General features: G+C 41.5%; 56 protein-coding genes and 1 riboswitch (2 of these 57 cut by a window edge). Of the genes, 26 read left to right on the top strand and 30 right to left on the bottom strand.

Features of this window, described 5'->3' with window-relative positions; genetic code table 11:
* The 3 genes in view from J4E76_RS13135 to J4E76_RS13125 are tightly spaced (at most 2 nt apart) and all read right to left on the bottom strand, a layout consistent with a single transcriptional unit that may run on beyond the window.
* A protein-coding gene (locus tag J4E76_RS13135; protein WP_208504865.1) for a DUF885 family protein crosses the window boundary here: on the bottom strand, positions 1-565 show its beginning. 1,148 nt of this gene lie to the left of the window's left edge; the window shows 565 of its 1,713 coding nt (coding positions 1-565); the start codon lies at positions 563-565; the stop codon falls past the left edge of the window.
* Positions 562-2,142 carry an aldehyde dehydrogenase (NADP(+)) gene (locus J4E76_RS13130; RefSeq protein ID WP_208504864.1) on the bottom strand — a complete coding sequence of 527 codons (1,581 nt, stop codon included), beginning with the start codon at positions 2,140-2,142 and terminating at the stop codon, positions 562-564. The genes J4E76_RS13135 and J4E76_RS13130 overlap by 4 nt, the downstream gene beginning before the upstream one ends.
* A gap of 2 nt (positions 2,143-2,144) precedes the next feature.
* On the bottom strand, positions 2,145-3,059 hold the full coding sequence (locus tag J4E76_RS13125; RefSeq protein WP_208504862.1) for a dihydrodipicolinate synthase family protein: 915 nt from the start codon (positions 3,057-3,059) through the stop codon (positions 2,145-2,147).
* 131 nt (positions 3,060-3,190) lie between these two features.
* Here J4E76_RS13125 and J4E76_RS13120 point away from each other — a divergent pair, with 131 nt between their 5' ends.
* The gene (locus tag J4E76_RS13120; protein WP_208504859.1) at positions 3,191-4,054 is read left to right on the top strand and encodes an AraC family transcriptional regulator; all 864 of its coding nucleotides are present in this window, start codon (positions 3,191-3,193) and stop codon (positions 4,052-4,054) included.
* On the opposite strand, the gene J4E76_RS13115 is transcribed toward J4E76_RS13120, so the two are convergent.
* The 7 genes from J4E76_RS13115 to J4E76_RS13085 are packed head-to-tail and all read right to left on the bottom strand — an operon-like array spanning position 4,051 to position 10,717.
* Positions 4,051-5,595, bottom strand: coding sequence for a DUF4365 domain-containing protein (locus J4E76_RS13115; RefSeq protein WP_208504857.1), 1,545 nt, complete (start codon positions 5,593-5,595; stop codon positions 4,051-4,053). The genes J4E76_RS13120 and J4E76_RS13115 overlap by 4 nt on opposite strands.
* A gap of 56 nt (positions 5,596-5,651) precedes the next feature.
* Positions 5,652-6,980 carry an NAD(P)/FAD-dependent oxidoreductase gene (locus J4E76_RS13110; RefSeq protein WP_208504855.1) on the bottom strand — a complete coding sequence of 443 codons (1,329 nt, stop codon included), beginning with the start codon at positions 6,978-6,980 and terminating at the stop codon, positions 5,652-5,654.
* A 2-nt stretch (positions 6,981-6,982) separates the two neighbouring features.
* Positions 6,983-8,317 (bottom strand): kynureninase, encoded by a 1,335-nt coding sequence (gene kynU, locus J4E76_RS13105; RefSeq protein WP_236017455.1) that lies wholly within the window; start codon positions 8,315-8,317, stop codon positions 6,983-6,985.
* Positions 8,260-8,754 carry a methylated-DNA--[protein]-cysteine S-methyltransferase gene (locus J4E76_RS13100; protein WP_208504853.1) on the bottom strand — a complete coding sequence of 165 codons (495 nt, stop codon included), beginning with the start codon at positions 8,752-8,754 and terminating at the stop codon, positions 8,260-8,262. The genes kynU and J4E76_RS13100 overlap by 58 nt, the downstream gene beginning before the upstream one ends.
* The gene (locus J4E76_RS13095) at positions 8,754-9,764 is read right to left on the bottom strand and encodes an amidohydrolase family protein (protein ID WP_236017454.1); all 1,011 of its coding nucleotides are present in this window, start codon (positions 9,762-9,764) and stop codon (positions 8,754-8,756) included. The genes J4E76_RS13100 and J4E76_RS13095 overlap by 1 nt, the downstream gene beginning before the upstream one ends.
* Positions 9,765-9,801: 37 nt before the next feature.
* A complete protein-coding gene (locus J4E76_RS13090) occupies positions 9,802-10,161 on the bottom strand; it encodes a four helix bundle protein (RefSeq protein ID WP_208504852.1) in 360 nt (119 codons plus the stop codon).
* A 25-nt stretch (positions 10,162-10,186) separates the two neighbouring features.
* Positions 10,187-10,717: a 3-hydroxyanthranilate 3,4-dioxygenase gene (locus J4E76_RS13085; protein ID WP_208504850.1), complete on the bottom strand. Its 531-nt coding sequence runs from the start codon at positions 10,715-10,717 to the stop codon at positions 10,187-10,189.
* A 90-nt stretch (positions 10,718-10,807) separates the two neighbouring features.
* On the opposite strand from J4E76_RS13085, the gene J4E76_RS13080 reads away from it, so the two are divergent.
* The 5 genes from J4E76_RS13080 to J4E76_RS13060 all read left to right on the top strand — a co-directional run bounded on the left by J4E76_RS13080 (position 10,808) and on the right by J4E76_RS13060 (position 17,377).
* Positions 10,808-11,596: an SDR family oxidoreductase gene (locus tag J4E76_RS13080; RefSeq protein ID WP_208504848.1), complete on the top strand. Its 789-nt coding sequence runs from the start codon at positions 10,808-10,810 to the stop codon at positions 11,594-11,596.
* A 1-nt stretch (position 11,597) separates the two neighbouring features.
* Positions 11,598-12,578, top strand: coding sequence for a dipeptidase (locus tag J4E76_RS13075; protein WP_208504846.1), 981 nt, complete (start codon positions 11,598-11,600; stop codon positions 12,576-12,578).
* A gap of 2 nt (positions 12,579-12,580) precedes the next feature.
* Positions 12,581-14,023, top strand: a complete 1,443-nt coding sequence (locus tag J4E76_RS13070; protein WP_208504844.1) for an aldehyde dehydrogenase — start codon at positions 12,581-12,583, stop codon at positions 14,021-14,023.
* Between the two features lie 354 nt (positions 14,024-14,377).
* Positions 14,378-14,788 (top strand): hypothetical protein, encoded by a 411-nt coding sequence (locus tag J4E76_RS13065; RefSeq protein WP_208504842.1) that lies wholly within the window; start codon positions 14,378-14,380, stop codon positions 14,786-14,788.
* Between the two features lie 180 nt (positions 14,789-14,968).
* Positions 14,969-17,377, top strand: a complete 2,409-nt coding sequence (locus J4E76_RS13060) for an ABC transporter permease (RefSeq protein ID WP_208504840.1) — start codon at positions 14,969-14,971, stop codon at positions 17,375-17,377.
* Positions 17,378-17,433: 56 nt separating this feature from the next.
* Here the strand turns inward: J4E76_RS13060 and J4E76_RS13055 are convergent, their stop codons facing one another.
* The gene (locus J4E76_RS13055) at positions 17,434-17,973 is read right to left on the bottom strand and encodes a hypothetical protein (protein ID WP_208504838.1); all 540 of its coding nucleotides are present in this window, start codon (positions 17,971-17,973) and stop codon (positions 17,434-17,436) included.
* Positions 17,974-18,094: 121 nt separating this feature from the next.
* Positions 18,095-18,880 (bottom strand): sterol desaturase family protein, encoded by a 786-nt coding sequence (locus J4E76_RS13050; protein WP_208504836.1) that lies wholly within the window; start codon positions 18,878-18,880, stop codon positions 18,095-18,097.
* 89 nt (positions 18,881-18,969) lie between these two features.
* Here J4E76_RS13050 and trxA point away from each other — a divergent pair, with 89 nt between their 5' ends.
* Complete coding sequence (gene trxA, locus J4E76_RS13045; protein WP_236017453.1) at positions 18,970-19,269, top strand: thioredoxin; 300 nt, start codon at positions 18,970-18,972, stop codon at positions 19,267-19,269.
* A 260-nt stretch (positions 19,270-19,529) separates the two neighbouring features.
* Here the strand turns inward: trxA and dxs are convergent, their stop codons facing one another.
* Positions 19,530-21,464: a 1-deoxy-D-xylulose-5-phosphate synthase gene (gene dxs / locus J4E76_RS13040; RefSeq protein ID WP_208504832.1), complete on the bottom strand. Its 1,935-nt coding sequence runs from the start codon at positions 21,462-21,464 to the stop codon at positions 19,530-19,532.
* Positions 21,465-21,615: 151 nt separating this feature from the next.
* Here dxs and J4E76_RS13035 point away from each other — a divergent pair, with 151 nt between their 5' ends.
* Positions 21,616-22,368: a ScpA family protein gene (locus tag J4E76_RS13035; protein ID WP_208504831.1), complete on the top strand. Its 753-nt coding sequence runs from the start codon at positions 21,616-21,618 to the stop codon at positions 22,366-22,368.
* A 100-nt stretch (positions 22,369-22,468) separates the two neighbouring features.
* Here the strand turns inward: J4E76_RS13035 and J4E76_RS13030 are convergent, their stop codons facing one another.
* Entirely contained in the window at positions 22,469-22,888 is a 420-nt protein-coding gene (locus tag J4E76_RS13030) for a nucleoside-diphosphate kinase (protein WP_208504829.1), read from the bottom strand.
* Positions 22,889-23,077: 189 nt separating this feature from the next.
* Here J4E76_RS13030 and J4E76_RS13025 point away from each other — a divergent pair, with 189 nt between their 5' ends.
* From J4E76_RS13025 to secDF, 7 genes are all read left to right on the top strand, one after another.
* Positions 23,078-24,103, top strand: a complete 1,026-nt coding sequence (locus tag J4E76_RS13025) for a bifunctional oligoribonuclease/PAP phosphatase NrnA (protein WP_208504827.1) — start codon at positions 23,078-23,080, stop codon at positions 24,101-24,103.
* Positions 24,100-24,972 carry an FKBP-type peptidyl-prolyl cis-trans isomerase gene (locus tag J4E76_RS13020; protein ID WP_208504825.1) on the top strand — a complete coding sequence of 291 codons (873 nt, stop codon included), beginning with the start codon at positions 24,100-24,102 and terminating at the stop codon, positions 24,970-24,972. Before J4E76_RS13025 ends, J4E76_RS13020 begins: the two co-directional genes overlap by 4 nt.
* Entirely contained in the window at positions 24,972-25,451 is a 480-nt protein-coding gene (locus J4E76_RS13015; protein WP_208504823.1) for an FKBP-type peptidyl-prolyl cis-trans isomerase, read from the top strand. The genes J4E76_RS13020 and J4E76_RS13015 overlap by 1 nt, the downstream gene beginning before the upstream one ends.
* A 31-nt stretch (positions 25,452-25,482) precedes the next feature.
* Positions 25,483-26,061: an RdgB/HAM1 family non-canonical purine NTP pyrophosphatase gene (gene rdgB / locus J4E76_RS13010; RefSeq protein ID WP_208504821.1), complete on the top strand. Its 579-nt coding sequence runs from the start codon at positions 25,483-25,485 to the stop codon at positions 26,059-26,061.
* 24 nt (positions 26,062-26,085) lie between these two features.
* A complete protein-coding gene (udk, locus tag J4E76_RS13005; protein WP_208504819.1) occupies positions 26,086-26,712 on the top strand; it encodes a uridine kinase in 627 nt (208 codons plus the stop codon).
* Between the two features lie 38 nt (positions 26,713-26,750).
* Positions 26,751-27,116 carry a hypothetical protein gene (locus tag J4E76_RS13000; RefSeq protein WP_208504817.1) on the top strand — a complete coding sequence of 122 codons (366 nt, stop codon included), beginning with the start codon at positions 26,751-26,753 and terminating at the stop codon, positions 27,114-27,116.
* A 103-nt stretch (positions 27,117-27,219) separates the two neighbouring features.
* Positions 27,220-30,246: a protein translocase subunit SecDF gene (gene secDF, locus J4E76_RS12995; RefSeq protein ID WP_208504815.1), complete on the top strand. Its 3,027-nt coding sequence runs from the start codon at positions 27,220-27,222 to the stop codon at positions 30,244-30,246.
* Between the two features lie 83 nt (positions 30,247-30,329).
* Here secDF and J4E76_RS12990 read toward each other — a convergent pair whose 3' ends face one another.
* The 6 genes from J4E76_RS12990 to J4E76_RS12965 form a co-directional block, all read right to left on the bottom strand.
* Entirely contained in the window at positions 30,330-31,235 is a 906-nt protein-coding gene (locus J4E76_RS12990; protein ID WP_208504813.1) for a succinylglutamate desuccinylase/aspartoacylase family protein, read from the bottom strand.
* Positions 31,228-33,219 (bottom strand): CBS domain-containing protein, encoded by a 1,992-nt coding sequence (locus J4E76_RS12985; protein ID WP_236017451.1) that lies wholly within the window; start codon positions 33,217-33,219, stop codon positions 31,228-31,230. The genes J4E76_RS12990 and J4E76_RS12985 overlap by 8 nt, the downstream gene beginning before the upstream one ends.
* Positions 33,220-33,282: 63 nt before the next feature.
* Positions 33,283-34,752, bottom strand: a complete 1,470-nt coding sequence (gene guaB / locus J4E76_RS12980; RefSeq protein WP_236017448.1) for an IMP dehydrogenase — start codon at positions 34,750-34,752, stop codon at positions 33,283-33,285.
* Between the two features lie 93 nt (positions 34,753-34,845).
* Positions 34,846-35,259 carry a DoxX family protein gene (locus J4E76_RS12975; RefSeq protein ID WP_208504811.1) on the bottom strand — a complete coding sequence of 138 codons (414 nt, stop codon included), beginning with the start codon at positions 35,257-35,259 and terminating at the stop codon, positions 34,846-34,848.
* Positions 35,252-36,337: an aminotransferase class V-fold PLP-dependent enzyme gene (locus J4E76_RS12970; RefSeq protein ID WP_236017447.1), complete on the bottom strand. Its 1,086-nt coding sequence runs from the start codon at positions 36,335-36,337 to the stop codon at positions 35,252-35,254. Before J4E76_RS12970 ends, J4E76_RS12975 begins: the two co-directional genes overlap by 8 nt.
* A gap of 76 nt (positions 36,338-36,413) precedes the next feature.
* A complete protein-coding gene (locus J4E76_RS12965; protein ID WP_208504807.1) occupies positions 36,414-36,941 on the bottom strand; it encodes a thioredoxin family protein in 528 nt (175 codons plus the stop codon).
* Between the two features lie 52 nt (positions 36,942-36,993).
* On the opposite strand from J4E76_RS12965, the gene pnuC reads away from it, so the two are divergent.
* The 6 genes from pnuC to J4E76_RS12935 all read left to right on the top strand — a co-directional run bounded on the left by pnuC (position 36,994) and on the right by J4E76_RS12935 (position 43,582).
* Positions 36,994-37,632, top strand: coding sequence for a nicotinamide riboside transporter PnuC (gene pnuC, locus J4E76_RS12960; RefSeq protein ID WP_208504805.1), 639 nt, complete (start codon positions 36,994-36,996; stop codon positions 37,630-37,632).
* Entirely contained in the window at positions 37,629-38,138 is a 510-nt protein-coding gene (locus J4E76_RS12955) for an AAA family ATPase (protein WP_236017446.1), read from the top strand. Before pnuC ends, J4E76_RS12955 begins: the two co-directional genes overlap by 4 nt.
* A 33-nt stretch (positions 38,139-38,171) precedes the next feature.
* Positions 38,172-38,287, top strand: a riboswitch (TPP riboswitch).
* Between the two features lie 53 nt (positions 38,288-38,340).
* A complete protein-coding gene (locus J4E76_RS12950; protein WP_208504803.1) occupies positions 38,341-40,797 on the top strand; it encodes a TonB-dependent receptor in 2,457 nt (818 codons plus the stop codon).
* Between the two features lie 82 nt (positions 40,798-40,879).
* Complete coding sequence (locus J4E76_RS12945) at positions 40,880-41,773, top strand: hypothetical protein (protein ID WP_208504800.1); 894 nt, start codon at positions 40,880-40,882, stop codon at positions 41,771-41,773.
* A 159-nt stretch (positions 41,774-41,932) separates the two neighbouring features.
* A complete protein-coding gene (locus J4E76_RS12940) occupies positions 41,933-42,931 on the top strand; it encodes an ROK family protein (protein WP_208504798.1) in 999 nt (332 codons plus the stop codon).
* A gap of 3 nt (positions 42,932-42,934) precedes the next feature.
* On the top strand, positions 42,935-43,582 hold the full coding sequence (locus J4E76_RS12935; protein ID WP_208504795.1) for a hypothetical protein: 648 nt from the start codon (positions 42,935-42,937) through the stop codon (positions 43,580-43,582).
* 50 nt (positions 43,583-43,632) lie between these two features.
* On the opposite strand, the gene J4E76_RS12930 is transcribed toward J4E76_RS12935, so the two are convergent.
* The 4 genes from J4E76_RS12930 to prmC all read right to left on the bottom strand — a co-directional run bounded on the left by J4E76_RS12930 (position 43,633) and on the right by prmC (position 47,337).
* The gene (locus J4E76_RS12930; protein ID WP_208504793.1) at positions 43,633-45,345 is read right to left on the bottom strand and encodes a M56 family metallopeptidase; all 1,713 of its coding nucleotides are present in this window, start codon (positions 45,343-45,345) and stop codon (positions 43,633-43,635) included.
* Positions 45,346-45,711, bottom strand: a complete 366-nt coding sequence (locus tag J4E76_RS12925) for a BlaI/MecI/CopY family transcriptional regulator (RefSeq protein ID WP_208504791.1) — start codon at positions 45,709-45,711, stop codon at positions 45,346-45,348.
* Between the two features lie 97 nt (positions 45,712-45,808).
* Positions 45,809-46,495 (bottom strand): alpha/beta fold hydrolase, encoded by a 687-nt coding sequence (locus tag J4E76_RS12920; RefSeq protein ID WP_208504789.1) that lies wholly within the window; start codon positions 46,493-46,495, stop codon positions 45,809-45,811.
* Complete coding sequence (gene prmC, locus J4E76_RS12915) at positions 46,492-47,337, bottom strand: peptide chain release factor N(5)-glutamine methyltransferase (protein WP_208504787.1); 846 nt, start codon at positions 47,335-47,337, stop codon at positions 46,492-46,494. Before prmC ends, J4E76_RS12920 begins: the two co-directional genes overlap by 4 nt.
* A 50-nt stretch (positions 47,338-47,387) precedes the next feature.
* Between prmC and ribD the strand changes: the two genes are divergently transcribed.
* Positions 47,388-48,431: a bifunctional diaminohydroxyphosphoribosylaminopyrimidine deaminase/5-amino-6-(5-phosphoribosylamino)uracil reductase RibD gene (gene ribD / locus J4E76_RS12910; protein WP_236017445.1), complete on the top strand. Its 1,044-nt coding sequence runs from the start codon at positions 47,388-47,390 to the stop codon at positions 48,429-48,431.
* A 17-nt stretch (positions 48,432-48,448) separates the two neighbouring features.
* Positions 48,449-48,931: a GAF domain-containing protein gene (locus J4E76_RS12905; protein WP_208504785.1), complete on the top strand. Its 483-nt coding sequence runs from the start codon at positions 48,449-48,451 to the stop codon at positions 48,929-48,931.
* Here the strand turns inward: J4E76_RS12905 and J4E76_RS12900 are convergent.
* From J4E76_RS12900 to J4E76_RS12880, 5 genes are all read right to left on the bottom strand, one after another.
* Positions 48,923-49,585 carry a phosphatidylserine decarboxylase family protein gene (locus J4E76_RS12900; RefSeq protein ID WP_208505060.1) on the bottom strand — a complete coding sequence of 221 codons (663 nt, stop codon included), beginning with the start codon at positions 49,583-49,585 and terminating at the stop codon, positions 48,923-48,925. The genes J4E76_RS12905 and J4E76_RS12900 overlap by 9 nt on opposite strands.
* Positions 49,586-49,598: 13 nt before the next feature.
* Positions 49,599-50,876: a Glu/Leu/Phe/Val dehydrogenase gene (locus J4E76_RS12895; protein ID WP_208504783.1), complete on the bottom strand. Its 1,278-nt coding sequence runs from the start codon at positions 50,874-50,876 to the stop codon at positions 49,599-49,601.
* Between the two features lie 86 nt (positions 50,877-50,962).
* Positions 50,963-51,775 (bottom strand): phosphatidate cytidylyltransferase, encoded by an 813-nt coding sequence (locus J4E76_RS12890; protein ID WP_208504781.1) that lies wholly within the window; start codon positions 51,773-51,775, stop codon positions 50,963-50,965.
* Positions 51,768-51,980: a DUF2007 domain-containing protein gene (locus tag J4E76_RS12885; RefSeq protein ID WP_208504779.1), complete on the bottom strand. Its 213-nt coding sequence runs from the start codon at positions 51,978-51,980 to the stop codon at positions 51,768-51,770. Before J4E76_RS12885 ends, J4E76_RS12890 begins: the two co-directional genes overlap by 8 nt.
* On the bottom strand, positions 51,973-52,911 hold the full coding sequence (locus tag J4E76_RS12880; protein WP_208504777.1) for a CPBP family intramembrane glutamic endopeptidase: 939 nt from the start codon (positions 52,909-52,911) through the stop codon (positions 51,973-51,975). The genes J4E76_RS12885 and J4E76_RS12880 overlap by 8 nt, the downstream gene beginning before the upstream one ends.
* Before the next feature lie 35 nt (positions 52,912-52,946).
* Here J4E76_RS12880 and dusB point away from each other — a divergent pair, with 35 nt between their 5' ends.
* Positions 52,947-53,942, top strand: a complete 996-nt coding sequence (gene dusB / locus J4E76_RS12875; RefSeq protein WP_208504776.1) for a tRNA dihydrouridine synthase DusB — start codon at positions 52,947-52,949, stop codon at positions 53,940-53,942.
* A 55-nt stretch (positions 53,943-53,997) separates the two neighbouring features.
* Positions 53,998-54,906: a DMT family transporter gene (locus J4E76_RS12870; RefSeq protein WP_208504774.1), complete on the top strand. Its 909-nt coding sequence runs from the start codon at positions 53,998-54,000 to the stop codon at positions 54,904-54,906.
* Here the strand turns inward: J4E76_RS12870 and J4E76_RS12865 are convergent.
* Complete coding sequence (locus J4E76_RS12865; RefSeq protein WP_370592808.1) at positions 54,887-55,720, bottom strand: endonuclease/exonuclease/phosphatase family protein; 834 nt, start codon at positions 55,718-55,720, stop codon at positions 54,887-54,889. The two genes, J4E76_RS12870 and J4E76_RS12865, sit on opposite strands and share 20 nt — an antisense overlap.
* Before the next feature lie 202 nt (positions 55,721-55,922).
* On the opposite strand from J4E76_RS12865, the gene J4E76_RS12860 reads away from it, so the two are divergent.
* Positions 55,923-57,671, top strand: the 5' portion of a protein-coding gene (locus J4E76_RS12860) for an ABC transporter permease (RefSeq protein ID WP_208504771.1). The gene runs 651 nt beyond the window's last position; the window shows 1,749 of its 2,400 coding nt (coding positions 1-1,749); the start codon lies at positions 55,923-55,925; the stop codon falls past the right edge of the window.

Below are 57,671 nucleotides of genomic sequence, written 5' to 3'. Positions count from 1 at the left end.
CGTAAAAGGCACTCTCGGTATAATCGGCTACTAAATGGGTGTTGTAAGTGACATCATACCCTTCTAATATCGCTTTTGGTTGGGCAATACCTATTGCCAAACCTTTTCTCATGAGTTCTATATGCTGTTCGGCATATTTTGGAAATGCCTTTAAATCACCAATGTATTTTTCATAATCCTCTCTAGTCTGAAAGCGATATCGATTGGGCCGGCTTGCAAAGCCAATGTGAAAACCCGCATCCACTAAAATTGGATTAAGGTAGGCTTGAAAATCATAACGATCAATATCCTCTTGCATGCGATAGATCATCAGTTCTACACTGATTTGATCGGTGAATTCCATTGTGGAAGTGTCCAACTGCCGAAGTTTTTCAATAGTTTGTTCAGCAAACTCAGCGCGACTCTTAAAATCATCTTCAGTATACCTACCCAAAGGATATTGCTCTCTTTCTTCTTCTGTCAAGAATTCATGTGACGATACTTCTTCGAGTATAGCTTCCAAACTCTGCTTCTTTTCACAAGAAAACAGTAACACTAAGCAGCAAAGAGCAATGATTAACCTCATTGGATAGCTGCTTTTGTGAGTTCTCCGTCTACAATCCTCCAAAGACCTAGGGGATTACTATTCTTTAAGGCATCGGGGAGCAGGCTATCTGGCCAGCTTTGATAGGAAATAGGTCTAACGAATCTTGAAATTGCGGCTGTTCCTACAGAGGTTGTTCTTTGGTCTGTTGAAGCTGGGTAAGGACCACCATGCTGCATAGCGTGGCATACTTCAACTCCAGTTGGCACTCCATTGAAAAGCAAGCGACCGACTTTTGTGCTGAGTGCATCAACAATCTCAGGATGAGCTTCCAAATCGGATGTTGCAGCCACCAATGTGCCTGTCAATTGACCACTGAGTGCATAAGCAACTGCCAACATTTCAGTGATATCTTCACAGGCAACCACTAAAGTAAATGGACCAAAAATTTCTTCGTGAAGTTGAGGGTTGGCTAAAAACGTACTGCCGTCAACTTTTGCGGTCAAAGGTTTGCCTTTATTTTCCCCAGGGTCATTGACATCTCCTAAGGCCTCAACTCCTGTTTGTTCAATGGCCAGTCCTCTGTGTGAATAATAGCTCTTAGCAATTTTTGCATTGAGCATGGTTACGGAATCCTTGGCCGCTAAAGCTTGACTTAACGTTTGTATAAACTGATTAAGCGGTGCCGATTTTATCCCTATCAAAAGCCCTGGGCTGGTACAGAATTGACCAACGCCTAAAGCCACTGAATTGGCAAATATATTTGCTAGGCCTTCCGGATCTGAAGCCATTTTATCAGGCATTAGGAAGCTCGGATTTGTGCTGCCCATTTCGGCATATACCGGTATAGGTTCTGGTCTCTGATTCGCTAGGTCGAAGATCGCGCGACCACCTCTAAGAGAACCAGTGAAGCCAACAGCTTTAACCTTTGGGTGTTTTACTAACTGCTGCCCTGTTTCGATTCCACCATTTACCATAGAGAAAGTGCCATCAGGCATATTGCATTTTTCGACAGCGCGAAGTACTGCCTGAGTCACCATGTCGTTTGTGCCCAAGTGTGCTTCATGCCCCTTTACGATAACTGGGTTCCCAGCAGCAAGTGCAGATGCGGTATCGCCACCGGCAGTAGAAAATGCCAAAGGGAAATTGCTTGCTCCAAAAACGGCAACTGGGCCAATTGGAATTTGCATCTTTCTTAAATCTACCTTCGGAATTGGCTGTCTGTCCGGGATTGCCGTGTCAATGTTGACATCTAGCCAAGAACCATCGCGAAGCACAGCTGCAAACATTTTCAACTGATTGCAGGTACGACCTCTTTCTCCTTGAAATCTTCCAACGGGCAGGCCTGACTCCCCACTAGCTCTTTCCAAGAGTGCATCGCCTAAAGCCATAATCTCTTCAGCAATAGTCTCTAGAAATTGGGCTCTCTTCTCGTATGAAATCCCTTTGAATGACTGAAAAGCCGAGTTGGCCTTGTTTACAGCTGCGTCAACTTCTTCAGCCGTGGCAGCAACAAATTCTTCGGGAAAAATAGAGCTGTCAGTTGGGTTGTAGGCTTTTAAAACCTCGTTGCCCATGGCTGAAGCATCTTTTCCTATATAGTTTTTTCCTGTAATCATTTTCAGAGATTTAAGTAATCAGGTAGTTTGGGCCTATTCGCTAAACCTTCTTCAATTATACGCAATACATGGTCTCTTTCAGCACCAACAAGTGGTAATCTTGGCGCACGAACATTCTCTGTTCCAATGCCTGTGGCTACTTCAGCCAGCTTAATATTTTGAACCAACTTGGCATTAATGTCTAGTTCTAGGAGCGGGAGGAACCATCGGTATATCTCTAGAGCTTCTTCGATTCTTCCAGCCTTTTTAAGTCGATAGATAGCAACAGTCTCATGCGGGAAGGCACAAACCAAACCAGCTACCCATCCGCCTGCACCCATGAATAAACTTTCTAGGGCTAAGGTATCGACACCTGAAAGGATTTTAATCCTATCTCCAAAGCGATTGATCATCCGTGTGATGTTAGAGATGTCTCTAGTAGATTCTTTAACGGCCTGGATATTCTCACATTCGATCAGCTCTTCGAACATGTCGAGCGTCACTTCAATTTTATAGTCGACAGGGTTATTGTAAACCATTATAGGTAGGTCTGTCGAGTTGGCTACGGCCTTATAATAGGTTACGGTTTCCCTGTCATCAGCTTTGTATCGCATAGGAGGAAGCATCATCAATCCGCTGGCTCCATTAGTTTGAGCTTTTTCGACTGCCTTGATGGCACCTTTCGTGGTTTGCTCGGCAATGTTCATAATCACAGGTACTTTGCCATTGCAGATGTCGGCTGCGGTCCTGACTAGTACGTCCTTTTCGTCTTCCATTAAGGAGCTAGCTTCCCCGAGCGTTCCACCCAGAATTATACCATCAACACCAGCAGAGAGCTGTGCCTGAATATTGGTTTCGAACATTTGAAGATCCAACTGATCGTCAGAAGTGAATTTTGTGGTGACTGCTGGGTAAACACCTTCCCATGCTACTTTCATAATGCGTTTTTTAAATACGCTTCAAATGTAGGTGGAAAACAGTCTGGTTTACATTCGTATATTTGCAAAAACTGATATGATATTATCATTCTTAATATTTAGAAGTGATAAATAGGGATTAAATCGTATTGATGAAGCCGCTTCCATTCAAAATTCCTAAAACCGAGCAAGTATCCTTTCACACCCAGATAGATGAGGAAAAGTACTTCTATGATACCCTTCATCAGCATCCTGAAATTCAGGTGACTTTAATTGAGGAAAGTCATGGGACGCTGATCTATGGAGATTACTTGGGTAGTTTTGAACCTGGCGATGTGTTTGTAATTGGACCGAATGCTCCGCATGTCTTTAGAAATGATGCTAGCTACTATACCTCCGGTAGTGAAAAAAGGGCCAAAGCCCTCACGTTTTTCTTTGATAGAAACACTTTGGGAGCTTCATTTTTAGATTTGCCAGAAGCGAAGGGACTAGCTGGGTTAATTGAAGAAGCGGGTAGAGGAATGAAGTTCTCAGGTAAGAATATTGAGTTACTGAGGGAGAAGACTCGAAGCTTGTTCAAGCTTAAAGAGCTTGATCGGATCATAGCCTTAATAGAGGTGCTTAAGGATTTGTCAATCAATGATGACTTCGACTATTTATCTGGTCAGTTATTTACAAAAAAGGTTAACGAAATAGAGGGTAAAAGACTTAACGATATTTTCAACTTTACCATGCTGGAATATTCGAGACCAATTCAGTTGGTTGAGGTTGCTGAAGTAGCCAATATGACCAAAACAGCCTTCTGTAGATATTTTAAACAACATACCCGCAAGACTTATCTGGATTTTTTAAATGAATATAGAGTCGGTCAGGCCTGCAAAATGCTAACGGAACGAGATAAGCCGATTGCTCAGATCGCTTTTGAATGTGGGTTTAATAACCTGAGTAATTTTAACAGGAGGTTTAAGGTGGTAAAGGGTGTCCCACCTACAATCTGGTCAAATCTATTTGACTAATCGAGAACTATGGCTCTCTTATCCATAAAAAGGTAGTTCTTATTAGAGGTACTCAGTTCCTTTTCTAGGTTAGTAAGTGATTCGTGGATTTGGATATTAGTTTTATCGGTCCGTTCAAAAAAATCAGCATCATGAATGGTAGAGGTTTCTGGTGTTAACCTATGAACGTTACCTCTAACGGGCTCTACTTTACCATAGACTGACATGAAAATTCCAATGCCTATTTGCCCCAATGGACAAAAAAGTGCAATGGTTGTTGTCATTTTTCGTCCATCACTTATCACAGCATCTGCAGTGAATTCTGTCATCATCATTCTTTTCTCAGATAATAGAGTCTCATAAAGAATCATGATTCTAAGACGGGCTTCGTAAATATCACTCGGTGATACTTTTTGACTTTTTGGTAATTCTAGGTGAGTGCAGAGCTTATCTAAGACCATTGATGCATCAATAAATTGCCTCAGGTCTTCTTTTGCTTCATGATCATTAAAATCAATTCCAAGTCTCAAGTTTGTTGGACCTTGGATTCTAAACTCTCCAGTTTTGGAACGGTAAACATTTTTAAGGACTTGAGCGAAGGAGCTGTGTGTGATTATTTCAACAGCTTCTTTGCTTTGAAGAAGCGGTGTAAAACTGGCTTTATGAGTGTCGAACGAAATAATGAGATCAAAAATTTTTCCATCAATCCTAGTCTTGGTTATATTCTTTCCTTGTTCAAATGGTGATGAGGATATGGTCACCTCGAACCAGAATTTTTTACCCTCGAAAATAAAGCAGGACCGAAGCTTTTTTTCATCAATTTTCGTAAAAAAGAGATTACCGTTTTTGGTGGATAGATCCTTAAGTTCAATAGGGATGCCAAATCTTTCATCGTAAATTTTTAGGGTATCAAATGGCACCTTAGACTCTTTGTAGAGAGTGGAGTCCACAATTTTTTTAAGATCTGATTTTGGAAAGGTAACTTCGAAACGTCTACCATTATTCTCGTAACCTATATTTTCAATTATTCCTTTTTTCCATTCTCTGTAACTGTGAAGACCTTGAGGGAGATGCTTGGTTAAACTAGTATAGAGGCTTTCGGAAGTTGAGCCCTTGACCTTATTGGATTCATTGTATGTTACAAGCAGGCTTTTTTTATTCAGTTGACTTTCTCCTTTCAATGACAACTCACGGAGCTTTTTTAATGTCCGCGAAATTAATGCTTCATCAAAGTGTACTAGGTAAATTCCCTTAGGTTCATTGCTTTTAGAGAATATCATAAAGATGAAAAAGCAAGGTTCATTAGTCCCTAAAAAGCGTTTTAAGTTTGATACTTTTACTTGAGAACCTCTTCTATCTGATTCACTGGATTTAACTTGAACATAAGCCCTTATTGGAATGGGAGCCAAATCTAAAGGACCGTTCGCTTCTGCCTTGTCAGGGAACTCAACTAAAAAGTCCCAACCTGTTTTGTCAATCTGAACTTTATTGGGCGTAATTCCTATTCCATGGCAATAAGCCTCAAACTGTGCCTCACCAAGATTTCCTAGGTCTCTTTCCATTGTGTATGCTTAGCTAAAGCTAAGAAATAACTCAATCGAATGAAATCACTTAAAAGCTAGCCCAATAGTTGATTGACAATTGCTTCGAAATCCAAACTTTCCGAATTATCCTCAATCCCTGGTCTGGAGAGTGCTTCATCCATAATGGCTTGTTGTTTGTCACCTCGGGCAATGGCTTCGGAGTAACGATAATCACTGAAGGTAACCATTGAGTAGAGTGGCACCCATTTGTCTGGGTAGAGTGCATTCAGCTTTTTCTCAATCTTCTTCTGTAGCACGAACTTTTCGTCAGCTACCTTATCTCGCATTTCGATAAAGTTGTAGAGCGCGAGGTCGGCAATGGCATTGCCATCAGGAATTCTAAGGTCTTGATATTCTTTAAGCAGGGCATCATTGATATCACCGTGCTTTTCTAAGAGCTGATCAAAGACATAACAGTCTTCAAAACCTGAGTTCATGCCCTGCCCATAAAATGGAACTATAGCATGAGCGGCATCACCAATCAAGGCTGTGTTTCCTTTGACCCACGGGGAGCACCTGACGGTAATCAAGCTTGAAGTTGGGTTCTCGAAGAACTCCTTTTTCAAGTTCGGTAGAAGAGGAACGGCATCCTTGAATTTGTCATTGAAGAAAGCTTCTACATCGGCTTCTGTTTTGAGTGCATCAAAGCTTATTTCTCCTTCAAATGGAAAGAATAGGGTGCAGGTAAAGCTCTTATCCAGATTAGGCAGCGCAATAAGCATGTACTCACCTCTTGGCCAAATGTGCAAGGCATCAGGGTCAATGGCAAAGTCACCATCTTTTGTTGCTGGCATTGTCAGCTCTTTGTAACCTGCTGAGATGTATTCCTGAGAAAAATTAAAGCGATCTGTCTTTTGCATTGCGCCCCTCAAGGCTGAAAAGGCTCCGTCTCCCCCAAAGAGAAAATCTGAGCTTACCGACTGTCCATTTTCAAAGGTTGCGGTTGCCGAATCAAAGTCCACATCCAGGCATTTATGATCAAAGCGAATTTCTACGCCATGTGCTTCGGCTTCATCCATCAAGAGCCAGTTAAGGCCACCTCTGGAAACCGAATTGATGTATTGACCTTCTTTCCCATAAGGCTGAAAATCTAGATTGCCTTGTAAATCGTGAATCATCCTGCCAGGCATTGGGATGCAGCTCTCTTGAATTTTATCTTTGAGGCCAACTCTATCGAGTGCCTTCAGTCCTCGGTGGCTTAGTGCCAGATTAATGGATCGTCCACCAATTGCCCCAGCCTTCCGCATATCAGGTCTTCTTTCAAAAATCGTTACCTGATAACCTCTTTTGGCGAGCATGATGGAAAGTAAAGAACCCACCAGTCCGGCTCCTAGAATGCTGATTTTCTCCTTTTTGCCTTCCATAGCTACATCTTTTCTAAGTGCTCTCTGAGTAGTCGAGCAAAGTGAAACACATCTTCAAAAGTGTTATATAATGGGACAGGCGCCACCCGTATTACATTTGGTTCTCGCCAGTCAGCAATGACTCCATCCTTGGTCAAAGCATCGAAGAGCTGCTTGCCATTTTTATGACAGAAAATTGAGAGTTGACAGCCTCTTTCTTCTGGATTACTGGGAGTAATGATTTCAAAGATTTGATCCTCACCGCTTAGCTGATTGACTAGGAATTCCATGAATCCGGTCAGTTTTAAACTCTTGCTGCGGAGCGCTTCCATGCCCACTTCGTTAAATATTTCAAGAGAAGCTAAGTGTGCTGCCGTGGACAATACATTGACATTACTCAACTGCCATCCATCGGCACCGGGCATTGGTTTAAAGCCCTTCTTCATTTGAAAGCGCTCCGATTCGTTGTGGCCCCACCAGCCTGCAAAACGATTTAAAGAATCGTCATGAGCGAAGCGTTCGTTCACAAAGATTCCAGATACATTTCCTGGACCTGAATTGAGGTATTTATAAGAACACCAAGTGGCAAAGTCTACACCCCAATCATGTAAGGAGAGTGGCAGGTTTCCGAAAGCATGGGCCAAATCAAAGCCAACCAATGCCCCAACTTCATGACCCACAGTTGTAATGCTTTCAAGATCAAAGAACTGGCCAGTATAGTATTGAACTCCTCCGATCAGAACCAAAGCGAGTTCGTCACCCGTTGATTTGATCTCCGCAAGAATGTCCTCCGTTCTAAGGATGTGCTCACCCCCTCTAGGAGTCAATTCAATTAAAGCTTCATCAGGATTTAATCCATGAAACTTCAATTGGGTTTCAAACATGTATTGATCTGATGGAAAGGCTCCAGCCTCACAAATAATTTTGTATCGAGAAGCTGTTGGCTGATAAAATGAGGCCATCAACAGGTGAAGATTCACCGTTAGGTTGTTCATTGAAACTACTTCCAATGGTTTGGCACCAACTATTTTTGCTAGCGCTTCCTTACTGAACTTGTGGTAATGTGCCCAAGGCTTAGTGTGTCCTTCGAAATGACCTTCAACACCCAGGGTTTCCCAACCTTTTAATTCCTCTTCGATGAATCCACGAACAGATTTCGGTTGCAGTCCCAATGAATTGCCAGTGAAGTAATAGCTGTCTTTTCCATTGACTTGCGGAATATGAAAGCGATCTCTATAAGACCTTAGTGGGTCGGCTGCATCCAGCGCTCTAGCGAATGAAAGACTATTTTCAAAGTTCATTAAAACAAGCTTGTTTGATTCTGGCCAGGCATACTTTCTTCTAACCTTAATAGCCATTCTTTTTTGTCGAGCCCACCGGCATAGCCGGTGAGACTGCCGTCAGTTCCAATTACACGATGGCATGGGATGATGACGGCAATTGGATTTTTACCATTGGCAGTTCCAACAGCTCGAATCTTTTTAATATCTCCAAGGGAAATAGACTGCTTGGCGTAGGTCGAAGTTTTTCCGAAGGGAATATCTAAAAGAGCCTCCCAAACTTGCTTTTGAAAATCTGTGCCATCAGGATCTAGTGGTACATTAAACTCTTTACGCTTTCCAGCAAAGTACTCCTTTAGCTGCTTTTTGCAGTTTCTTACTACTAAAGGAACGGGTCCATCGGTCTCTCTCTCTTCTCCCTCCACAAAGCTGACTCGCTTAATGTGGTCGTTTTCACCAACGATTTTGATTTTGCCCAGAGGGCTATCCATATATGATATGGCAGTATCTTTCATTATTCAAACTGACTTTTTGGAAGGTCTAGCCATTCCAGTGTGGCATTGCAAAAAATATCTTCTACTATCTCATCAGAGAGTCCCATCTCCTCTATATAAGCACCAATTTCAAGGTCTCCTAATGGGAAAGGGTAGTCGGAGCCTAAGGTGATTCTTTTTGACCCCTGTACTTCCAGTACGTACTTCAATAGCAATGGATCATGTGTGATGCTATCGATCCAAAATTTACCCAAGTACTCCCTTGGGTTGACGGGATTGTCGATGGCCACAAGATCTGGTCTACAGTTGAAGCCATGTTCAACTCTTCCTAAGGTGGGGAGAAATGATCCGCCAGCATGGGAGAAGTTTACTCTTAGGTTCGGTAATCTTTCAAGTACTCCCCCAAAAATCATGGAACAAGCCGCCCTTGAAGTTTCCGCAGGCATTCCTACAAGCCATGGTAGCCAGTAGCGCTCCATGCTATGAAAGCCCATCATATTCCAGGGGTGAACCATAATGGCCATATCTAAGCGCTCACAAGCTTCGAAAATAGGGAAGAAGCGAGGGCTGCTCAGGTTCTTATCGTTAATGTTTGAGCCAATCTGAATGCCCGGAAGGTTAAGCTCATTTTTGCAACGCTCTAATTCTTGAATGGCCAATTCCTCATCCTGCATAGGGATAGTAGCCAGGCCGATGTAGTTCTTTGGATACTTTCGGCAAAGATCAGCGATGTCATCATTCAGGAAGCGAGAAACTTCCAATGCATCCTCGGGTTTTGCATCGTAAGAGAACATCACTGGTATGGTACTCACTACCTGCACTTGAGTGCCGTGTGTAGCATACTCTTCAATACGCTCCTCACCATCCCAACAGTTAGACTGAATCTCACGAAAGAACTTTGTGCCTTTCATCATCATCGCGGCCCCTTCCTTATGGTGGTGGAGGTTAATGAAGTCACCATATCCAAACTTCTCTGTCCACTTGGGCAGATGCTTTGGAATGATGTGGGTATGCATATCGATTTTTAGCATTTGCTAGATTTTGGTATTTGGTTACTAGTATTTGGTCTCATTTTAGGTAGCTGATAAATCCGTTAATGAGTTTTTTAACTGAGAGAATTTCAGACTTGATTTTCTTAAAACTCTCATCGTTCAGGTAGTTCAAGTCATAAGCAATATGGGCTTGCGTCTCAAGTTCAAATGCCGACCCTCTTGCAATATAGAGGAAACGCTTCTTGTCAGGGTTGGTATTTCTACCTATTCCTTCGGCAATATTTGATGGGATAGAGACGGCAGCTCTACACATTTGGTCAGTCAATCTATAATTCTCTTTTTGAGGGAATTGCTCTGTGACTTTATAAACCGTATTAGTGAGTTTTTTGGAAGCTATCCATACTTCTAATTCAGTAAAATCTTTGAGTGAACCCATAAACTAAAAACCAAATACTTAATATCTATTCCACAAACCTTGGATCAGCTTCCATAGTGTGACCGCAACTCTTACAGGTTCTTAGGTCTTCTGAACCATAGAATTCTTTGAACCTTGGCAGAAAGTCTTTCTCAATATTGGTTAGTGGGAAATAAGTATCATGCAGCTTGTTGTTGCAGTTGTCACAAAACCACATGAGGCCATCAGTATGCTCAGGTTTTCGGACACGTTCGATCACTAAACCGATAGAGCCTTCTGATCGCATGGGAGAGTGGGGCACCTTTGGTGGGTGCAAATACATATCGCCTGGGCCAAGTGGGATATCGACTGCTTTTCCATCTTCTTGAATTCGGACCGTAATGTTTCCTTCCAGCTGATAGAAAAGTTCTTCCGTCTCATTGTAGTGATAATCTTTTCTGGCGTTCGGTCCAGCAACTATCATGACAATGTAATCGGTCCCTTCAGGATACAGGTTTTTGTTACCTACGGGAGGCTTCAGTAAATCGCGATTATCTTCAATCCATTGATTCAGATTGAAAGGTCTTTTAATGCCCATTTCCTTTCTATTTAGCTTGCCTCTAAAATACAGAAAATCACGGTAGGACTAAACCCGATTTTCATAACTTTGGTTGATAGCCCAAAACTTATGGATCTTAACTTAAATGGAAAAAATGCCTTCGTATGTGGTAGTACGCAAGGAATAGGCAAAGCAATAGCCGAAGAATTGGCCAACCTTGGAGCCAGCGTTACTTTATGCGCTCGTAACGAGGAAGTGCTGAGTCAGGTGAAGTCTGAACTTTTTCACACTTCTGGTCAAAATCATCAAACATTAGTGGCCGACTTTTCGAAACCAGATCAATTAAAATCTGCGATTGACGAGCATCTGGGTCAAGGAAGTGTATATCACATTCTGATTAACAATACAGGAGGTCCTCCTGGTGGTCAGGCAATTGATGCTGGTATAGATGAGTTCAGAATTGCCTTTAATCAGCACTTGATTTGCAATCAAATTCTCGCCCAAGCGATGGTTCCTGGTATGAAAGATTCGGCTTATGGTCGGATTGTCAATATCATCAGTACCTCGGTCAAAGTGCCATTGCAAGGCTTAGGTGTTTCGAATACGATTAGAGGCGCAGTTGCCAACTGGTCTAAGACTTTGGCAAACGAATTGGGCCAGTTTGGAATAACAGTTAACAACGTTCTACCGGGAGCAACTTCTACACAACGCCTAAGCTCGATCATTGAAAACAAGGCTAAGAAAACTGGAAAGAGTATCGAAGAAGTCGATGCTGCAATGAAAGCCAGCGTGCCTGCCAAGCGTTTTGCGGATGCCAAGGAGGTGGCAGCGGCAGCGGTGTTCTTAGCAACTCCATCAGCCGGTTACATCAATGGTGTTAACCTTCCGGTTGACGGAGGAAGGACGGGGAGCCTTTAACATGTCGAATGCGCCCGTCATAGATCTCCATTGCGACCTTTTGGTGTATTTGCTCATGAATAAGAATGCGAGTCCTGAGACCAAAGCATTTGGTGCAGGGTTTCCGTTTCTAAAAGAGGGCAATGTCAAAATGCAGGTGATGGCCATCTACACTGCTGTGGAGGAAGCCAGTTCAAGAAATGGTGTAGCACAATCTGAAATTTATAAGCGATTATTGACCGACTATTCTGCCGATATCTATCAGGCGGATGCCCAATTTGATTCGTCTAACGACCGAATAGGAATAGTTGCTTCTCTAGAAAGTGCGTCTGGTATTTGCAATGAGGAGGAGCCACTAGACAATGCCTTCAAAAACTTGGAGACCATTATATCCAATGTAGAGAGGTTGTTTTATATCAGCTTTACACATCATACTGAAAATCGTTTTGGGGGTGGAAACTACGCGACAGCTGGACTAAAGCCTGACGGTGAAGCCTTGCTAGATTATATGGATGGAAGAGAAATTGCGGTTGATCTTTCGCATACTTCCGATGCCTTGGCCCATGACATTCTCGACTACACCTATAAAAAGGGGCTTAAGGTTCCTGTAATAGCAAGTCATTCTAACTTTCGCGAAGTATGGGATCACCCAAGGAATTTAACCAAGGCGAACGCACAGGAGATTGTCGATAGAGGAGGGCTTATTGGTATCAACTTTCTACGTGCATTTTTGAATAATGATGATGCTAATGCGCTGCTCGATCATGTGAAATATGGTTTTGATTTAAAAGGTGGTGAGCAGGCAATGGCGTTTGGTGCGGACTTCTTTTATACTGGTGACTTTCCCGACCCTGCGAGAGATCCTTATTACTTTCCTGAGCATGAGGATGCCTCAAAGTATCACGGAATTCTGAATCAACTTGAACAAGATTTAACAAGTGATCAGTTATCAAGACTGGCACATAAAAATGTGGAAAGATTTATCGTTTCTAACTGGAATTAACAATGGAGATCATTAAGAATTACATTAATGGAGAGTTGGTAGAGGCTGCAAATGGCCAATCATTTGACAACTACAACCCTGCCAATGGTGAAGTCTACAGTCAAATTCCCGATTCCACATCCAAGGACATTCAGCAAGCTGTTGATGCGGCTTCTGATGCTTTTCCAGCTTGGTCTAAAACCAGCAGAAAGGAGCGCTCTGATTTGATGCTTAAGGTAGCCGACCTGATAGATGCGAACCACGACCGTCTGGCCGCGGCTGAATCAAAAGATAATGGAAAGCCTATCAAGCTAGCGAGTCGGGTAGATATTCCCAGAGCTTCGGCCAACTTTAGGTTCTTCGCAACGGCAATCCTTCATGAGTCGACTGAAGCACATCAAAGTGATCAGGATGCGATTAATATGACATTGAGATCTCCAATAGGTGTGGTGGGCTGTATTTCTCCATGGAATCTTCCCTTGTACTTGTTCACCTGGAAGATAGCACCTGCCATAGCTACTGGTAATACCGTAGTGGCCAAGCCTTCTGAGATTACCCCGATGACTGCTTTTTTATTGTCGGAATTATGTATTGAAGCGGGGCTTCCAGCAGGCGTGTTGAACATAGTCCATGGTACTGGTCCGAATGCAGGTCAAGCCATATCAGAGCATCCAGAAATTAAGGCAATCTCTTTCACAGGGGGAACAGAGACGGGTAAACGAATTGCGGCAACTGCTGCACCAATGTTTAAGAAACTCTCTTTAGAACTGGGAGGAAAAAATCCGAACATCATATTCGCAGACTGCGATTTCGAGGAGGCTTTGAAGACATCAGTTCACTCTAGTTTTGCCAATCAAGGCCAAATTTGCCTCTGTGGGTCAAGGATCTTTGTGGAAAGGTCTATTTATGACAAGTTTAAAGACGCCTTTGTTGCTAGGGTAGATAAGCTGGTTGTAGGCGATCCTGCTAGTGAAGGCTCTAATTTGGGAGCTGTGGTCTCTAAGCCACACATGGAAAAGGTATTGGGCTTTATTGATCTTGCCAAAAAAGAAGGTGGAACGATTCTCACCGGAGGTAACCAGGTTCATCTAGATGGAGATTTGGCCAAGGGTTATTACGTAGCACCGACAGTTATTGAAGGCTTATCGCATGATTGTCAAACAAATCAGCAAGAAATTTTCGGCCCAGTCGTTACCATTACACCATTTGACAGTGAAGAAGATGTCTTGGCTATGGCAAACAGTACGGAATATGGGCTTTCTGCCACCGTTTGGACAAGCAATTTGCATAAAGCCAACCGTGTGAGTTCTGAATTAAAAGCAGGAATCGTTTGGGTCAATTGTTGGCTATTTAGAGACCTGAGAACCCCCTTCGGTGGTGTTAAGAAAAGTGGTGTTGGTAGAGAGGGAGGATGGGATGTTCTTAACTTTTTTACAGAGAAGAAGAATGTGTGTATAAAACTGTAAGGTTGGGACGTACAACAAAAAAGTGTATTTAAATGACCACAACAGCTTCTAGAGCATTTTGTTCGTTTTTTTTGAAATTATTGATTTGTTAAATTTTATTTAATTAAAAATCCTACTAACTTTGATTTTACAGTACGGGGGATAGTAGACCCGAACTGGAATTTGAAATAACATTTACCGCCCGGTAAATTAAAGATAAGTCTGGGTGTAGGAATCGAAAGATTCACTATGAGTAGTTAGTTACCCAGGTGTTTAGGTGAAAGGGAGTCGCTCCAACGGGAGTGACTCTTTTATTTTATACCCACCAAAGTTTTCCCTCCATTTTACTATCTTATTTATCCTAAAATATCGAAGATGAAAAAGCTATTGTTTTTCACCCTTATGCTGGGTTTCCTGGTCATTTCAAATGTGAGTTTTGGCCAGCGTGTTTATGAATCTGAAGTTGCAGATACCACTATAGTGCAAAGAGAGGTATATGCTCAAATAAGAATAAGGCCTCGATTCCTATCTAATAAAGTTTCAATTCGACTCGATTATGGGCAAGAGCGAAACTTCTGGGGTGGCGATACGCGCATCAGAAATGAGAATAGTGGAAAAGTGAAGAAGTTCAATTCGGCTGTGGATGCGCTCAACTACATGAGTGCTCAGGGTTGGGAGTTTGTTTTTGCCTATACTTTGCCTTTAGGAGACGGCAGAGATAACGTTGCAGAACAGACGGCCGTTGGTCAGGAAGTGAATTTTTTAATGAAAAAACGGCTGAGGTAGTCCCGATCCATCGGTCTCATATCCTGTTCGGTCTGAATTCGCTTTGATACCTCTTGGGTCTGAGTGCAACTTTGTACATACCTTGATGTCTTTCAAGAAGTTGTAATAATCTGATATGAAAGTCGTCTTAAAGTGTAACCACTTTAAAAAATCAAGGTCCTACTATAAACTCAAACCACCATGTTCAAAAATTATATCAAGATCGCATTCCGGTCACTTCTAAAGAATCGGATTTTCTCTTTTATCAATATCACCGGACTGGCCCTAGGGATTTCAGCCAGCTTACTCATTATGCAATATGTCAACTATGAGTTGAGCTATGAGAATTTCAATGAGAATGCTTCTAAGATTTACCGTATTAAAACTAACCGCTACAATCAAGGCGAATTAAGCACAGAGTGGGCTTCTGGAGTCGTTTCCATAGGCCATTTACTCAATGAGGCATATCCTGAAGTTGAAAGGTATGCACGTCTAACATCCACTGGAGGTGTTATCTCCAAAGGCGATATAGAGTTTATGGAGAGGGACATCTACTTCGCAAATCAGGATGCCTTTAGGATCTTCGGAACGGAAATAGTAAAGGGTGATACTGAAAACGCTCTGACCGAAATGAATACAATTGCCATTTCTGAGAGCGTTGCAAAAAAGTATTTTGGAGAAACAGATCCTGTAGGAGAGACACTGATGTATAACCGCGACCGCTCTGTTACAGTCACCGCAGTATTTAAGGATATTCCTGATAACTCTCATTTTAAGTTTGATATTCTTGCCTCATGGTCAACCGCGGCACAGGGAGACTTCGCTGCTGATGCCAATCGAGTTTGGTACTGGGATGGTTATTTCAATTATATAGAACTGGCTGAGGGAGTTACTGCTGAAGCTTTTCAAGTAAAGATTGATGAGTTTGTCGAGAGTCAATGGGGCGAGGAAATGCGAAATGTGGATACCTGGATGGACTTTGAACTGCAGCCAATGGCCGATATCCACCTAAATTCAAACTTTATAGGTGAGGCCGAAGTGAACGGTGATGGTGATTCAGTTTATGCCTTGCTGGTTATTTCATTCTTTATCGTGCTGATCGCTTGGGTTAATTACATCAATCTGGCTACCGCCAAGTCAATGGAACGAGCAAGAGAGGTTGGGTTAAGAAAGGTTTTAGGGTCGCAAAAAGGCCAATTGATTAGACAATTTTTAACTGAGTCTTTCTTAGTGAACTTATTCGCGGTGATATTGGCCTTCTTAATTGTGGCTTTGGTACTACCGGCATTTGCTAACCTGACAGATCAACCGATGACAATGGCACTGTTTGCTCAACAGGGCTTCTGGTTAGGCTTAGGTGTGCTCTTTTTTGTGGGTACCTTCCTTTCAGGACTTTATCCAGCATTTGTGCTTTCATCTTTCAAACCTATTGATACCCTTAAAGGCGCAAAACTTACCTCAGGTGGAGGCGGATTGTTAAGAAAGGGATTGGTGATATTCCAGTTTATGGCTTCTGTGGGTCTGATTATAGGGACTTATACCGTTTATGAACAGATCTCATTTATGAGAAATCAAGAGCTGGGTATTGATATTGACAGAACAATGGTAATTAATGGGCCTAGTGTAACGGACTCTACCTATACCGAAAAGCTTACTGCTTTTACTGAGGTAATGAAAACAGATGCAAATGTTGAGAACGTAGTGGTGAGTACTGGCGTGCCCGGTAGAGGAGTTGGTTGGAATGCTGGAGGTATTAGAAAAGAAGGAGCACCTGACAGTGAAGGAAAGCAATATAGAGTTCTTGGGCTAGGCTATGAGTTTGTAGAGTCATATGACATGCAAGTGATTGCAGGTCGAAGTTTCTCAAGAGAATTTGGTGATGAGGAGTCGAAGATTTTGTTCTCAAGAGCAGCTGCAAAGGACTTTGGTTTTGCTGATCCTGAGGAGGCATTGGGTGAACGCATTTACTTTTGGGGTAATGTCTATACTATTATTGGTGTGATGGAAGACTATCATCATACTTCTTTAAAGGAGAATTATGACAAGTTGCTTTTTAGACTTATTCCAAATGCTGACGGCTTCTATTCAGTAAAATACAATGCTGCAAATACACAGCAGGTGGTTCAAATGGCTCAGGAAAAGTGGGCACAATTTTTCCCTGGTAATCCATTCGAGTACTTCTTCCTTGAAGATCGATTTGAAGATCAATATGAAGCTGACAAACAATTCGGCTCTGTATTTACCATCTTCTCTGGCTTGACAATTTTTGTTGCCTGCCTTGGTCTATTCGGTTTAGCAGCGTTTATGACTTCTAAGAGAATCAAGGAAATAGGAGTTAGAAAAGTATTAGGGGCTTCGGTACCAAGTATCCTGAAACTCCTTTCTACAGATTTCTTGAAGTTGATTGTAGTATCCGTGATCTTGGCAATTCCGATCGCCTACTACGGTATGGAGCAATGGTTAAATAGCTTTGCTTTTAGGATTGACCTTTATTGGTATATTTTTGCTTTCCCAGCAATGCTCGTTCTTTTGATCGCGATTGCAACAGTGAGTTTTCAAACTTCAAGAGCAGCCAAAGCAAATCCGGTGGATAGTCTACGGTACGAATAATAATTGACTGAAAAGTGAAAAAGCCACCTTGAAATAAGTCTCAAGGTGGCTTTTATTTACTTGGCTATTTCTTGCTTACCCTTTAGTCGGCCTTTGCTATCAATATTGAAGGCCCATTTGTCCTTATCGCAGTTGGGCGATCCATTTTCATTGAAACACCCTTGTCCAGTGGCCTGAATGGTATAATCACCATTGCTACGCTGCTTTATTGAGTAACCATATTCGTTATAGAAACCTCCATAGGTTTCACTCCATTCCTTTTTACCTTTTTTGTCAACCTTGATCAAGTAGATATCATAATTGCCATTACCATAGGAGCTGGTAGAACCTAATATAGCATAACCTCCATCATCGGTTGCGATCAAATCGCTTGCCTTATCGTAGCTGCTACCACCATAAATTTTAAACCATTCTTCATTACCCTCGGCATTGGTTTTAGTGAGTAAAATATCTGTGGCACGCTTTTGATAGTACTTTGTGGTATTGAGACTTATTGCTCCACCATCAGCTGTACGAATGATTACTTCATGGTTTGGCTTGTTCATTAGCAGCCCAAATCCGAGGACCGCCAGAGAAAATAATTTGATAATTTTCATTTCTGTTTCTTTTGAGTTTTATGACCTGTTTAATCCAAATACGACTAGATCGTATGTGTTGGATTTCAACAAATTAAATATATTCTCTTTTTAGAAACAAATATTATTTTAGCAAAAGAGCCTATTTGGTTGGACTAGTGTGTTTCTCAAAATCCTCAGAGTACTTCTCACTTTCAGTATTCATCCATTTGTCCCAAAAGGTAAAATACAGTCCAAAGTTGAAGCGGTATTGGGTATGATGAAGGCTGTGGTGTGTGGCACCAATCATCCATTTTCCCAGCCAGTGCTTATGAAATCCCTTTGGGTAGATTTCTACATTCGAATGATTGATCGCACTTGTCAAGGTCATAAAGGTCAATAGCGTAACAATCGTCCAGTAGTGCATAGGCAAGAAGAGAATTACGAGGGGTATAATCACTGACTGTAAGATTCCCTCACCCGGATGAAATGAAAATGAGGTCCATGGAGAAGTGATATGACTGTCATGATGGACTTTGTGTATCAAGCGATAGACTTTGGGTTTATGCATCCAGCGATGAAGCCAGTAATAATAGGTCTCGTGAATCAATGCTGCAATAAGAAAGCTTACAGGCATCCACCACCAACCATATTGGTCTATATCTTCATAAATAGCAGTATAGCCCTTCTGCCATAGCACCACCATGCCAGCCCCTGCTAGGGCGAAGAATAGAGAAGTAAGTGTAGACCACATCACCTCACGTCTGTATTGCTTTTTGTCTTTGGTAGGAGGAAGAACCTTTCTACCTCGGAAGTCCTTCGGATCTATGATATAGAAGACAATATAGAAGATACCAGCTACTAAGGTATACCTGAATACAACCATCAAAAACATGAGGGCAGTAAGGGTGAGAAATGTCAATGGATCTGTAAAGTCGTATTGATGCATTGAATCAGTTGATGCAATAATTAGCTTTTGTGAAATTAGGGAACAAATGAATCAATTCTTAGGTTTTAGAATTGCTTAATTAGATAGTGATGAAAGGAAAGTTTGAGACATTGATTGATCAGGATACTCCCGTTTTAGTGGATTTCTATGCGGACTGGTGTGGTCCCTGCCAAATGATGGCGCCTGTCCTGAAGGAGGTAGCTCAAGAAATGGGAGACAAGGTGAAGGTGATCAAAATAGATGTAGATAAGAACCAGCCCATTGCTCAACGCTTTGGGGTAAGGAGCATTCCTACATTGATTCTATTTAAAAATGGAAAGGTTGTAGAGAATAAGGCGGGTGTTATGACTAAGCGTGATTTAGCCCAGATGATCGAAAGGGCATCATAATCTTGAAATTTGTACATTTCGGATACTATGGACATATACTTGTACGACAATAACTTATTCGCATTTCAGATTTTGACATTCTTGCATATTGCATTAATGTTTTTTGCTTTCTATAGATTGTACAATGACGTTAGCCCTGGAACACAGAGGCTTTTCAGCTTTCTTCTGCTTTTGTTTGTTCCAATCGTAGGATCATTGATTTATCTCAAACTCGAGTCTAAGTCAAGAAGGAATCGAAAATTTACTTTAGATCGTAAGGCCTAATTAGAAGACGCACTACTCGGTGCCTTAACGCCTGACAGTCCACGAACAGTTTTAGCAATACCGGCTACATCGAAATTGCATTCTCCATGTAGTTGCTCCTGAGTTCCGTGTTCTACAATGGCATCAGGAATTCCCAGTCTTACTACTTTGGCGGCATAACCGTTATCTGCCATAAACTCTAGCACTGCACTACCAAAACCTCCCATAACACAGCCATCTTCGACTGTAATCACTTTCTTGAAGTTTCTGAAAATATCATGAAGTAACTCTTCGTCAAGAGGCTTGACAAATCGCATGTCGTAGTGAGCAGGATTCAATCCTTCTTCTGCCAGTTGTTCTCTTGCCGTGACGGCATAATTTCCAATATGACCGATAGTTAGAATCGCAACATTTTCTCCATCTGCAATTTTTCTACCGGTACCAATGGTCATTTTCTTCATCTCAGTTCTCCACTCTGGCATAACACCAGTTCCTCTTGGGTATCTGATGGTAAAAGCTTGCCCTTCGCGTGGTAATTGAGAAGTGTACATCATATTACGCAGTTCTGCTTCATTCATAGGAGCAGCAACAATCATATTGGGGATGCATCGCATGTAAGCAATGTCATAAGCACCGTGGTGTGTTGGGCCGTCAGCACCAGCAAAACCTGCTCTGTCTAGGCAGAACGTCACGGGAAGGTTTTGAATACAGACATCATGAATGACCTGATCAAAGGCACGCTGCATAAATGTACTGTAGATATTACAGAAAGGAATCAAGCCTTGAGTGGCTAAGCCTGCCGAGAATGTGACGGCATGCTGTTCGGCAATTCCAACATCAAAAGCACGGTCAGGCATAGCCTTCATCATGATGTTCATGGAAGAGCCAGAAGGCATCGCTGGGGTAATTCCCATAACCTTGTCGTTCTGCTCAGCCAATTCTACCAGCGTGTGGCCGAAAACATCTTGATACTTTGGTGGTTGAGGTGCATCAGGTACTTTCTTAAATACTTCGCCTGTTACTTTGTCAAACTTACCAGGAGCATGCCATTTAGTGGCATTTCCTTCTTCAGCAGGTTTGTACCCTTTACCCTTTACCGTAACGCAGTGAAGGATTTTAGGTCCTGGAATATCTTTAAGGTCCTTGAGCACATTGGTCAAATGATGCACATCATGACCATCTACTGGCCCGAAATACCTGAGGTTCAGTGCTTCGAAAAGATTACTCTGCTTCAGAAGCAACGACTTCATTGAGTGTTCAACTTTTGAAATAACCTCTTGCGCACTCTTTCCAAACTTTGAGAACTTGCTCAATAGTTTCCAAACGTCATCTTTAGCCTTGTTATAGGTGTGCGATGTTGTGACGTCTGTCAAATAATCTTTTAGCGCACCAACGTTAGGATCAATTGACATGCAGTTGTCATTCAGAATGATCAGCACGTTGGCATTGGTATCACCCGCATGGTTCATGCCCTCGAAGGCAAGTCCCCCAGTCATGGCACCATCACCTATTACGGCAATATGTTGTCGATCGTCTTTCTTGTATTGGTTGGCTATTGCCATTCCCAAGGCTGCAGAAATAGAAGTAGAAGAGTGGCCGACACCAAAAGTATCATAGTCACTTTCTTTCCGCTTAGGGAAGCCAGAAAGACCTTTGTAAATTCTGTTGCTATGGAAGACATCACGTCTTCCTGTTAATATTTTGTGGCCATAGGCCTGATGCCCAACATCCCATACCAACTGATCTTTTGGGGTATTGAAGATGTAGTGAAGTGCCACAGTCAATTCAACTACACCCAGAGAAGCTCCAAAGTGTCCACCATAAACGGAGACATTGTCTACAATGAATTGACGCAACTCATCACAGACCTTCACTAATTGGGTCTGATCTAATTGCTTTAAATCGGCAGGGGAATCAATTTTGGAAAGTAGGGGTCCTGGCTCTATCAACATAGATTTTTAAAACTAATGCCTTATCAACAACACTACGTGTTAAATGTTTGGCTTAGATTTTTAATCAACCCCCAAAATTAAAAATTATTTTGGCTCCAAATGAGACATTTAGTCATTCTCTATATATTTGATTGAAAACGCTTTATAATCGTTGAGTTTCGAAATAAAACTTCCGCTCTTTGAAGGTCCCTTTGACCTGCTTTTATTCTTTATCCAAAGAGACGAACTCGATATTCACGACATTCCGATTAACAAAATCACTTCTGATTTTCTTGATTACCTGCATCGTTTGGAGCAAATGAATGTAGAAGTGGCTAGCGAATTCATCTTAGTCGCTGCCACATTGATGCGGATAAAAGCAAAAATGTTACTCCCTAGACCAGTTTTGGATGAAGAGGGGAATGAGGTAGATCCTCGTGAAGAGCTCGTTCGTCATCTGCTGGAGTACAAAAAGTATAAATCGGTAATAGAAGAATTGAGCAATCTAGAAGGTGATCGCCTTCAGAAAGAGAAGCGAGGTAATATTACTAAGGAACTGAGAAAACTAGCAGAGAGCAGCAATGTTGAAGCAGAACTTCAAGATATCGACCTCTATAAACTCTTGAAAGTTTACCAAAGAGTCGTTTCTCGTTTTGAGTATGAACAGAAAAAACCAACACATCAGGTAGTTCAGTACCCATATTCCATTAGCACTCAGCGCCAGTTTGTACTTGATAAGCTTGCAGATTCTCCTAGGCTCTCATTTACTGAGCTGATTGCCTTTGAACCGAATAAGATTGCAGTGATTTTTAATTTTCTTTCAATTCTTGATCTACTCCAAATGCGTAAGATTACAATGCATTTAGGCGAGGGCTTCAATAATTTTTGGGTCGAAAAAATCGAAGATCAACTGGTCACAGAATAGACTTCTGAACCCTCTACATCCCAGTTATTCATGTGTCTTAGCAAGTTAAGGCATAAAAAAAGCGGCAATAAGCCGCTTCAAGATAGAATTATTCTAATTCCTAGAATCTTTCACCCATTGAGAAGTAGAAGTTTCCTTCAATAGCCGCATTCTCGTCAGAATCTGAACCGTGAACAGCATTTTCTCCAATAGACTTAGCATAGATCTTTCTGATAGTACCTTCCGCAGCATCTGCAGGGTTAGTAGCACCAATTAAAGTTCTGAAGTCTTCAACAGCATTATCTTTTTCAAGAATTGCTGCAACGATAGGCCCAGAAGACATGTAGTCTACTAGCTCACCGTAAAAAGGTCTTTCTTTATGTACTTCGTAGAATTTACCAGCTAACTCAGTAGTCAATCTGGTATATTTCATAGCAATGATTTTAAAACCCGCTTCCTCGATCATTTTAATGATCCCACCAATGTTACCATCCGCTACTGCATCAGGCTTAATCATTGTGAATGTTCTGTTAGTTGCCATAATCGTTTTATAGTTCCTTTTTAAAATTCGAGCGCAAAAATAGAAGATAATTTTTAATAAGAGAGACCCTGATAATGAATCTTTTGACGACTTAATATTCAGATAATCAAGGTCTCTTTGATTGTTTCGTAGCCGATTTCTTGACAACTTTGCCGATTCTTGACGGACCGACTTTGTCGGAAGCAGTGCATGCAGAACTTAGAGTTATTAAAATCCAAGCTTAGTAGCCCCAGTAAAATAGTCATTACCACGCACGTGAAACCTGATGCTGATGCATTGGGCTCATCATTAGGTATGGCCAATTACTTGATAAAAAAAGGCCATGATGTCCAAGTGATTACTCCATCTGAGTATCCCGCTTTTTTACATTGGATGAAAGGCAATGATGATGTTTTGGTTTATAGTGAAGACACTCACGAGGCCTCACAATCTTTAATGAATCAGGCCGAAGTAATCATAACACTCGACTTTTCTGTTTTAAGCAGAATCAATCAGTTGGGAGAAATGGTCAAGGAAGCGAATGGATTTAAAGTAAATGTAGATCATCATTTAGACCCTGAAGATTTTGCTGACTTCCGACTTTGGAATACTGGAGCAGCTGCGACATGCGAACTTTGTTACGAATTGATTGTGGCATTGGGAGATCGTGACCTAATAGATAAAGATATTGCCGAATGCCTCTATGCCGGTATAATGACCGATACTGGAGGGTTCAGGCATCCTAATACTACACAAAACGTTCATGAAGTAGTCGCTAATTTGATTGCTCATGGAGCAGATAATAGTCGTGTCTCTAAAGAGATATATGACAAGAACTCCATAAATAGACTTCGCTTCCTTGGGTATGCACTTAGCCAGAATTTGCAGGTTCTTCCTGAGAGCCGTGTTGCTTTTTTTGCGTTATCAGAAGATGAGTTACAGAAGTATAATTCAAAAACTGGTGATACTGAAGGTTTGGTCAATTACGCACTATCCATTGAGGGTATCACTCTTGCTGGATTGTTTAAAGAGTCGTCTGACGGGGTGAAAATCTCTTTAAGATCAATTGGGAAGTTTCCTGCTAACGAAGTTGCTAACAAATACTTTAATGGTGGAGGTCATCGCAATGCAGCCGGGGGTAAGGTTGATATCTCTCTAGAAGAGGCTGTGAATCGCTTTAAAGGAGTTTTGGGGGAATACAAAGACCAACTGGAGGAAGAATACAGAAGACTATGAAAAGAAGTGTTTTCACATTGTTGGTAAGTCTTTTGGTGCTGGTTGTCGCTTGTGATCAAACTCCGCCATATGTTGTCTTGGAATCTGGTTTGAAGTATAGGTTATTAGATGATAAGGGAGCAGATAAGCCAAAAATGGGAGATGTGATCTTCATGGATATGGCTCATTATTTGGGCGATTCCTTAATTTTTCAGACAGATGAAGGTGGATTCTTTATTAATCCAAATATTGGAGCACCACCAGCAATCCGCGAAGTATTAAACTTAACTGGTGAAGGAGACAGTCTTCAAATTCAAATGTCTCTTGGTGAGTATGCGAGCTTTACCGGCCTTCCTATTTCCCCTAGAATGGATACCACGCAGTTAGTTACATGGAATATCCGAGTAACCGAAATAGAGAACGAATCCACGGTTCTCGAAAGAAATAGAGTAGCACAAGCCAAGAGAGATAAAGAATTAATTGAAGCTTTTGTCGTTAACAATAATTTAGAAGCCTCTACAACCGAAGAAGGTGTCTATTACGTATCTTTGCAAGAAGGAAACGGTGTTTTTCCGAAGAATGGAGATGAAGTATTCTTAAAGTACTCAATGTCTCTGCTTGATGGAACACTGATTGATACAAGCAGTGAGGCGATTGCCAGAGAGAATGATATGTTTAACCCTAACAGAGTATATGGGCCAAGGTCTTTTGTTTTGGGGGACAGAGAAATTCTTCAAGGATGGAATATTGGGATACCCAAGTTTAGTAAAGGGGGGAAAGGAAGACTCCTAATTCCTTCATACTTGGCTTACGGTACTTCAGGTTTTGGATCGCAAATTGGACCTAACACAGTAATAGTTTTTGATGTGGAATTAGTTGACATTAAGTGATGAAGAGATTAGTATACCTTTTACCTATTTTGTTTTGTCTGATTGCCTCATGCGATCAGGACAATATCTTTGATGAAGCGGAGCAACTCCGTGTAGATGTCGATCTAATTGAGAACTACCTCTCGGAGAATAATCTTGTGGCCGATACGCTTAGACCTAGTGAAATAAGAATCGTTGTTAACCAAGAAGGTACAGGCCCTAAGCCTGAGTTTGGAAGCACTGTTATTGTCGATTACAGAGGGTATCTTTTGGATGGAACAGAGTTTGATTCCTCAATTGGTTTAGATCCTATTGATGTAGTGATTGGCCGAGGTGATGTAATTCAAGGTTGGGAGATCGCCCTTCAGGAAATGAACGCTGGTACCATGGCAACTATCTTCATACCATCGGGTTTTGGTTATGGTAACAATCGACAGGGATTATTTATTCCTCCTAACTCAGTTCTGGTTTTCGACATCCAAGTCTTAGATGTAAGATAGCAAAGTGCCCATGGGCACTTTTTCTTTAGGCATGAAAAAAATTTGCTTCGCAACTAATAATCTGCACAAGCTGGAAGAGGTGAAAACGATCCTTGGTGATCGTTTTGAAGTTCAATCTCTAAATGAGATTGGCTTTAAAGGTGAGTTGCCAGAAACTCATGAGACGCTCGAAGAGAATTCTTTGGAAAAAGCACAATACCTTTTTGATAAGTTTCAAATGCCAGTTTTCTCTGATGACTCGGGGTTGGAAGTAGTTGCATTGAACGGTAGGCCAGGGGTTCATACGGCTCACTATGCTGGCGACCGAAATGCTGTTAAAAACATGGACAAAGTATTGTCTGAGTTAAGCCCTTCTGATAGTAGAGAAGCTCAATTTCGGGCAGTAGTGACTTATATTGATAATTCTGGAGTATACCAATTTGAAGGTATTATTAAAGGCACAGTTGCTTCAGAAAAGATAGGCGAAGATGGTTTTGGCTATGATCCAATCTTTATTCCCGAAGGTTATACCAAAACTTTTGCAGAGCTGTCAGCTGAAGTAAAAAATACAATGAGTCATCGAAAAAGGTCAGTTGAAAAACTGGCTGCTTTTCTAAATAAACTGAATTAACGCTAAGCTTTCTATTTTTGCATTATGGAAAAGCCATACATCATTGGTATTACAGGTGGAAGTGGTTCTGGTAAAACCAGATTCCTCAAACAATTGATTGAAGGGTTCGATGGTAGGTATGTAACCTGTATATCTCAGGATGATTATTATAGGCCAAGGGAGTATCAATTGGTTGACAAGAATGGTGAGTTAAACTTTGATAGACCCGAGTCCATCGACTATGAACACTTTGCCTCTGATCTTAAAGCACTAAGTGAGGGCAGAAGTATTCAAAAGGAGGAATATACCTTTAACAATCCCAATGCAGAGGCTAAGACCTTGGTGAGAAAGTCTGCCCCAGTGATTTTGGTTGAGGGAATTTTCATATTTCACTATAAAAAAATCTCAGAGTTAATTGACCTTAAGGTGTTTATTGACGCAAGAGATTATGTCAAACTTCAGCGTAGACTAAGACGAGATAGAGAAGAACGTGGCTATGATGCGGATGACGTGCTTTACAAATATGAGAACCATATTATGCCTTCCTATCAGAAATATATTGAGCCATATAAAGAGGAGGCAGATCTAGTTGTCCCGAACAATCGAGATTTTGACAAGGCACTTCATGTGATAAAAGCGGCCATACAGAGCAAAATAATGCCTGCTGGCTGATATTTTCTTCGATCGTTTTACTAAATTCGTGCCGCTGAATGAAAATCCAAAAGAACATATCAGGTTTTAAAAGATCGCTATTTTTCCTTCTAGGAATTTTTGTGGCCGTCTTTGTGGTCTGTCAAGAGGTGATTAGCCATCAGAGCAATCAGATATGTGAGGAAATCATTGAGGCAGATGAAGAGTCGGAAAAGGTTCCACAAAGAGATATAGTCTATTCACTCACCTCACAGGTAATATTACCGATTAGTGGTATAGAGCTAGAGCCTTTTCAAGCAATATTCATAGGAGAAGTTATTCGCGAAACAGAAGAGAAAGTCCCTTTCTTACCTGAAGTCGCGCTATACGATTCTCCGCATTTTAAGACTTTGTTTCGGCAGTTTCAATCGCCAAACGCACCCTAACGATACATTTGATCAAATAGATGCATCTTAATCCAAAGATGTATTCCTTGAGCGTCTTCGCTCAAATAACTCATTAAATCTTTTTGAATAACCATTAATACCAATGAAAAATAAGAATACAATCGTTTTTCTGACAGTCGTCATTACAGCGCTTTGTTTGTATTACCTATCGATTACCTTCTTTTCAAGAGGGATACAAGCAGATGCCGTAGAATATGCTCAGAATGAATCAGGCGTAGTCGATCAGACAAAAAAACAAGCCTATTTAGATTCCATTTGGATGGAACCAGTGCTTAACATCTTAGGCGCAGAATTTACATACAAAGACATTAAGGAGATTGAATTAAACCTTGGGCTTGACCTTCAAGGTGGTATGCATGTCACCTTAGAAGTCTCTCCAATCGAGATTATCAAAGGTCTTTCGGGAAATAGTCAAGATGCAGACTTTTTAACCGCTATCGATTTGGCGGCAGAACGTCAAAGGAATAGCCAGGCTCCATATACGGAACTATTTGAGCAAGCTTACAACGAAACTGCTCCAGGCGGAAAACTAAGCAGAATCTTTGCTAATGCAGCCAATAGTGGTAGGGTGAGCTTTGAGTCTACCAATTCAGATGTAATGGGTGTGATCAACGAAGAAGTTGATTTGGCAATTGACCGTGCATTCCAGATTCTGAGAACAAGAGTTGACCGTTTTGGTACTTCTCAGCCAAACATTCAAAGGCTCCAAGGAACAGGTAGAATTCAAATTGAACTACCAGGTGTTGACAATCCAGCAAGGGTAAGAAAACTTCTTCAAGGTGTTGCAAAGCTAGAATTCTGGGAGGTTTATGAGCCGAACGAAATTGCTTCTACTCTGAACGCAATCAACACTGAATTAGATAAAATCGAGACTGCAGCCAAGTCTGCAGTAGCCACTGATCTGGCTTCAGAAATACAGCCAGCGGCTACACAAAGTGAGAACTCACTTGAGGCAGAATTACCACAAGCTGCAGATACCACGGTTGCCGATTCAACAGAGACTAGTACTCCTGGAGTATCAAGCTTCTTTGCTTTACAGAGACAGGGACCTTATCAAGGATTCTTCTATGACTTAGCCGATACCGGAAAGATCAACAGAATCTTTAATAATGATGCGATTGCAAGACTAATCCCAAGCAACCTCGCTTTCAAATGGGGTGTTAAGGCTGAGGAAGGAACTGAGCTACTACAGCTTTTTGCAATTAAGTCTGCAAGAGGTGAGGCACCACTAACAGGTGAGGTTGTGACTGATGCTCGTCAAAGCCTTGACGAAAGAGCACGCCCTGCGGTTAGCATGCAGATGAACTCTATAGGTGCCAAGAAATGGAAGAACCTAACAGGTGCCAACATCAACAGACGTGTTGCCATCGTACTTGACAACTATGTATATACTGCACCAAATGTAAATGGTGAGATACCAAATGGTAGCTCTCAAATCATGGGTAACTTCACTGTAGAAGAGGCTCAGGATTTGGCTAATATCTTAAAGGCAGGATCGCTTCCAGCACCAACTAGAATTGTTGAAGAAGCAGTTGTAGGTCCAACATTGGGTATCGAAGCACAAAGACAGGGTGTTACATCAATTTTGGCTGGTCTTCTAATCGTGGTCATCTTCATGATCGCGTATTATGCTAAGGGTGGTATTGTCGCTAACGTGGCCTTACTATTCAACATCTTCTTTATTATGGGGATTTTGGCCAACCTTAGTGCGGCATTAACCTTACCAGGTATTGCAGGTATTGTACTTACCATTGGTATGTCTATTGATGCGAACGTTCTGATTTTTGAAAGAATTAGAGAAGAGCTTCGCAATGGTATTCCATTGTTGCAAGCAATCAGCTCTGGTTATAAGAAAGCATATAGCTCGATTATAGATGCAAACGTAACGACATTCCTAACGGGTCTTATCTTGTACTTCTTAGGTCAGGGTCCTGTGAAAGGATTTGCTATCACATTGATGATTGGTATTATCTGTTCTTTCTTCTCAGCAGTATTCATCACAAGAGTTATTGTGACTTGGATGACTAAGAGAGGAAATGAAAGCAATATTTCGTTCGATACGCCATTGTCTAGAGGATGGTTGACTAACATCAACATTGACTTCCTAGGCAAACGTAGATTAGCCTATATGATTTCAGTAATCGTTATCGCTGTTGGCGCAATTGCGCTTTCGACTAATGGTTTGAGATTAGGTGTTGACTTCAAAGGTGGTAGATCTTATGTAGTTAAGTTTGACCAGCCGATGGTAGCATCTGATGTTAAAGCTTCACTTTCAAGTGGAGTGTTTACGGAAGATGGTGTTGAGGTAAAAGAGTACAACGCCAGTAATATTCTGAAGGTGACTACTTCCTACAAAGTTGACGAAGAGTCAACCGAAGTAGATAATGAAGTAAGAGGCACTTTGGTAACGGGTCTTGCATCAGCAACGGGTAAAACCTTTGTGGACGGAAAGCTTAATCCTGATGCTGGTGAATTCACAATCATTGGATCTTCAAAAGTAGGTGCAACTATCGCTGATGATATCAAGAACTCGTCTTACAAATCATTCGGATTCTCAATTCTTGCAATCTTTATTTACATCCTAATCAGGTTTAGAAGATGGCAATTCTCATTGGGTGCGATTGTGGCATTGGTTCATGATGCATTCATTGTACTATCAGCATTTGCAATAGCAGGTTGGTTTGGTATTAGCTTCGAGATTGATCAGGTCTTTATTGCCGCCCTGTTGACCATTATAGGTTACTCTATAAATGATACAGTGGTAGTGTTTGACCGTATTCGTGAGAACTTGCAACTGAAAGGGTCTAAAGATCTGATCGGAACATTCAACGAATCAATCAACTCTACGATCAGCCGTACCTTGATTACTTCAATGACGACATTAATTGTAGTACTCGTACTATTCATCTTTGGTGGCGAAGTGTTGAGAGGATTCTCTTTCGCATTATTGATCGGTATTCTAGTAGGTACTTATTCTTCAGTTTTTGTAGCAACGCCAACTGTTGTTGACTTAACTAAGAAGACTTTGGGTGCCGCTGCTGATAGAGAAAAAGAATCGGCAAGAGCTAGAGCAAGTGCTAAGGCAGAAGCTACTGCACAGCAAGCTTAATCTAGGATTAGATATAAAACTAAAATGCCATCCCGATTATTCGGGATGGCATTTTTTATGATCCTATTTTGAATGGAGAGAGCTTAGACTTCTTCTACGATAAAAAAGCCATCATCACCAGCATTTTGGTATAGTGGCATAAAAATGCGCCCTTCGATTGGTGCTTTTATCTCACCACTTTTGTCTTCGGCTAACAGTTCGCCTTTTTCCACAAATTGAAAACTGTCAAAGCCTGGCTTCATGTGAAAGAAGTCATGCGGCTTTACCTCATGGCGATGCAGCACTCTGAGAATATTAGGTTGATTCTTTTTCATGGAGCCTAACAATTCCTGATAGTGGAGAATCATCGACATATCATGCTGTTCATCGATCAAGCCTGATTCAGACATCAACTGCCAAATTCCGTAAGTATGTACCTCTTTGGTTTTTTCGGCACCAATTTGGCCACCCTCAAAAGCGAAGGCGGTCACAGTAGGTGCTTTGAAATACCTTAATAGTGTTCCTTGAATATAGTCGTCTAAATTCATGACTATTGGCAACTTCAACGATTTGATGACTGAATCATATGCAGGCATTCCCGCATGCACTATGAAATTGCCATTGTCTGCCGAAGTAGCATGTAAGTCAACGATGTAGGTCTGACGATAATTCTCGGAGAGAAGGTCGGAGATTAAATGGTAAAGTTCTCTAAGCTCAATATCTTCTTTTTCACAAAGTGACTCAGGTTTAGCTAAGATCTCATCTATGAAGTCTTGTGTCCAACAGCGGTTGAGGTCGTAATTAAGAAAACGTTTCTTTTCGCTGATAGCCTGTAGATTTCCGGCTATGCCGACTATTTTTCCGTGAACTTTGATGTTGGATTCTTCAAGCGTATTAAAGACACTTTGAATTGCCTTGACACCGGATAACTCGTTGCCATGCAGACCGCCAATCACGATCATTAACACATTGTTGTCAGACCCTGACTTCTCGTATAATATTCTATTCATTCAGATCTCCAGCTCCTTTTAAGATTTTGAGTATTGTGGAGGTCAAATTTAAGAAGTCGCCTTCAGTAACAATGCCAATTAGCTTTTGATTTTTCACAACGGGCAAACATCCTACACCATTTGACTTCATTAAGGCCATTGCATCATGGACCGTTTTGCCCGGGTCAATGATGATAGGGTCCTTAATCATGATGTCTTTGACCATTTTCTGCTCCGAAACGTTTTCATGGTTTTTACGAAAGTGTCTGAGCATCATTCTGGCACTGATCAAGCCTATGAGTTTTCCTTTATCGTTTTCTACAGGCGTAAACCGAACGTTCTGCCAATCCATCATATCTGCGACTAGTTCAAGAATATCTTCTTGTTGAACAGTGAATAGATCGGTAGTCATGAATTCTTCTACCAGAATGGTAGCTGGATCTAAACCGACTAGATGACTTAAATCGGCTAGGGGCCACTGGTGAACAGGTTTGTTGGACTGCTGATTTTGATGCATCGAAGAAGTAATGGACAGCAGTATTTCTTCCTTAGTGGCATCTTTTGCCAGATGGCTGTAAGATTTTAGAATCCAATTCGTTCCATTTTGGTTGGATTTGACGCGTTCTTCAATGACGCCAAGATACTTGTCAATATCTCCTTTGTTGACCTTATTTTTGGCCAAACCTTCTTTAGCAATGGGGAGTAGTTCTTTAAGAATAAGTTCGTTTAGACTCATTCTTTGTCCATTCAGCCATCGGAGTTTGGTATTCATACCCTGTGTTGCTGCACTATAGAAATTTGATTTAACCTGATCGAAATCAATAAGGCTTGGAACGTTTTGGTATTGATCCTTGAAGCCACTCATAGCCCCAATCCAAAAGGCGGTATTGGCCATTTCATCCAAGACGGTTGGCCCAGATGGCAACACACGATTTTCAATTCTCAGATGAGGCTTTCCACTAGGACTGATACCATAACAGGGTCGGTTCCAGCGATAAACTGTTGAATTGTGAATAGAAAGTGCCTTTAGTTGAGGTGTGATTCCCTGTTCGAATTCATTTTGTGATGCGTCCTCTTGACCTGTCATTAACATTACTCTAAATCTGGAGATATCTTCTTTGAACAGCTCCAATACAGAATTCTTGAGCCATGAATTACCGAAGGTTACCCGTGGGCTTCGGTCTCTTATATGGTCATTGGTAATGCGGGTGTCAACGGATTTTTGGAACAGGGCAATTCGGGTTTCATGCCAAAGCCGCTTACCAAATAGCATCGGGCTATTACTGCCCACCGCAACTGTAGGTGCTGCGAGTAGTTGTGAGATGTTGTATTGATCAACGAACTCGTCAGGCCTTACCTGCAAGTGAACTTGAAAGCTCGTGTTGCAGGCTTCGAGCATCACGGAGTCGAATTTTAAATTGAGTTCGTCAAAACCTTTGAGGTGTAATTCAAACTCCTTGCCTCTCATCTTGCCTATGGCTTCGGCTAGTGCATAGTACCGATCGAGGGGCGTGATATTCTCAATAGCAAGGTCAAATTTCCTGAGGGTTGGTAGAATTCCAGTTAAGAGGTAATCGATTCCGAGCTTATTGCATACAGGTTCTAGTTTGTCTAGAAGAGTATTTAGTTCTCCTTCCAGTTTTGCAAAGCAATCTTCTTTGAAGGCTTGGGGAGCAAGGTTTGCTTCGATATTGAATTGACCTAGTTCGGTGGTAAAAGATGGGTGATTGAGTTTTTGGAGTACTTCGGAAGCTTTGGTGGCTGGCTTATAATGCTTGCCGATTAAACAGAATTCTTGTTCTGCTCCTATATGCATTTGACCAGTTTCAAACCAGTCATTTTCGATCATTTGTTCAAGCAAATGAACATCCTTCAACAGACACCTCGTGAAGTCGTTGAGCTGCTTTTGCGTCTTGATTACCTTTACATTCAAGTCACCCATACTAACCAATGCTATGTTCTCAGGAACAAGGTTAGTCAGAGTAACATAGAATAAGAGTGACATTATCAGGGTGTTACCCTGATTTAAGTCATGAAAACGGTATCAGTCGGGTAGGGCTATTTTATCTTACCGACTGTAGTTAGGAGCTTCTCGTGTAATGAAAATATCATGCGGATGACTTTCTTTAGCACCAGCACCAGTGATTTTTACAAACTTGGCTTCTTGCATTTGCTCTATGGTTCCTGCTCCGCAGTATCCCATTCCTGCTTGTAATCCACCAGTAATTTGATAAAGCACTTCTTGAACAGAGCCTTTGAATGGCACTCGGCCAACAATGCCTTCTGGTACCAGTTTCTTAATGTCATCTTCAGCATCTTGGAAGTAGCGATCTTTAGAACCGTCTTCCATGGCCTCAACAGAACCCATACCTCGGTAAGATTTGAATTTCCTGCCCTCGTAAAGAATTACTTCACCTGGAGCCTCCTCAGTACCAGCAAGTAGTGATCCGATCATAACCGTATTTGCACCACCAGCAATGGCTTTAACAACATCACCTGAATACCTCACACCACCATCAGCAATGATCGGTACACCTGAGCCTTTGATGGCTTTGGCTGCTTCATACACTGCTGAAAGCTGCGGCATTCCCACTCCAGCGATTACTCTTGTAGTACAGATGCTACCAGGGCCCACACCCACTTTGATGGCATCAGCTCCAGCTTCAACAAGTGCTTTGGCAGCTTCCGCAGTCGCTACATTACCAACAATTACATCTAGGTTTGGATATGCTTTCTTGATACGTTTTGCCGTATCAATAACTCCTTTTGAGTGCCCATGAGCAGTGTCAATACTAACGACATCTACACCTGCATTCATCAAAGCATCAATTCTGTCATCGATGTCGGGGGTCACACCAACTGCTGCTCCGACTCTCAATCTTCCGAATTCGTCTTTACAAGCGTTGGGTCTGTCCCTATTTTTCAGAATGTCTTTATAAGTGATTAAGCCAGTGAGCTGGCCCTTATCATCGACAATCGGAAGTTTTTCAATTTTGTACTCTTGCAGCACGCCTTCTGCATCGTCCAAGCTAATTCCCATTTTACCAGTAATGACATTGTCTTTGGTCATAATGTCCTTTACCGGAGTAGCCATGTTCTTGATAAATCGCATATCGCGATTGGTGACAATGCCTATCAAGTTTTTGTCGCCATCTACAACTGGAATACCTCCAATTTTATTTTCTCGCATGATGAGTTCCGCATCTCTTGCAGTACTATCTACATGTAGGGTTACCGGATCGAGAATCATTCCACTCTGAGAACGCTTTACCTTTCTTACCTGAAGGGCCTGTTGTTCAACAGTCATGTTTTTATGAATAAACCCTAAACCTCCCTCAAGTGCCATGGCAATGGCTAATTGATGTTCCGTGACAGTATCCATCGCGGCAGAAACCAATGGAATGTTCAACTGAATGTTCTTAGTTAGCCACGTCTTTGTATTCGTGTCTCTTGGTAAAACTTCTGAATATGCTGGGAGAAGAAGCACATCATCATATGTAAGTGCTTCGAAAAGGAATTTGCTGGAATCTATAGGCATGGCAAATAAATACTTGGTTTTATTTGCCGGACAAAAGTACGCAGATTGGTCGATTCAAAAAACGGCTAAGGAGAAATAATTTTCAATCGTCCTTTATTGACGTTTTGGCCTCATAATATTTTCGACTTGCCACTTGTCCCACTCTTTAGGGATGACCAAAAGGAAAATCAGCAATATCGATCGCCACATAACATCATTTAGGTTCCAGATGGGAGAGCTCAGGCCGTGACCGAAAGAAACGATTAAGAGTACGGAGGCTAGTGCATATAAAGCATAATTCTTGAATAGACCAATCACTAGTAGAGCTCCAGCAATTAACTCAACATATGATGTATAATAAGCACTAAAAACGACTAGAAACTTCGGGAGGAAGGTTTCTTCATAAGGCTTAAAACTATTGTAAACGCCATCAAATCCCCAAGTAAAGACTTTGCCAAAACCCTGCATTAAGAAGATGATGCCGAGTAGTACTCTCGCAAAGAAAGCAACGATGGTCTTATTAAGCATGGTCCATCACCTTGAAGCTATCAACAAGTCTTTCTAAGTCGCTTTCCAGATTATAGAGGTTAGGAGAAATGCGAATAGAATTTCCACGGATAGAGACGAAGATTCTTCTTTCGGCAAATTGTTGCTTGATTTCTTCCATGTTCATGTGCGAAGGAAGTCGAAGGCCGAATAGATGACGACCTCTATAGGCCTCTGATTCTATTTGAACCCCAAGCTCTCTGAGTTCTGAGATATAAGGTGTCGTCAGATTTTCACAGTAGGTCTGAATATTTTCGGGACCCCATTCATTAACTTGGGCAATGGCCCTTGTTAACATAGGTGTCAATATGAAATTAGCACTTTCACCCACCTCATAGCGAATTGAACCTGGCTGATACTGCTCTTGATAGTTGACTAGGTTGCCGAAATCTTCACTGTTGAGTCGATTCATCCAGTTATTCTCTATGGGACTTCCGTCTTGGAAGTATTCCCCAAAATAAGAAACACCAGAAGCGTAAGGTCCCATCATCCATTTATAACCAGCTGCAACTACGGCATCTGGTCTAAATTCGGATACACTAAAGGGTAGTGCACCGATCGATTGTGTACCATCAATCACCACAATAGCCCCTACTTCATCTGCTCTCTTGCGTATAGCCGCCAGGTTAAACTTGGTGCCATCGGCCCAGTGTACATGTCCTGTGGCAATCATCTTAGTATTAGTGTCAATGGCCTCCAAAATGAGCTCATTCCACCTTTGAGCACGTCCTTCGATCATGTCAGGAGCTGAAACCACTTTGAGTGTAATGCCCCTTTCTTTTGAGAGTGCATCCCAGGCATAGAAATTACTAGGAAATTGTTCGTCAGCGATGACCATGTTATCGCCTTTACCAGCTTTCAAATTTTTGGCAACATTGGCCAAAGCATAGGAAACCGATGGCGTAATAGCACATGATCTTTCTGATGGCGCGCCAATCAGCTTGGCAAACTCGGTCCTTAAAGCACTCGTGTTTTCAAAAAAACTCTCTGGTCTGTTAGAACTTGGGTCATCCTTATCATAGATGGCTCTAACTCCTATTTCAGCTACGGATTTAAGCATTGGAGACATGTAGCTACAATTTAGGTAGGTAATGTCATCAGGTAGATTGAAAAGGTGTCTTTGATCGGTTAACATGTTATTTCAATATTTTCTCAAAGTCTTGCTCAAATGATACTTCAGGTTCTTCTAAGATGCGGGCTATTTCTGTGCCATCACGCATCAAAATGATGGTCGGTGTTTTTCTTATATTAAAGTCTTTCTCTTTCCCCAATCGACTTTTTTTGTTCACATCAACGGCATAAAGCTCCAGTTGGTCGTAAATGCCTAATTCTTCACATACTCGAATGAGACGAGGAATTTCGCGATTACTATCATGACACCATGTCCCCATAAAGACTAAAATCTTTAATCCTTTTAGTTGTCTTCGTCTTATGTTTTTGAGCGTGTTCGTATCTACCAGATAGGTTTTGTAATTGGTGTTGAACCAAACTTTATAGGGTAGCTTTTGCAGACCCTCTTTAGTGATAGGGCCGTTTAATATTTTGTCTACATATTCCGAGACGCTTTCGGTTTCGACATTGTACTCCTTTTCTTGAGCCGAGGTAGCAAGTGGGAAGACAATAAGTAATATAATGAGAGCAATAAGGGCTTTATACATTTCCATAAGGCATGGTTTGAATCATTGAAATATACCGATTAATCCTATATTTGGCGGCATGCAGTTCAACGAGATATGGCAACAAGTAGTTGACTATTCTTCACAGATCAGTATTTGGGAGTTAACCGGTTTAATTGCCGGACTACTGGCTGTTATTTATCTGATAAGGCAGAGCATCTGGACTTGGCCCTTCGGGATCCTATATGTGCTTGTTTCGTTTGTGGTATTCTGGCAAGCTCGGCTCTATGGCGATTTTCTGTTACATGTTTTTTTCTTAGTTCTTAATATCTATGGCTGGATGTACTGGCGAGGCGGTGGGAGTGATTCTGAAAGCAAGATTAAGATTACTCACTCTACCTCCAGATCGATGCTGTTAACGTTTTTAGCAACCATTATTGGAGTGATAGTTTTTGCCCAACTTTTAATAGCCATTCCATCGATTTTCGAAGGTGTTGATCCACCAGCACTTCCGTATTGGGATAGCACAACATCAGTATTGAGTGTTGCGGGTATGTGGCTCACGGCACGAAAAAAAATTGATAATTGGTATTACTGGTTTGTTGTCGATGTATTGGCCACAGGAATCTACTTTTACAAAGAGTTATACTTCTACTCAGCGCTTTATCTAGTTTACATTGGTATGGCCGTTGCGGGTTATCTGGCTTGGAAAAAAACAATGACCGTTCCTTCGAAATGATCACAATAGGAATTGTAGGCCCTGAAAGCACAGGCAAAACTACTTTGGCCAAATCTTTGGCGAACCACTTTCAAACCGAATGGGTGAAAGAATATGCCCGTGAATATTTGACCGAACTCGGTAGGTCTTATACACAATCAGATTTGGTAGAGATAGCTAAAGGCCAAGTGGCTTCGGAGAATCGTATCAAGAAGAAGGCAAAACGATTGATCTTTCTTGACACAGATTTGCTGGTGATCAAGATTTGGAGTGAGTTCAAGTATGGAAGTTGCGATCCGTGGATCGAGCAACAGCTTGCAATGAATAGGGCGGATTTATACTTGCTTACGGACTTTGATATTCCCTATGAAGATGATCCACTGAGAGAGAGCCCCAATCAAAGAGGAGAGCTGTTCGAAATCTACAAAAAGACACTCATCGATAGCGGATCGAATTTCCATGTTGTCAAAGGAGATCATTCAGAGCGACTCGAGGAAGCCATTGGCTACATCAATCTTATTTTATAAAGCGCTTAGCTAATCCATTTTCTTATTAACTTGCGGCCAATAAAGGGGTGCCTATTTCTGGAAAGTCCAGAATTAAAAAAAGGCTGAGATTATACCCATTGAACCTGATGCAGATAATGCTGCCGCAGGGAGGTATGGTAAAACAAAAGGACGGGAAAGCTACCCCTTAGCTTTTCTAAGTTGAACCATTTAAAATTTATTAATGAGAAAAATTATTTTGATGTCAGCCATGTTGCTGACAGGACTGACAGTGCTTGCACAGCACACAATCAGTGGAAAAGTGAAGGATGCCGAAAGTGGTGAGTCTCTGGTAGGAGCCAGCGTGATCTTACGGAACAGCACAATGGCTATGGCAACCAATGAGGAGGGAGAATTCTCTTTTCAAAATGTCACTGACGGCAATTACACACTTGTTCTTAGGATGGTTGGGTTTACTAGTTATGAGAGATCAATTGAGATAACTGGGAATTTAAATTTGAATATCTCCCTTGACAGAAGCACGACTAGCCTGGCTGATGTGATTGTCACTGGAACGAGGGCTACTGAGAAAACACCTACTACATTTACCAATGTAAGTAGTGAGGAAATCAGAAAACAGAACCTTGGACAAGACCTTCCATTTTTGCTTAACTGGATACCCTCAGTAGTCACAACTTCTGATGCCGGAGCAGGCATTGGTTACACAGGCATACGTATTCGAGGTAGTGATCCGACCAGAATTAATGTAACCATCAACGGTATTCCGGTCAATGATTCAGAATCGCAAGGTGTCTTTTGGGTAAATACACCCGACTTTGCCTCGTCTGCTGCTGATATTCAGGTGCAGCGTGGTGTGGGTACATCTACTAATGGCGCTGGAGCTTTCGGAGGTTCAATCAACATTCTGACCAATGGCTTGAGTCAAGAGGCCAAGGCAGAGGTGAACACAAGTGTAGGCTCTTTCAACACACAGAAGTATAATGCTATCTTTTCGACAGGTCTTTTGAAAGATAGGTGGGCATTTGAAGGCAGGTTATCCCAGATAACATCGGATGGTTTCGTGGATAGAGCTTCTTCGGATTTGCAGTCTTACTATCTATCTGGTGGATACTTTGGGAAGAAGACAAGTGTGAAGTTCATCACATTTGGTGGTGATGAGGTTACCTATCAAAGCTGGTATGGCACACCTGAGGCACGATTGAGAAATGATGCGGCCGGAATTGAGGCCGTGATTGTTAATAACGGTTTTACAGCCGCTCAGGCAGCCAACCTCAGAAATTCAGGTCGAAGCTATAACTTCTATGAGTATGACAATCAAGTGGATGATTATGGGCAAGACCATTATCAGTTACACATGAGTCATAACTTCAGTGCCGAATGGAATATGAGCCTAGCTGGTCACTATACTAAAGGTGGAGGTTTCTTTGAAGAATTCAGAAACGATGATGATCTGGCCGACTATGGTATTGCTGATGTAGTACTTGGAGGGGCAACGGTTTCGAGTTCAGACTTGATCAGAAGACGGTGGTTAGACAATGACTTTTACGGATTGGTGTATGACTTGAATTACTCAAGTGGTAAGGTTGATGCTACTTTCGGTGGCGCAATTAATGAATACATTGGTGATCATTTTGGAGAGGTCATTTGGGCCAGGTTCGCTGGAAGTAGTAATATTCGAGAGCGCTACTATGAGAGTACATCTGAAAAAGTCGACTTTAACTCTTACTTAAAGATCAATTATCAAGCCAATGAGAAGTTGAATCTGTTTGGGGATTTGCAGTATCGTACTGTGGATTATAATGGTCTAGGTGTGGACAATGATTTAAGGCCAATTGACTTTGATAAAAATTTCAACTTCTTCAATCCGAAAGTCGGAGCCACTTATCAACTCAATAATAATGCGAGCCTCTACGCTTCATTTGCTATTGGTAATAAGGAGCCTAATAGGTCTGATATTATTGATGCTACCTCGGGAGTCGATCCAAAGCATGAGACTTTAAACAACTTAGAAATTGGGTATAAACGACAATCCAAGAGCAATTCATTCGAAGCCAACTTCTATTTAATGGATTATAGGAACCAATTCGTTTTGACGGGTGAGGTGAATGATGTTGGTGCGGGCGTCAGAACCAATGTGCCAGACAGTTACAGAATGGGTATTGAGTTATCAGGAATAATGAAGTTGACTAAAGGTCTTTATTGGTCTGCCAATGTTGCCCTAAGTCAAAACCGAATTAAAACCTTTGACGAGATCATCTTTGATTTTGGACCGGCCTTTGATGAATTCAACGAAGTGAGAACGACTTTCACTGATACGGATATCAGCTTTTCCCCTAGTGTGGTGGCCGGTAGCCAGTTGGCTTTTATTCCGACATCGGGCCTTGAGGTTGCTTTACTTTCAAAGTATGTGGGTGATCAATTTTTGGATAATACATCCAATGAAGCAAGAAAGATAGACGCCTTCTTCGTAAATGATCTCAGAATCAATTATGCCTTCGAAACCAATTTGATAAAAGAGGTTTCCATCAACCTTCTTGTCAATAACCTATTGAACACAGAATACGAGTCTAACGGCTATACATTCGGATACTTTGGTGGTCAAAGCTTCGAGGTAAGGGAGAACTATTTCTATCCACAAGCAGGGACTAATTTCTTGTTGTCATTAGGCTTATCATTCTAGGCTATTTTAGAGGTTTAGGAAAAAGGGATGTCGAAAGTAGATATCCCTTTTTCTTTTTCCCATAAACTAATAAATTAGTTGAATGAAATACTATTACTTATTCCTCTTATTTCTTTCGATCCAGGCTTATGCCCAACAGGTGGGCGATCCAGACTTTAACCATGAAATATCAAAACCACTCTATGCTAAAGGAAAGGGCCTAAAAGTGGCAATCGATGCAGGACATAATAACTTTCACACCCTGGATGGGAGGTATGCTTCATTTGGAAAGCTACTGTCTGAAGATGGTTTTCAAATGTCAGAATTGAGTGGAGAAATCAACGATGAAAAGCTCAAAGAGATTAATGTCTTAGTCATTTCTAACCCTATTCACGAAAGTAATATTGGTAACTGGGTGCTACCTAACCCATCAGCCTACTCACTTGCCGAAATCCAATCCATAAATAATTGGGTAAAAGGGGGTGGAAGGCTGTTTCTAATTGCCGATCATATGCCTTTCGGTGGTGCGGCAGCCACGTTGGCTGAATCCTTTGGCTTCAATTTCACCAATGGTTTTGCTCGTTTTCCAAGTCAAAATGGCTTTGATGAATGGACAAAAGCGGATCAGACGCTACTTAATAATTCTATCACACAAGGAATCGATCATGTAATGAGTTTTACTGGTCAGGCCTTTGAAATTCCTGAGGAAGCCACTGGGCTTTTGAGATTTCCTGAAGGATCATTTTCTCTTGAGCCCGACACTGCTTGGCGCTTTAATGAAGATACTAATAGGCGAAAGATTGGTGGGTGGTTTCAAGGAGCTTTACTAGAGTATGGCTCAGGTCGAGTGGCCGTTTTTGGTGAAGCTGCCATGTTCACAACCCAGTTGGCTGGAGCTCAAAAAATGAAGGTGGGAATGAACACAAATGGTGCGGAAGGGAATGCAATTCTTCTTAGAAATGTGATGGCATGGCTGAGCGAGAACGAACGCCCATAATTTTTATGCAATCGTTTACAGTGAAAAGCATAGACAAGGACTAAAAAAGGTCGAGGTATTATGCATATTTAATGGCCTTTTAGCCATTCCTGAGCTGATTTGGCAATATAAAAGAGCAAATGGTACCAACATTTCGTGTTGCTACCGAAAATGGGCAAAATGAAAGAAACCGCCATCGGGATAGATATTGGAGGTACCTTCACCAAATTTGGATTGGTGGATGTAGATGGGAATGTTCTTATGGAGGGTTCTATTCCGACCTATACACACGAGACTATTGAGCCTTTCTTGGAGGCTTTAAGCCAAGCCATCAACAAAGGGCTGGACAGTATCAATGATTCCTTCGAGATTATTGGAATAGGTATTGGTGCTCCTAACGGAAATTACTACGAAGGTACCATCGAGCACGCTCCAAACCTGAATTGGAAAGGTATTGTGCCTTTCATCGACATGTTTACCAAATACTTCGATTTACCAATGGTTTTGACCAATGATGCTAATGCAGCTGCTATTGGCGAAAAGGTATTCGGAGGGGCAAAGGACATGAACGACTTTATAGTCGTGACTCTGGGTACGGGACTTGGATCGGGCTTAGTAACAAGAGGTAAATTAATTTACGGACATGATGGTCTTGCAGGTGAGCTAGGCCATACCAACGTATATCCTGATGGGCGCGAATGCAACTGCGGTAAGAGAGGATGTTTGGAAACTTACGCATCTGCTTCTGGTATTATAAGGACAGTCTTCAAATTGTTGGCAACAAATAATATAGACACACCTTTACGCGCATATACCTACGAGTCATTGACCGCTAAGAAAATTACCGAGATGGCCCTTGCCGGAGATCCGGTAGCATTAGAGGCTTACGAATACACTTCTGACTTGTTGGGTCTTAAATTGGCGGATGCCGCTGCCGTAACTAGCCCTGAGTCTATATTTCTTTTTGGAGGCCTTGCCAAGGCTGGGGATATTTTGATTGAGGCCACCAAGAAATCATTTAATGAATACCTCTACCCTGGATATAAGGGAAAGATAAGTATTAGACTGTCTGAGTTAATGGATAAAAATGCTGCTGTTTTAGGTGCAAGTGCGCTCGTTTGGAGCGAAATTGCAAACAGTGAAGTTATCCGCGTGCCACAACAAGCACGAGCAGTTTAGATCATGTCATCACATCATATTGTCAGAGACGAGCAAGAGCCAGCCTTATTAATAGACGATCCTATTGCATTAAGTGCTGAGTTTGTCGACTTGCTATTAGAATGGAGTCCCACAGTTGTTGTGACTTCCAAAGCCCTAAACGAAGTACTGCAATGGGGTATAAAGATAGATGTGGTTGTCGCCAGATTCGATGAGATTGAGTCACTAAAACCAAAGCTTAAGGTCCAATCACCAGTTCAATTATTAGGCTTTGAATCCACCGATTTGCTCAATGCCGCCTATATTTTCCTGAAGGATCACAATCACCAAGCAGTAAATGTGCTGGCTGATATCTTCAATTCCAAAGTCCTTGACTTAATCAAGGAGTTTTCTCGCGAAATGGATTCGGTGCTTTTCTACAATGACCAAAAATGGATTTTTGTCAAAGAAGGAAGGTTTGAGAAGTGGGTATCTACTGGTCAGGTATTTGGCATTCATCCAATTGCTAGAAATACCTTCTTTTCCTCAACAGGCTTCTACACCGATTGGCAGAATGAAATGCTCCTAGAACCTATCGAATTAACTGCGGAAATTAGTGGTAGGATCAGTCTAGTGACAAATCGAAAGCCACTTTGGGTAGTAGAATCAGTAGAAACTGATATCTACAAATAAAAAGAGTCAGTTCAGATGAACCGACTCAGTACTAGGTCTATGATAAATAATCACATCATATACTTAGTAGGAATGGCAATAGTCGTTCTAACCCGTACTTCTTTGCCATCCTTTATACCTCGCTTCCAGACATAGAACTCTCTGACTTTTGCTCGCATCATATCGTGCACTTGACCGAAAAATAGATACATTTCTTTATTCTTTTTGTCAGAGCCTTTCAGTTCAGTCAATAGTTTAATATTCGTCAATAATGTCCCTCCATTAATAACTACTTCAAAGTCAATGGATGCTGGTATGTCCCTTTTATTGATTTGCTTCGGAATCTCTATGTCCAGAGCGATTGCTCTGACGAATGTTTCAATGCCTCCCATAGGCTCAGGTTTTATATCAACTTCCGATATATCATAGATTTTGTCCTCTAACTTTTCTTTAGAAGGTTCATAAAAGGCTATGTAATTTGCATTGTAGTTAATCGAAGTCTCAATTTCTTGCATCAACTCCATGGGGGAAAATTTGTACTTAGTTTCAGCATTTATGAGCATTCGATTCGACAGTAGTTTCATGGTGTCACTTTTTATAATCTCGATTAACTCACTTTTTTCGTTGTCATCAAGTTTGTCGAAGTATAAAGCCTTTTGTTTATGTTGTCTTCTTTCCAAAAAATCATACGACTGTGGATTTTTGCTATAAGCAAAGAGGATGGTTTTTTCAGGATATGCTGCTTTGAGTCTATCCAAAATTCTCTGATGTTTATCCGTTAATTCTGAAAAAATCAAGAACGGTATGTTTCTGCTATTTCTTCTTTTGACTATTTCTAAGGCCTCTTCCCGTGAGGTTACTTGAGCTAGGTCCTGACTCTTTAAAACATTTGCTACAGTCAAACAAGCCACTATTAAGGTCATCATTATAACACTGGAAAGGGTTTTTGTCATGGCGGTTCTTTTAGTTTGCATAGCTGTAATTCTTTTTGAAAGAGTGGAGATTAGTGCGAATGAATGTCCTAGCTTCAGAGCGCTGAAGTTGATACTTACACTGACTAAAGCTTGGGCATAAACCCTGAAGTCAGTAGTGTTCAATACAGATCGATCGGCTAGGGCTTCATGATTCTCTTTTAGTTCTCTTTGAATAAGATAGATAACTGGGTTATACCAAAAGAAGCACTGTATAAGATTGATAAGCACCATGTCCAATGTGTGGTGCTGGTTTAAGTGGGCAGATTCGTGTTTTTCGATAATTTCCCAAGTGTCTTGGTCATAATCTGTTTCTTGTGGAATAAATATCCATTTCCAAAAAGAGAAAGGATACTTTATGCCTTTGTGAGTAATGACATTGTCTTGGATATCCGTTCTCCGAGCACCAAAGTAGTACCAGTTAGCCAGTTTGATGATTTCAAGCAGGAACAAGCCCGCTGCTATACATAGACCGATTAGATAAGCGTTAAGAAGTAATTCCTGCCAACTGAATTTCTGAGAAGTCTCTAACGCTTCGGTTTCGGCTTGCGGAGATATTGTAACAGATGTCTCCAAATGAAAATCAGGTTCGAATGTAATGGATTCGAGTTGCCTCTCTATTGGGTTTGACCAAGGCAGTTGCACTTCTATTTCCATGGAAGGAATGAGTATGGCTAGCAATAGGCAGAAAAGTACCGTCAGCCTACGAAGCTGGAAATAGGTATTCTTTCTGAATAGTAGCCAATAAGCACCATACATTAGTACAATAAGTAAACTCACTTGAAGGCTCCAGAGCAGTAGATCTTGTATCATCTATTTATCCTTTTTGTCTTCTAGAATCTTAATAATCTGATCGAGTTCATTTAAGTCCATCTTTTTACGATCAGCAAAAAAGGAGACCATACGGCTCAATGAGCCTTCAAAATATTTACCCATTACACTAGACATGGCAAAATCACTGTACTTGTCCTTGGTGACTAATGGATAGAAACGCTTGCTATTACCAAGCATCTCATGCGCAACAAATCCCTTTTGTTCTAAAACAGTTAAAACGGTGGCTACAGTGGTATAACTTGGAGGATCAGATTCAAACTGGTCGACAATCTCACGAGTGAAAGCTTTTTCAAGCTTCCATAACAATTGCATAATTTTTTCCTCTGCTTTTGTAAGCTCTTTCATATGGGTACAATAAAGTATTACTATAAATATAGTAGATAAACTATATAAATAGTATTTCTATTAAAAAAATAGTAGAACTTACCTCTCTTTATTGGTTTTAAGACAGTTCCGACTTAATTAACCTAGCAAGAACGGATGGATTGACAGTATTGATTGGATGCTTAGTTGCCGGTACAATTGAAAATTTTGCTCCAGGAATGTGTGATGCTGCCAAACGAGATTCTTCCTCGCTGACCATATGGTCTTTCTCTCCTCGCTTGATTCCGATAGGAATCTCGATTGAGGAAAGGCTATCCTTGGTGAGTAGAGGCGACTCGCCCAATTCTATCATCATACCAGCGGTTTGTTCTACTAATGTTTTCCATCCCTTGCCATGAGCGGCCTGAAGCACAACCGTATACGCGGGTATTTTTTCGGCCATTACGTCTGGGTTCATTCTTGAGGTTTCATGATGGGCACTTTCCGGTGTCCATTCGAACTTTGTGCCAAGGGTCAATATTTTACCCAAGACTTCCTTATTGATAGTAGCCAGATAGAGGGCAACATAACCTCCCATGCTATATCCAAATACTGACGGTCGGACAAGTCCGTTTTTTTTAATGAAGTCCTCCAACTCCTGAGCAAATATTTCAATTCCGAAGCCATCAGCGGAAAAGGACTGTTGCCCATGGCCTGAAAAATTAAAGCTGAAGATTTCAAAGTTTGCGGATAATAACGGTACAATAGGATCGAAGTCTCCTTTGTAACCCAAGGCACCGTGAAGTAGAATTAGTTGTTTTTTCATGATTGGATTGCTTTTATCATTCTGTCCTTCCCCTGTAAGTCCTTTCTTAGTTCGATTTTTGAGTAGCCGAAAGAAGCCAGCAATTCAATCACTTGCTGCCCCAAGCTTTCATGAATTTCAAAAAACAAATGTCCACCTTTTCTAAGTGCATCAATGGATTTTTCAGCTATGACCTGATAAAAAATCAATGGAGTCTCATCCGCTACAAACAGAGCGATGTCAGGTTCATGGTCAAGAACGTTGATATGCATCTGATTACGATCGGCATTGGGAATGTAAGGTGGGTTGCTCACGATAATGTCGTATCGATTGGACTCTAAGGCTTCATTAAGAATATCCACCTGCAAGAAGCAGACATCAACTTCATTTTTCTTAGCGTTCTTTTCAGCCAAATCCAAAGCACCTGCAGATATGTCCATTGCGCTGCACTCGGCATTGGGTATCTCAGCCTTTAGAGAAATAGGTATACACCCTGTACCTGTTCCTATGTCCAAGATAGAAGGTGACGATATCTGATTCTCCCTAACAATCCAATCGACTAACTCCTCAGTCTCTGGTCTCGGAATTAGTGCATGCTGGTTGGTCAGAAATTTCCTCCCATAAAACTCAGTAAAGCCCACAATGTGTTGATAAGGAGTGCCATGGGTTAACCGCCTGAGATCATGTGTCAGAAGACTCTCATCAATTGAAAAAGGACTATTGATTGCTAACTTGATGCTATCTATGTGGAAGCGATCGGCCAGATAGTTTTTTGCAATAGCAGTAGATTCACGTTCGTCATACACCTCTGTCAGTGTGCTTTTTATGCGTACAAATATTTCCTTTGGTCTCACTAAGGGCATGCTACAAAATAAGTGAAATAATTAGTGGCTTTGGCTAACTTGCGACTCCAATGAGCGATCAGGATTCCTTCTTCATGCAACGCGCACTTGAACTAGCCGAATTAGGCAGGGGCAAGGTGAGTCCAAACCCCATGGTCGGATGCGTGATTGTTCATGAGGAACAGGTTATAGGGGAAGGATGGCACAGGAAATATGGTGAGGGGCATGCGGAGGTGAATGCAATAAATGATGTATCGAAACAATCGTTGCTTAAAGAGGCTACAGCCTATGTTACCTTAGAACCATGCGCCCATCATGGCAAAACTCCTCCTTGTGCTGATCTATTGGTAAGCAAAGGAGTGAAACGTGTGGTCGTTGGTGCTGTTGATAGCAATCCTCTGGTTGGAGGAAAGGGAATAGCACGTATGATCGATGCCGGTATAGATGTCAGTGATGGTCTTTTGGCCGAAGAATCCAGAGCTTTGAACCGCAGGTTTTTCACTTTTATTGAAAAGAAAAGACCCTATGTGATTTTGAAATGGGCACAGACTGCTGACGGTTTCGTGGCTCGAGAAAATTACGATTCTAAATGGATCAGCGGGGAGGCATCAAGAAATATGGTGCACCAATGGAGAGCAGAAGAAGATGCTATTATGGTAGGTACTCGAACAGCACAATATGATGATCCCCAGCTCAACGTCAGAAATTGGAATGGTGATGACCCCGTGAGAGTAGTGATTGATAAGAACCTGACACTCTCAAGCGAACTAAAGCTATTCGATGGTCAACAAAGAACACTGGTTTATAATGCACAAAAGAGTCAGTCCGCACACAATCTCGAGTATATTAATGTTGGGGAGGAGAATTACCTGACCTTTATTCTCAAAGACCTATACGATCGTAAAATTCAGTCTATTATCATAGAGGGAGGCAGTGCACTCTTGAGTTCATTCATTGAACAGGGACTCTGGGACGAAGCCAGAATCTTTACGGCTAATATGGAATTTGAGAAAGGAATTGCCGCTCCGATTGTTGAAGGTCAAATGCTGGATTCATTGCAGATAGGCAATGACAATTTGAGCATTTACTTAAATCCGGAACCATCTATTTTATAAAGTAGTTAGTAGAACTTATGGCTGAAGAATTATTCATTGAAGACAGCGCTACGAAGGCGGAAAGATATAAATCGTTGATCCCTCAAATTGAGGCATTGGTTACAGGAGAGACTGATTTAGTTGCCAACCTGGCCAATATTGCTTCTGCCTTGAAATTCGGCATGGGATATTTTTGGGTAGGGTTTTACATCGTAAAGAATGATGAATTAGTCTTAGGGCCATTTCAAGGGCCAATTGCATGCACTCGTATAGCAAAAGGTCGTGGTGTTTGTGGTACCACTTGGGCTGAAGGCAAAACTTTGGTTGTCCAAAATGTTGATGAGTTTCCAGGACATATTGCCTGCAGCTCGGATTCTAAGTCGGAGATTGTACTTCCAGCTTTTAAGAATTCAGAAGTAGCCCTAATTCTCGATGTAGACTCAGATCAATTGAATGATTTTGATGATGTGGATAGAGAATGCCTTGAAGGCCTGATGCGAATTATTGAGAACCTACTCTAGCGTTGCAATAACTGTTTCTCCGCCCTTGGTCTTTTGACCTTTTTGTACATTGATTTCAGTCCCGATTGGGAAGAATAAATCCACGCGTGATCCAAACTTTATAAAGCCGAACTCTTTTCCTTGGATCACACTCTGCTCCTCGTCAATATACCATTTGATCCTTCTGGCGGCAGCTCCTGCAATCTGTCTTACTAGAATTTCCACTCCTTTATGAATCTCATAAACAATGGTAGTCCGTTCATTCTCAGTGCTCGATTTTGGATGCCAAGCCACTAAGTATTTACCAGGGTGATATTTAAAATATTTGATCAGTCCTGTAACAGGGTTCCGATTCACATGAACGTTTAACGGTGACATAAATATTGACACCTGAATTCTTTCTTTACCTCCGAAATACTCATGTTCCTCTGTCGTTTCTATAACCACAATTTTACCATCAGCTGGAGCAAGAACATGCTTGTCATTGATTTCAATCTTTCTTCTTGGGTTGCGAAAAAATTGTAAGAAGAAAATAAAAATAAGAAGGCTGAACCCAGCTACAGCCAAGAATATATCTTCTTGGATCTCCAGTAAATAGAAGAGACCTAAGTTGAGGGCTGTAAGAACAAGAAAGAGTACCGTTAAAAGTACTCTTCCTTCTTTATGAATTTTAATCATCAATTTTCGATTAGAATCCTCCCCTGTATTTATAGGTTTCGGATACTTTGTCTATTGCAACAATGTAAGCCGCAATTCGCATAGGTACGTTATACTTTTGAGAGGCTTTGTAGACTTTGTCAAAGGCATCTTTCATAATCCTGTCAGATCTACGGTTCACTCTTTCACGAGTCCATTTGTAGCCTAATCTGTTTTGTACCCATTCAAAATATGATACTGTCACACCACCGGCATTCGCCAAAATATCTGGTGCTACCATAATTCCTTTTTCGTTGATAATTGCATCTGCTTCTGCAGACGTAGGGCCGTTGGCTCCTTCCACAATTAACTTTGCTTTTACATCATCGACATTACCAGAGTGAATTACGTCTTCGACAGCAGCAGGGACGAGTACGTCAACATCTAATATCAAAAGGTCTGCGGGATCAGACATCAATTCAGCCCCATCAAAACCTTCTAACGTACCGTTATTATTATTACGATATCCAATGGCCTTATTGATATCGATACCATTTTCATTGTAGTAAGCGCCCGAGATATCACTAATAGCAGCAATAGTACAGCCACGTTCTGCCATTAGCAGCGCGGCATAAGATCCCACGTTTCCAAACCCTTGTACAGCTATAGATGCATGGTAAGGGTTAATTTTTAATTTTTCCATAGCTGCTAAAGCAGAAACCATAACACCACGGCCTGTTGCTTCAACTCTACCGAGCGAACCTCCAAGTACCAATGGCTTACCGGTAACCACGGCATTAACAGTAGTACCCATAGAACGAGAGTACTCATCCATTAGCCAAGCCATTTCTCTGGGGCCAGTGCCCATGTCTGGTGCAGGAATATCGCGATCTGGGCCAAAAACACCAGTCATTGATTGGGTGTATGCCCTTGTCAATCGCTCAATTTCACCGGCAGACATCTCTCTAGGATTACATCTAATGCCACCTTTTGCACCGCCATATGGTATATCTACCACGGCACATTTCCAAGTCATCCAAGCAGCAAGTGCTTTTACCTCGTCAATGTTCACATCCATTGCGTAACGAACACCACCCTTGGAAGGCCCTAAAATATTAGAGTGAATCACACGGTGACCCTCAAATACCTTGATAGAACCATCGTCCATAGTGACGGGTAAGGAAACGGAAACTTGCTTAGATGGAGATTTTAAAACGTTGTAAACTTCTTCGTCTAGACCCAGTGCTTCTGTAGCGATATTGAATCTGGACATCATTGACTCGAAAGGATTTGCCTTGTCCTTAATCGGAGCCGGTTCAATGTAACCCATAGGGAGCTTAATATTGTTTTAAGACTGTGCCAAAATTAAGGAAATTTTAAGCGAATACATCCAAGAGGAAACAGCTTATTTTCTCCTTATATGACGAAGTGAATGTAGGTGGTTGCAAATGGTAATGCAAGAATGAGGCCGTCAAATCTATCTAGAAAGCCTCCATGGCCTGGAATTGTGCTTCCAGAGTCTTTAATCGCTAATGCTCTCTTGAATGCCGACTCAACTAAATCGCCTAGACTTCCAAATAGACTGATTACGATGGCAAGTCCTGTCCACTCTAGATAACTCATAGTACCAAAGAAATAGCAGAACGTCAGAGATACCCCAACAGCCAGTAGAAGCCCTCCAACGGAACCCTCCCATGTTTTCTTAGGGGAGACCTTCTCAAATAATTTTGTTTTACCGAAGGCTTTACCTGCAAAATAAGCACCCGTGTCATTTGCCCACTGGGCAAACAAAACACCTAAGATCAATTCGTATTGAAATTCCCCTGAAACGAAGGCGATTGGGATTGACAAGCAAAACGGCAAAGTGATGTAAAATATACCTAAGATGGAAAGTGCAAGGCAGTTGATAGCATGTCCTTGACCATGACGAATCAAAGGGTAGAGGAAGACTGTCGAAAAGAGAGCTGGAAGCATCCAGAAGGTATCATTTTCCAATTGATCCTGATAGTTGAGAAAAAGGAGGCCAAATAAAGCAATGCTGAATACCAAACCCCAAACCTCGTAAGGTTTGGTTCCACCTTTTCTCGCTAGCCCATAAAATTCCCTTAAGGTAAGTAGGGCTATGGTCAGCATCACCAAGGCAAATGTCCACGAACTAAATACAATTCCTGAGATGATAATGGCGACTCCGATGATTGCCGTTATGGCCCTGACGGCAAGGTTATTCATGGTTAAAATTAATTTCTTCCTCTATGATTTTAATGGCTCGCATGACAGAGTCTGGGTCTACCTTCACTTCAATATTACCGAACTTATAAGCGTGATCTTGTTTGTTAAAAACGATCGCCTTTAGACCCGCATTGATCAAAACATCTTTGACAATTTCCGTCTGATGAGGATTTGCACTTTGATATACAGTTTGCCAACTACTCAAGGGAATGTTTTGGTCGAAGATAGTAATTTCTGAAAAGGAACATGAAGGCGATAAACACTACTACACCAATGATCTGATAGGCTACAGGAACGGCCTCGGTTTCGTCTAAGTTCACATCTGATATCGTATATGACATGATCACTGCAATGCCATTATTAGCAATGTGTGAAATTATTGGATACCAAATATTGCCTGACCAAACGTACAGATACCCGAAAACTGCTCCTAGCAGCATCCGCGGAACTAAGCCATAGAATTGTAAGTGAATAGCTGCAAATATGAACGCAGATACCCAAATGGCAACATGAGCATTTTTGGTCAGCTTGTGCAAGCTGTTCTGAAGAACCCCTCTGAATAAAAGCTCTTCACCAATGCCCGGCAGTATGGCAATGACTAGGAAGCCAAAAAGGAACTGGGTGAAATTGTTGAATGTGGTAAATTTTTCAGTGGTTTCGGCTAACTGCTCCTCAAGGTTTCGAGCCCACTCTTCGAATCCAGATAAGAATTCAGGGAATTCAATATTGGCATTCCATTCTATAAAGTATGCGTTCACAAAGAGAAAGCTGAATGTTCCTATAATCGTAGCGAGGACTAATTTAGGGTCGAGCTTTGTTTCGTTGGAAATAGAGGATAGTGGCTGCTTCGCGATGAGCTTTAGATAAAACCAGGGAGTTAAGAAAGTGAATACAAGAGTATAGAGCATCTGAGTGGTAAGTACCTCACCCAAGCCCATATAATCGTATAAGACATTTGGGTCATCGGTCATTTCATCTATCCCCATTCCATTCGCCATGGCAAAAACAAATGAGGCAATAGCTCCTACAAACTGACCTATAAAAAAGCCTACGAATACTAAGCCCAGAATAATAAGAAAAGAAGATCTAGCTGATCTTCCGCCCGTGACATCTATACCTTTGTCAATTCTCGTCATAATGGCGTAAATTTACGCGAATTTTAGAATAGGGTTTGGTAAGAATAGGAAATATAGAGCTTGGAGACTTTCCGTTGTTGTTAGCACCAATGGAAGATGTGAGTGATCCACCGTTCAGAGCAGTGTGCAAAGAAAATGGTGCGGATTTGATGTACACGGAATTTATCTCTTCTGAAGGATTGATTCGTAATGCGGAGAAGAGTGTGCAAAAGTTGGATATCTATGACTATGAGAGACCTATAGGTATTCAGATCTTTGGTGATAAGATTGAGTCTATGCGCCAGGCGGCAGCCATCGCTGAAGCTGCTCAGCCAGAAATTGTTGACATTAACTATGGCTGTCCTGTCAAAAAAGTAGCTTGCAAAGGCGCTGGTGCCGGTATACTACTAGATATTCCCAAAATGCAGAAAATGACAGAGGAGATTGTCAAGCAAGTTTCTCTGCCGGTAACTGTAAAGACCCGTTTGGGTTGGGACGATAGCACCATACAGATAGTGGATGTCGCCAAAAGACTTCAAGATGTAGGTATACAAGCGCTTACCATCCACGGCAGAACCCGAAAGCAGATGTATAAGGGAGAGGCCGATTGGACTAAAATCGCTGAGGTAAAAAACCACCCTGATATTCATATTCCAATTTTCGGAAATGGTGATATTGATTCACCACAAAAGGCTCTGGATTATAAGAACAAATACGAAGTTGACGGTATCATGATTGGCCGGGCAGCTATTGGTTATCCTTGGATATTCAATGAGATAAAGCACTTCATGAAAACTGGAGAGATACTTGCTGCGCCCGATATGGCTGAACGTGTCAATGTTGCAACAAAACACTTGAAATTCTCATTAGAGTGGAAAGGAGATCGTCAGGGTATTTTTGAAATGAGAAGGCATTACACCAACTATTTTAGAGGTATTCCAAATTTCAAACCTTTTAGAACTAAGTTGGTGGAATCTGAGAATCCTGAAGAATTGTTCGATTTGCTTGAGGAGATTTCCGCTACCTTCGAAAACGCTTTCGAGATGGCCTAAAATTAGGCTCGGATTGTATTACAAAAATTCTACATTTGGGCTTTAGTATCAGCCCATGAAAAACACGAAAGTTCTTGCCTGGACCATTCTCATAATACTGGCATTGGTGTGGGGTACCTCATTTATTTTGATCAAAAGAGGGCTTGAAGTCTATAGTGCGGGCGAAGTAGGTGCCCTAAGAATACTAGCGGCTTGTGTGTTTTTGATGCCCCTGAGCTTACCCAAACTAAAGAAGCTTTCTTCTCGAAATCTCAAAATGCTCTTGGGTATAGGTATGCTCGGTAGCTTTTTTCCTGCATTTCTTTTTGCGCTGGGACAGACTAGACTTGATAGCGGTATTACAGGTGTTATGAATGGACTGACACCCATTTTTGTGTTGCTAATGGGGGCTACTATGTTCAAGCAAAAGTTTGAAAAGAGTAAATACATTGGTGTTGCCTTGGCTTTTATCGGTACAGCTATTCTTCTGACTGCGGGTGCTGGAGAGACAGGCTTTTCAGGATTTAATTATTACGCCATTTTTATAGTAATCGCTACTATGTGCTATGGGGCTAATTTGAACATCATCAAATACTATCTCGCAGACTTAAATGCAGTCGTCATCACAAGTGTTAGTATACTGTTAGTAGGACCCTTTGCTCTGATCTATTTATTGCTGGGGACTGACTTTTCTAACACTGTTACTACCGCACCAGGTGCCCTGGAGGCCCTAGGCTACATTAGCTTATTAGGTGTAATGAGTACAGCTATTGCTTTAATTCTATTTAATAGGTTAGTGCAAATCACCACCCCGATTTTTTCCAGCATGGTGACTTATTTGATTCCCATTGTTGCATTGACTTGGGGTATTTTGGATGGAGAGATATTGGCATCTGGTCAAATTGCGGGAATCGCGGCAATACTGGTGGGAGTATTTATAACCAATCGGAAAAAACTACCCAAGACTAGTCCAACTCAAAAGTAGCGACCAGCGGATAGTGATCAGATGGGTAAAGTTGCTTGCTCTTCCATTGGTCTATCTTGAATTTCTGAAGCTTGAGTTTTTGAGAATTGTCATAGAATATGTAATCGATTCGTGGACAATGGCTTCCCCCATTCCATCCATGAAAAGTACAGCCCTCTAACTCATCACCCTGATATGCATCGTTGAAAAATTCTTTGATTCGAACAATAATATCATCATCATATTCGGCATTGAAATCGCCTAAAAGGACAGTTGGTGTGGCAACCGTTTCGGTCATTAACGTTCTTAAGATCAACTCCACACTTCTGACCCGACTGTTATTAGATGACCGATCCAAATGTGTATTTAATATTTTGACCGTCTTTCCACTGGCTCTGTGCTGAAAAACCACTTGTGTACTAATTCGAGGTAAAGTGTTACCCCAACTTTTAGAGGCTGGCTTTTCAGGAGTGGTTGAAAGCCAAAATGTCTCGTGAGTAACAACCCGCCAAGTTTTCTTATTATAGAAAATCGCATTGGACTCACCTTCTTTGTCCCTCTCTGTCCTTGAACGATACACTACATCGAGTTGTGGAACTTCTTCAAGAATTTCATCGATTTGCAAGGGCAGGGCTTCTTGGGTGGCTATAATTCCCTCTTTGTATTTTTTGAAAATGTTGAAGACTCTATCTCTTCGGCTTTTCCATTTATTCTCGCCATCCCCAGGTGTTCCATAGCGAATGTTGAAGGAGACCAATTCAAAGGTTTCTTGTGCATAAGCCTTTGGGCTTAGCCAGAGTAGGCCAGCAATTAAACATGAAAACACAATGCGCACGCCCAAAAATGCAAAATAAAGGGGTCAAATTCAAAAGGGATGGTGGTGATTTTGACCCCCTTCGTGCAACCTGTTATCAATTTGTCTACTCTTTGATGAGAGTATTTTACCAACTCACCTTTTTACGGGTCAAAAGCCTGTTTAATATTATTATGTAACCAAGTTGATTTTTAAAAGTCTCTAGAAGAAACCTCATCATATCATGATTAAAAGTTATATCAAAGTTGCACTCCGAAACTTAAAAAAGCATAAGGGCTTTTCCATCATCAATATTCTTGGACTTTCGGTTGGGCTCACCTGCTGTATTCTCATTGGTGTTTACATCAATGAAGAGACGAGCTATGATCAATACCATGAAAACTCTGATGAGATTCATCGTTTTACTAGAGAGTTTATGAGTCAGGATGGCTCCACATCACTACATCTGTCTCGTTTGGCTCCTCCATTTAGCCATTTCTTAAGGGAATTTTATAAAGAGGAAATTGACAAAATTGGTCGTTTTGCTGTCTTTGGAGGGACAGCCAAGTATGGAGACAAGCTTTTCCAGGAGAACAATTTTGGGTTTGCCGACCCAGAGATTGTAGAAATACTCACTTTCGAGACCTTGCAAGGAGACTTGGTTGAAGCTCTGAAACAACCGGGTTCGATTATCATCTCCGATGAAATGGCCACGAAGTATTTCGGTTCTGAAGACCCAATAGGTAAAACAATCAACTACTCATCTCAGGCAGACCTTATGGTAAGGGGAGTTTACAAGAAGATGCCTAGAAATTCTTCATTTCAGATTGATATGATGGCTGATTTTTCACTGGTAGAGTCTTTCTATGGGGGGAAAGAGAATATGCTAAGAGCCTGGGGAAGCAACAATTTCACCACGCTTTATACGCTCACCGAGACGGGTAGAAATGAGGAAATTCTTAGAAGGATGGAAGAGTTTTTGATTGCTCACATTGGTGAGAATGCTCCTGGGTTTACCCGATTGCATACCCAAAAACTCACTGATATTCATTTGAAATCTAGCCTTTCAGATGAGCAAGGACAAAACAGCGACATCACCTACATCTATATTTTCATGTCCATTGCTGCATTGATTCTTACGATCGCATGTATCAACTATATGAATCTAGCTACGGCTCGTTCTGCCAACAGAGCGAAAGAGGTGGGCATGCGAAAAGTATTTGGTGCAGGAAAAGGAAGTCTGATGAATCAATTTTTGGTAGAATCAATAGTGCTTGTCTTTATAGCTGTGCTTATTTCTATTGTAGCCGCACTACTGATATTGCCATTCTTTAGAGATTTCACGGGTCTAGAATTGAAGTTTAACCTCTTGGCTAATTGGGATATTCTTCTGATTATTTTCTTTGCCGCAATAGGAGTTGGAATTCTAGCAGGTAGCTACCCTGCATTTTATTTATCAGCATTCAAACCCCTGGGAGTTCTAAAAGGGCGATTGAGTTCGGGAGCTAAAAGTGGAGTTTTGAGAAAACTACTGGTGGTAGTCCAGTTCTCTATTTCCGTCATTCTGATTATCTCAACTGTTGTAGTTTTTCAGCAATTGAATTTTATCCAGAACAAAAACTTGGGGTACGATAAGGATCAAATGATGATTCTTAACGTTAGCAGCCAAATAGGAAGCGATTATGAGACTTTTAAAAATGAATTGCTGAATATCTCCGGAGTTAAATCAACTGGTGGTTCGAGTAGAGTTCCTTCTGGTCAACTGCTAGACTCTCAAGGAGCCATGGCGGAGGTTGATGGTGAAATGACAGCAACACAAATTGTTATCAAAGTATTGAGTGTCGACCCGGACTTTATACCAAACTATCAGATGGAAATGGCTGGAGGAAGAAACTTTTCCAAGGATTTTGCCACTGATTCTGCCAGCTTTGTATTAAACGAAAGATCCGTTCAAGTCATTGGATGGGAAAATGCTCAAGATGCCGTTGGAAAG

Origin of the sequence: Roseivirga sp. E12, from assembly GCF_017592825.1 — a bacterium.
Classification (GTDB): Bacteria; Bacteroidota; Bacteroidia; order Cytophagales; family Cyclobacteriaceae; genus Roseivirga.
The sequence above is the reverse complement of the archived record's forward strand: the minus strand, read 5'-3'. Positions and strand labels throughout refer to the sequence as shown.

Excerpts from the sequence above, each read along its gene's own strand:
- J4E76_RS12880 (WP_208504777.1), bottom strand. The coding sequence starts at position 52,911 with ATGACGAGAATTGACAAAGGTATAGATGTCACGGGCGGAAGATCAGCT.
- J4E76_RS12920 (WP_208504789.1), bottom strand. The coding sequence starts at position 46,495 with ATGAAAAAACAACTAATTCTACTTCACGGTGCCTTGGGTTACAAAGGA.
- J4E76_RS13065 (WP_208504842.1), top strand. The coding sequence starts at position 14,378 with ATGAAAAAGCTATTGTTTTTCACCCTTATGCTGGGTTTCCTGGTCATT.
- J4E76_RS13080 (WP_208504848.1), top strand. The coding sequence starts at position 10,808 with ATGGATCTTAACTTAAATGGAAAAAATGCCTTCGTATGTGGTAGTACG.
- pnuC (WP_208504805.1), top strand. The coding sequence starts at position 36,994 with ATGCAGTTCAACGAGATATGGCAACAAGTAGTTGACTATTCTTCACAG.
- J4E76_RS12935 (WP_208504795.1), top strand. The coding sequence starts at position 42,935 with ATGTCATCACATCATATTGTCAGAGACGAGCAAGAGCCAGCCTTATTA.
- J4E76_RS13110 (WP_208504855.1), bottom strand. The coding sequence starts at position 6,980 with ATGGAAGGCAAAAAGGAGAAAATCAGCATTCTAGGAGCCGGACTGGTG.
- udk (WP_208504819.1), top strand. The coding sequence starts at position 26,086 with ATGGAAAAGCCATACATCATTGGTATTACAGGTGGAAGTGGTTCTGGT.
- J4E76_RS13055 (WP_208504838.1), bottom strand. The coding sequence starts at position 17,973 with ATGAAAATTATCAAATTATTTTCTCTGGCGGTCCTCGGATTTGGGCTG.
- J4E76_RS12950 (WP_208504803.1), top strand. The coding sequence starts at position 38,341 with ATGAGAAAAATTATTTTGATGTCAGCCATGTTGCTGACAGGACTGACA.
- J4E76_RS12930 (WP_208504793.1), bottom strand. The coding sequence starts at position 45,345 with ATGATACAAGATCTACTGCTCTGGAGCCTTCAAGTGAGTTTACTTATT.
- J4E76_RS13020 (WP_208504825.1), top strand. The coding sequence starts at position 24,100 with ATGAAAAGAAGTGTTTTCACATTGTTGGTAAGTCTTTTGGTGCTGGTT.
- J4E76_RS12985 (WP_236017451.1), bottom strand. The coding sequence starts at position 33,219 with ATGTCACTCTTATTCTATGTTACTCTGACTAACCTTGTTCCTGAGAAC.
- J4E76_RS13115 (WP_208504857.1), bottom strand. The coding sequence starts at position 5,595 with ATGGAAAGAGACCTAGGAAATCTTGGTGAGGCACAGTTTGAGGCTTAT.
- J4E76_RS12905 (WP_208504785.1), top strand. The coding sequence starts at position 48,449 with ATGGCTGAAGAATTATTCATTGAAGACAGCGCTACGAAGGCGGAAAGA.
- J4E76_RS13100 (WP_208504853.1), bottom strand. The coding sequence starts at position 8,754 with ATGAAAGATACTGCCATATCATATATGGATAGCCCTCTGGGCAAAATC.
- J4E76_RS12925 (WP_208504791.1), bottom strand. The coding sequence starts at position 45,711 with ATGAAAGAGCTTACAAAAGCAGAGGAAAAAATTATGCAATTGTTATGG.
- J4E76_RS13030 (WP_208504829.1), bottom strand. The coding sequence starts at position 22,888 with ATGGCAACTAACAGAACATTCACAATGATTAAGCCTGATGCAGTAGCG.
- J4E76_RS13050 (WP_208504836.1), bottom strand. The coding sequence starts at position 18,880 with ATGCATCAATACGACTTTACAGATCCATTGACATTTCTCACCCTTACT.
- J4E76_RS12870 (WP_208504774.1), top strand. The coding sequence starts at position 53,998 with ATGAAAAACACGAAAGTTCTTGCCTGGACCATTCTCATAATACTGGCA.
- J4E76_RS12890 (WP_208504781.1), bottom strand. The coding sequence starts at position 51,775 with ATGAATAACCTTGCCGTCAGGGCCATAACGGCAATCATCGGAGTCGCC.
- J4E76_RS12945 (WP_208504800.1), top strand. The coding sequence starts at position 40,880 with ATGAAATACTATTACTTATTCCTCTTATTTCTTTCGATCCAGGCTTAT.
- J4E76_RS13070 (WP_208504844.1), top strand. The coding sequence starts at position 12,581 with ATGGAGATCATTAAGAATTACATTAATGGAGAGTTGGTAGAGGCTGCA.
- kynU (WP_236017455.1), bottom strand. The coding sequence starts at position 8,317 with ATGGCTATTAAGGTTAGAAGAAAGTATGCCTGGCCAGAATCAAACAAG.
- J4E76_RS13060 (WP_208504840.1), top strand. The coding sequence starts at position 14,969 with ATGTTCAAAAATTATATCAAGATCGCATTCCGGTCACTTCTAAAGAAT.
- secDF (WP_208504815.1), top strand. The coding sequence starts at position 27,220 with ATGAAAAATAAGAATACAATCGTTTTTCTGACAGTCGTCATTACAGCG.
- J4E76_RS13095 (WP_236017454.1), bottom strand. The coding sequence starts at position 9,764 with ATGCTAAAAATCGATATGCATACCCACATCATTCCAAAGCATCTGCCC.
- trxA (WP_236017453.1), top strand. The coding sequence starts at position 18,970 with ATGAAAGGAAAGTTTGAGACATTGATTGATCAGGATACTCCCGTTTTA.
- J4E76_RS13130 (WP_208504864.1), bottom strand. The coding sequence starts at position 2,142 with ATGATTACAGGAAAAAACTATATAGGAAAAGATGCTTCAGCCATGGGC.
- J4E76_RS12895 (WP_208504783.1), bottom strand. The coding sequence starts at position 50,876 with ATGGGTTACATTGAACCGGCTCCGATTAAGGACAAGGCAAATCCTTTC.
- rdgB (WP_208504821.1), top strand. The coding sequence starts at position 25,483 with ATGAAAAAAATTTGCTTCGCAACTAATAATCTGCACAAGCTGGAAGAG.
- J4E76_RS13025 (WP_208504827.1), top strand. The coding sequence starts at position 23,078 with ATGCAGAACTTAGAGTTATTAAAATCCAAGCTTAGTAGCCCCAGTAAA.
- dxs (WP_208504832.1), bottom strand. The coding sequence starts at position 21,464 with ATGTTGATAGAGCCAGGACCCCTACTTTCCAAAATTGATTCCCCTGCC.
- J4E76_RS13075 (WP_208504846.1), top strand. The coding sequence starts at position 11,598 with ATGTCGAATGCGCCCGTCATAGATCTCCATTGCGACCTTTTGGTGTAT.
- ribD (WP_236017445.1), top strand. The coding sequence starts at position 47,388 with ATGAGCGATCAGGATTCCTTCTTCATGCAACGCGCACTTGAACTAGCC.
- J4E76_RS13125 (WP_208504862.1), bottom strand. The coding sequence starts at position 3,059 with ATGAAAGTAGCATGGGAAGGTGTTTACCCAGCAGTCACCACAAAATTC.
- J4E76_RS13120 (WP_208504859.1), top strand. The coding sequence starts at position 3,191 with ATGAAGCCGCTTCCATTCAAAATTCCTAAAACCGAGCAAGTATCCTTT.
- prmC (WP_208504787.1), bottom strand. The coding sequence starts at position 47,337 with ATGCCCTTAGTGAGACCAAAGGAAATATTTGTACGCATAAAAAGCACA.
- J4E76_RS12955 (WP_236017446.1), top strand. The coding sequence starts at position 37,629 with ATGATCACAATAGGAATTGTAGGCCCTGAAAGCACAGGCAAAACTACT.
- J4E76_RS12940 (WP_208504798.1), top strand. The coding sequence starts at position 41,933 with ATGAAAGAAACCGCCATCGGGATAGATATTGGAGGTACCTTCACCAAA.
- J4E76_RS12975 (WP_208504811.1), bottom strand. The coding sequence starts at position 35,259 with ATGCTTAATAAGACCATCGTTGCTTTCTTTGCGAGAGTACTACTCGGC.
- J4E76_RS13015 (WP_208504823.1), top strand. The coding sequence starts at position 24,972 with ATGAAGAGATTAGTATACCTTTTACCTATTTTGTTTTGTCTGATTGCC.
- J4E76_RS13085 (WP_208504850.1), bottom strand. The coding sequence starts at position 10,717 with ATGGGCATTAAAAGACCTTTCAATCTGAATCAATGGATTGAAGATAAT.
- guaB (WP_236017448.1), bottom strand. The coding sequence starts at position 34,752 with ATGCCTATAGATTCCAGCAAATTCCTTTTCGAAGCACTTACATATGAT.
- J4E76_RS13000 (WP_208504817.1), top strand. The coding sequence starts at position 26,751 with ATGAAAATCCAAAAGAACATATCAGGTTTTAAAAGATCGCTATTTTTC.
- J4E76_RS12990 (WP_208504813.1), bottom strand. The coding sequence starts at position 31,235 with ATGAATAGAATATTATACGAGAAGTCAGGGTCTGACAACAATGTGTTA.
- J4E76_RS13090 (WP_208504852.1), bottom strand. The coding sequence starts at position 10,161 with ATGGGTTCACTCAAAGATTTTACTGAATTAGAAGTATGGATAGCTTCC.
- J4E76_RS12970 (WP_236017447.1), bottom strand. The coding sequence starts at position 36,337 with ATGCTTAAATCCGTAGCTGAAATAGGAGTTAGAGCCATCTATGATAAG.
- J4E76_RS12965 (WP_208504807.1), bottom strand. The coding sequence starts at position 36,941 with ATGGAAATGTATAAAGCCCTTATTGCTCTCATTATATTACTTATTGTC.